The sequence below is a fragment of the Pantoea sp. EEL5 genome, assembly GCF_049892805.1.
Lineage (GTDB): Bacteria > Pseudomonadota > Gammaproteobacteria > Enterobacterales > Enterobacteriaceae > Pantoea > Pantoea ananatis.
This window is the reverse complement of record NZ_JBNDNJ010000001.1, coordinates 624,897-678,434: the sequence shown is the minus strand read 5'-3', so window position 1 is coordinate 678,434 and position 53,538 is coordinate 624,897. Positions and strand designations below refer to the sequence as shown.

At 52.0% G+C, this 53,538-nt stretch carries 60 protein-coding genes and 5 tRNA genes (1 of these 65 cut by a window edge); 27 read left to right on the top strand and 38 right to left on the bottom strand.

Annotation, left to right across the window (positions count from 1 at the left end; all coding sequences use genetic code 11):
- Positions 1 to 723: 723 nt before the first annotated feature.
- From ACPXSQ_RS03230 to ACPXSQ_RS03175, 12 genes are all read right to left on the bottom strand, one after another.
- Complete coding sequence (locus ACPXSQ_RS03230; RefSeq protein ID WP_058706716.1) at positions 724 to 1,125, bottom strand: antiterminator Q family protein; 402 nt, start codon at positions 1,123 to 1,125, stop codon at positions 724 to 726.
- Positions 1,126 to 1,145: 20 nt separating this feature from the next.
- On the bottom strand, positions 1,146 to 2,159 hold the full coding sequence (locus ACPXSQ_RS03225; RefSeq protein WP_426142753.1) for a DUF968 domain-containing protein: 1,014 nt from the start codon (positions 2,157 to 2,159) through the stop codon (positions 1,146 to 1,148).
- Positions 2,156 to 2,875 (bottom strand): phage antirepressor KilAC domain-containing protein, encoded by a 720-nt coding sequence (locus ACPXSQ_RS03220; RefSeq protein ID WP_426142751.1) that lies wholly within the window; start codon positions 2,873 to 2,875, stop codon positions 2,156 to 2,158. Before ACPXSQ_RS03220 ends, ACPXSQ_RS03225 begins: the two co-directional genes overlap by 4 nt.
- 126 nt (positions 2,876 to 3,001) lie before the next feature.
- Positions 3,002 to 3,376: a RusA family crossover junction endodeoxyribonuclease gene (locus ACPXSQ_RS03215; RefSeq protein ID WP_029570358.1), complete on the bottom strand. Its 375-nt coding sequence runs from the start codon at positions 3,374 to 3,376 to the stop codon at positions 3,002 to 3,004.
- Positions 3,373 to 4,680 (bottom strand): ParB/RepB/Spo0J family partition protein, encoded by a 1,308-nt coding sequence (locus ACPXSQ_RS03210; RefSeq protein ID WP_426142748.1) that lies wholly within the window; start codon positions 4,678 to 4,680, stop codon positions 3,373 to 3,375. The genes ACPXSQ_RS03215 and ACPXSQ_RS03210 overlap by 4 nt, the downstream gene beginning before the upstream one ends.
- Entirely contained in the window at positions 4,677 to 4,799 is a 123-nt protein-coding gene (locus ACPXSQ_RS03205; protein ID WP_264238186.1) for a hypothetical protein, read from the bottom strand. The genes ACPXSQ_RS03210 and ACPXSQ_RS03205 overlap by 4 nt, the downstream gene beginning before the upstream one ends.
- On the bottom strand, positions 4,796 to 5,227 hold the full coding sequence (locus tag ACPXSQ_RS03200; protein ID WP_426142746.1) for a PerC family transcriptional regulator: 432 nt from the start codon (positions 5,225 to 5,227) through the stop codon (positions 4,796 to 4,798). Before ACPXSQ_RS03200 ends, ACPXSQ_RS03205 begins: the two co-directional genes overlap by 4 nt.
- Before the next feature lie 9 nt (positions 5,228 to 5,236).
- Complete coding sequence (locus ACPXSQ_RS03195; RefSeq protein WP_426142744.1) at positions 5,237 to 6,124, bottom strand: conserved phage C-terminal domain-containing protein; 888 nt, start codon at positions 6,122 to 6,124, stop codon at positions 5,237 to 5,239.
- A complete protein-coding gene (locus ACPXSQ_RS03190; protein WP_426142742.1) occupies positions 6,121 to 6,303 on the bottom strand; it encodes a DUF4222 domain-containing protein in 183 nt (60 codons plus the stop codon). The genes ACPXSQ_RS03195 and ACPXSQ_RS03190 overlap by 4 nt, the downstream gene beginning before the upstream one ends.
- Positions 6,293 to 6,490 carry a hypothetical protein gene (locus ACPXSQ_RS03185; RefSeq protein ID WP_426142740.1) on the bottom strand — a complete coding sequence of 66 codons (198 nt, stop codon included), beginning with the start codon at positions 6,488 to 6,490 and terminating at the stop codon, positions 6,293 to 6,295. The genes ACPXSQ_RS03190 and ACPXSQ_RS03185 overlap by 11 nt, the downstream gene beginning before the upstream one ends.
- A gap of 100 nt (positions 6,491 to 6,590) precedes the next feature.
- A complete protein-coding gene (locus ACPXSQ_RS03180; RefSeq protein WP_029570350.1) occupies positions 6,591 to 7,127 on the bottom strand; it encodes a YmfL family putative regulatory protein in 537 nt (178 codons plus the stop codon).
- Positions 7,128 to 7,168: 41 nt separating this feature from the next.
- Positions 7,169 to 7,417: a transcriptional regulator gene (locus ACPXSQ_RS03175; RefSeq protein ID WP_019106224.1), complete on the bottom strand. Its 249-nt coding sequence runs from the start codon at positions 7,415 to 7,417 to the stop codon at positions 7,169 to 7,171.
- Between the two features lie 53 nt (positions 7,418 to 7,470).
- Here ACPXSQ_RS03175 and ACPXSQ_RS03170 point away from each other — a divergent pair, with 53 nt between their 5' ends.
- The 7 genes from ACPXSQ_RS03170 to ACPXSQ_RS03140 all read left to right on the top strand — a co-directional run bounded on the left by ACPXSQ_RS03170 (position 7,471) and on the right by ACPXSQ_RS03140 (position 12,114).
- Positions 7,471 to 8,205, top strand: a complete 735-nt coding sequence (locus ACPXSQ_RS03170; RefSeq protein ID WP_019106223.1) for a LexA family transcriptional regulator — start codon at positions 7,471 to 7,473, stop codon at positions 8,203 to 8,205.
- Between the two features lie 503 nt (positions 8,206 to 8,708).
- On the top strand, positions 8,709 to 8,867 hold the full coding sequence (locus ACPXSQ_RS03165; RefSeq protein WP_019106222.1) for a DUF1317 family protein: 159 nt from the start codon (positions 8,709 to 8,711) through the stop codon (positions 8,865 to 8,867).
- 11 nt (positions 8,868 to 8,878) lie between these two features.
- Positions 8,879 to 9,403, top strand: a complete 525-nt coding sequence (locus tag ACPXSQ_RS03160) for a hypothetical protein (protein WP_426142736.1) — start codon at positions 8,879 to 8,881, stop codon at positions 9,401 to 9,403.
- A gap of 629 nt (positions 9,404 to 10,032) precedes the next feature.
- The gene (locus tag ACPXSQ_RS03155) at positions 10,033 to 10,449 is read left to right on the top strand and encodes a hypothetical protein (protein ID WP_426142734.1); all 417 of its coding nucleotides are present in this window, start codon (positions 10,033 to 10,035) and stop codon (positions 10,447 to 10,449) included.
- Positions 10,442 to 10,786 carry a hypothetical protein gene (locus ACPXSQ_RS03150; RefSeq protein ID WP_426142732.1) on the top strand — a complete coding sequence of 115 codons (345 nt, stop codon included), beginning with the start codon at positions 10,442 to 10,444 and terminating at the stop codon, positions 10,784 to 10,786. The genes ACPXSQ_RS03155 and ACPXSQ_RS03150 overlap by 8 nt, the downstream gene beginning before the upstream one ends.
- 45 nt (positions 10,787 to 10,831) lie before the next feature.
- Positions 10,832 to 11,059 (top strand): DUF4224 domain-containing protein, encoded by a 228-nt coding sequence (locus ACPXSQ_RS03145; RefSeq protein ID WP_019106213.1) that lies wholly within the window; start codon positions 10,832 to 10,834, stop codon positions 11,057 to 11,059.
- Complete coding sequence (locus ACPXSQ_RS03140) at positions 11,059 to 12,114, top strand: tyrosine-type recombinase/integrase (RefSeq protein ID WP_426142730.1); 1,056 nt, start codon at positions 11,059 to 11,061, stop codon at positions 12,112 to 12,114. Before ACPXSQ_RS03145 ends, ACPXSQ_RS03140 begins: the two co-directional genes overlap by 1 nt.
- A 69-nt stretch (positions 12,115 to 12,183) precedes the next feature.
- Here the strand turns inward: ACPXSQ_RS03140 and ACPXSQ_RS03135 are convergent.
- The 6 genes from ACPXSQ_RS03135 to uvrY all read right to left on the bottom strand — a co-directional run bounded on the left by ACPXSQ_RS03135 (position 12,184) and on the right by uvrY (position 15,762).
- Positions 12,184 to 12,270: transfer RNA gene (locus ACPXSQ_RS03135), tRNA-Leu, on the bottom strand.
- Positions 12,271 to 12,280: 10 nt separating this feature from the next.
- Positions 12,281 to 12,354: transfer RNA gene (locus tag ACPXSQ_RS03130), tRNA-Cys, on the bottom strand.
- 40 nt (positions 12,355 to 12,394) lie between these two features.
- Positions 12,395 to 12,470 (bottom strand) — tRNA-Gly (locus ACPXSQ_RS03125).
- Between the two features lie 190 nt (positions 12,471 to 12,660).
- Positions 12,661 to 13,209, bottom strand: coding sequence for a CDP-diacylglycerol--glycerol-3-phosphate 3-phosphatidyltransferase (pgsA, locus tag ACPXSQ_RS03120; protein WP_006118776.1), 549 nt, complete (start codon positions 13,207 to 13,209; stop codon positions 12,661 to 12,663).
- A gap of 68 nt (positions 13,210 to 13,277) precedes the next feature.
- Positions 13,278 to 15,110 carry an excinuclease ABC subunit UvrC gene (gene uvrC / locus ACPXSQ_RS03115; RefSeq protein WP_013025304.1) on the bottom strand — a complete coding sequence of 611 codons (1,833 nt, stop codon included), beginning with the start codon at positions 15,108 to 15,110 and terminating at the stop codon, positions 13,278 to 13,280.
- Positions 15,103 to 15,762, bottom strand: coding sequence for a UvrY/SirA/GacA family response regulator transcription factor (gene uvrY / locus ACPXSQ_RS03110; RefSeq protein ID WP_013025303.1), 660 nt, complete (start codon positions 15,760 to 15,762; stop codon positions 15,103 to 15,105). The genes uvrC and uvrY overlap by 8 nt, the downstream gene beginning before the upstream one ends.
- A gap of 429 nt (positions 15,763 to 16,191) precedes the next feature.
- Here uvrY and ACPXSQ_RS03105 point away from each other — a divergent pair, with 429 nt between their 5' ends.
- A complete protein-coding gene (locus ACPXSQ_RS03105) occupies positions 16,192 to 16,416 on the top strand; it encodes a DUF2594 family protein (protein ID WP_013025302.1) in 225 nt (74 codons plus the stop codon).
- A 33-nt stretch (positions 16,417 to 16,449) separates the two neighbouring features.
- Here ACPXSQ_RS03105 and ACPXSQ_RS03100 read toward each other — a convergent pair whose 3' ends face one another.
- Positions 16,450 to 17,061: an acyl-homoserine-lactone synthase gene (locus tag ACPXSQ_RS03100; RefSeq protein WP_014606161.1), complete on the bottom strand. Its 612-nt coding sequence runs from the start codon at positions 17,059 to 17,061 to the stop codon at positions 16,450 to 16,452.
- Positions 17,062 to 17,183: 122 nt separating this feature from the next.
- Positions 17,184 to 17,906, bottom strand: a complete 723-nt coding sequence (gene sdiA, locus ACPXSQ_RS03095) for a transcriptional regulator SdiA (RefSeq protein WP_013025300.1) — start codon at positions 17,904 to 17,906, stop codon at positions 17,184 to 17,186.
- Between the two features lie 57 nt (positions 17,907 to 17,963).
- On the opposite strand from sdiA, the gene ACPXSQ_RS03090 reads away from it, so the two are divergent.
- On the top strand, positions 17,964 to 18,143 hold the full coding sequence (locus ACPXSQ_RS03090; protein WP_133344322.1) for a hypothetical protein: 180 nt from the start codon (positions 17,964 to 17,966) through the stop codon (positions 18,141 to 18,143).
- Between the two features lie 685 nt (positions 18,144 to 18,828).
- On the opposite strand, the gene ACPXSQ_RS03085 is transcribed toward ACPXSQ_RS03090, so the two are convergent.
- Entirely contained in the window at positions 18,829 to 19,524 is a 696-nt protein-coding gene (locus ACPXSQ_RS03085; RefSeq protein WP_014593363.1) for an extensin family protein, read from the bottom strand.
- A gap of 284 nt (positions 19,525 to 19,808) precedes the next feature.
- On the opposite strand from ACPXSQ_RS03085, the gene cycA reads away from it, so the two are divergent.
- Positions 19,809 to 21,200: a D-serine/D-alanine/glycine transporter gene (gene cycA, locus ACPXSQ_RS03080; RefSeq protein ID WP_013025298.1), complete on the top strand. Its 1,392-nt coding sequence runs from the start codon at positions 19,809 to 19,811 to the stop codon at positions 21,198 to 21,200.
- Positions 21,201 to 21,242: 42 nt separating this feature from the next.
- On the opposite strand, the gene ACPXSQ_RS03075 is transcribed toward cycA, so the two are convergent.
- The 3 genes from ACPXSQ_RS03075 to ACPXSQ_RS03065 form a co-directional block, all read right to left on the bottom strand.
- Positions 21,243 to 22,217, bottom strand: a complete 975-nt coding sequence (locus tag ACPXSQ_RS03075) for a metal-dependent hydrolase (protein ID WP_426142725.1) — start codon at positions 22,215 to 22,217, stop codon at positions 21,243 to 21,245.
- A gap of 47 nt (positions 22,218 to 22,264) precedes the next feature.
- Positions 22,265 to 22,900, bottom strand: a complete 636-nt coding sequence (gene rutR, locus ACPXSQ_RS03070) for an HTH-type transcriptional regulator RutR (RefSeq protein WP_014593360.1) — start codon at positions 22,898 to 22,900, stop codon at positions 22,265 to 22,267.
- Between the two features lie 169 nt (positions 22,901 to 23,069).
- The gene (locus ACPXSQ_RS03065) at positions 23,070 to 23,984 is read right to left on the bottom strand and encodes a DMT family transporter (RefSeq protein ID WP_013025295.1); all 915 of its coding nucleotides are present in this window, start codon (positions 23,982 to 23,984) and stop codon (positions 23,070 to 23,072) included.
- Positions 23,985 to 24,297: 313 nt separating this feature from the next.
- On the opposite strand from ACPXSQ_RS03065, the gene ACPXSQ_RS03060 reads away from it, so the two are divergent.
- From ACPXSQ_RS03060 to ACPXSQ_RS03045, 4 genes are all read left to right on the top strand, one after another.
- Positions 24,298 to 24,477, top strand: coding sequence for a hypothetical protein (locus ACPXSQ_RS03060; RefSeq protein ID WP_426142722.1), 180 nt, complete (start codon positions 24,298 to 24,300; stop codon positions 24,475 to 24,477).
- 115 nt (positions 24,478 to 24,592) lie between these two features.
- Positions 24,593 to 25,192 (top strand): NAD(P)H:quinone oxidoreductase, encoded by a 600-nt coding sequence (gene wrbA, locus ACPXSQ_RS03055; RefSeq protein WP_013025294.1) that lies wholly within the window; start codon positions 24,593 to 24,595, stop codon positions 25,190 to 25,192.
- 20 nt (positions 25,193 to 25,212) lie between these two features.
- Positions 25,213 to 25,443: a YccJ family protein gene (locus ACPXSQ_RS03050; RefSeq protein ID WP_013025293.1), complete on the top strand. Its 231-nt coding sequence runs from the start codon at positions 25,213 to 25,215 to the stop codon at positions 25,441 to 25,443.
- 55 nt (positions 25,444 to 25,498) lie between these two features.
- Positions 25,499 to 26,881: an NAD-dependent succinate-semialdehyde dehydrogenase gene (locus tag ACPXSQ_RS03045; RefSeq protein ID WP_029569852.1), complete on the top strand. Its 1,383-nt coding sequence runs from the start codon at positions 25,499 to 25,501 to the stop codon at positions 26,879 to 26,881.
- Between the two features lie 60 nt (positions 26,882 to 26,941).
- On the opposite strand, the gene agp is transcribed toward ACPXSQ_RS03045, so the two are convergent.
- The 3 genes from agp to ACPXSQ_RS03030 form a co-directional block, all read right to left on the bottom strand.
- Positions 26,942 to 28,579: a bifunctional glucose-1-phosphatase/inositol phosphatase gene (gene agp / locus ACPXSQ_RS03040; RefSeq protein WP_019106206.1), complete on the bottom strand. Its 1,638-nt coding sequence runs from the start codon at positions 28,577 to 28,579 to the stop codon at positions 26,942 to 26,944.
- A gap of 263 nt (positions 28,580 to 28,842) precedes the next feature.
- Positions 28,843 to 28,930 (bottom strand) — tRNA-Ser (locus ACPXSQ_RS03035).
- Between the two features lie 72 nt (positions 28,931 to 29,002).
- Positions 29,003 to 29,090, bottom strand: a tRNA-Ser gene (locus ACPXSQ_RS03030).
- 221 nt (positions 29,091 to 29,311) lie between these two features.
- Between ACPXSQ_RS03030 and yccA the strand changes: the two genes are divergently transcribed.
- On the top strand, positions 29,312 to 29,968 hold the full coding sequence (gene yccA / locus ACPXSQ_RS03025; protein ID WP_014606165.1) for an FtsH protease modulator YccA: 657 nt from the start codon (positions 29,312 to 29,314) through the stop codon (positions 29,966 to 29,968).
- Between the two features lie 103 nt (positions 29,969 to 30,071).
- Positions 30,072 to 30,398: a sulfurtransferase TusE gene (gene tusE, locus ACPXSQ_RS03020; RefSeq protein ID WP_013025289.1), complete on the top strand. Its 327-nt coding sequence runs from the start codon at positions 30,072 to 30,074 to the stop codon at positions 30,396 to 30,398.
- Here tusE and yccX read toward each other — a convergent pair whose 3' ends face one another.
- A complete protein-coding gene (gene yccX / locus ACPXSQ_RS03015) occupies positions 30,399 to 30,677 on the bottom strand; it encodes an acylphosphatase (RefSeq protein WP_013025288.1) in 279 nt (92 codons plus the stop codon).
- A gap of 82 nt (positions 30,678 to 30,759) precedes the next feature.
- Here yccX and rlmI point away from each other — a divergent pair, with 82 nt between their 5' ends.
- Together rlmI and hspQ are read left to right on the top strand one after the other, a co-directional pair.
- Entirely contained in the window at positions 30,760 to 31,950 is a 1,191-nt protein-coding gene (gene rlmI / locus ACPXSQ_RS03010; RefSeq protein WP_013025287.1) for a 23S rRNA (cytosine(1962)-C(5))-methyltransferase RlmI, read from the top strand.
- A gap of 59 nt (positions 31,951 to 32,009) precedes the next feature.
- Positions 32,010 to 32,327 (top strand): heat shock protein HspQ, encoded by a 318-nt coding sequence (gene hspQ, locus ACPXSQ_RS03005; RefSeq protein ID WP_029569851.1) that lies wholly within the window; start codon positions 32,010 to 32,012, stop codon positions 32,325 to 32,327.
- A 33-nt stretch (positions 32,328 to 32,360) separates the two neighbouring features.
- Here hspQ and ACPXSQ_RS03000 read toward each other — a convergent pair whose 3' ends face one another.
- Positions 32,361 to 32,774, bottom strand: coding sequence for a CoA-binding protein (locus ACPXSQ_RS03000; RefSeq protein WP_015700634.1), 414 nt, complete (start codon positions 32,772 to 32,774; stop codon positions 32,361 to 32,363).
- A gap of 167 nt (positions 32,775 to 32,941) precedes the next feature.
- On the opposite strand from ACPXSQ_RS03000, the gene ACPXSQ_RS02995 reads away from it, so the two are divergent.
- Positions 32,942 to 33,580: a YccT family protein gene (locus tag ACPXSQ_RS02995; protein ID WP_014593357.1), complete on the top strand. Its 639-nt coding sequence runs from the start codon at positions 32,942 to 32,944 to the stop codon at positions 33,578 to 33,580.
- Positions 33,581 to 33,648: 68 nt separating this feature from the next.
- Positions 33,649 to 34,107: a methylglyoxal synthase gene (mgsA, locus tag ACPXSQ_RS02990; protein WP_105082339.1), complete on the top strand. Its 459-nt coding sequence runs from the start codon at positions 33,649 to 33,651 to the stop codon at positions 34,105 to 34,107.
- A 1-nt stretch (position 34,108) separates the two neighbouring features.
- Here the strand turns inward: mgsA and helD are convergent, their stop codons facing one another.
- Positions 34,109 to 36,163, bottom strand: coding sequence for a DNA helicase IV (helD, locus tag ACPXSQ_RS02985; protein ID WP_072136611.1), 2,055 nt, complete (start codon positions 36,161 to 36,163; stop codon positions 34,109 to 34,111).
- Between the two features lie 120 nt (positions 36,164 to 36,283).
- Here helD and ACPXSQ_RS02980 point away from each other — a divergent pair, with 120 nt between their 5' ends.
- Both ACPXSQ_RS02980 and yccS read left to right on the top strand, forming a co-directional pair.
- Positions 36,284 to 36,727 (top strand): YccF domain-containing protein, encoded by a 444-nt coding sequence (locus tag ACPXSQ_RS02980; protein WP_014606171.1) that lies wholly within the window; start codon positions 36,284 to 36,286, stop codon positions 36,725 to 36,727.
- On the top strand, positions 36,708 to 38,855 hold the full coding sequence (yccS, locus tag ACPXSQ_RS02975) for a YccS family putative transporter (RefSeq protein WP_015700635.1): 2,148 nt from the start codon (positions 36,708 to 36,710) through the stop codon (positions 38,853 to 38,855). Before ACPXSQ_RS02980 ends, yccS begins: the two co-directional genes overlap by 20 nt.
- Here yccS and ACPXSQ_RS02970 read toward each other — a convergent pair.
- Positions 38,852 to 39,478: a TfoX/Sxy family DNA transformation protein gene (locus tag ACPXSQ_RS02970; protein ID WP_014593353.1), complete on the bottom strand. Its 627-nt coding sequence runs from the start codon at positions 39,476 to 39,478 to the stop codon at positions 38,852 to 38,854. The two genes, yccS and ACPXSQ_RS02970, sit on opposite strands and share 4 nt — an antisense overlap.
- Before the next feature lie 210 nt (positions 39,479 to 39,688).
- Between ACPXSQ_RS02970 and sulA the strand changes: the two genes are divergently transcribed.
- Both sulA and ompA read left to right on the top strand, forming a co-directional pair.
- On the top strand, positions 39,689 to 40,180 hold the full coding sequence (gene sulA, locus ACPXSQ_RS02965; protein WP_013025278.1) for an SOS-induced cell division inhibitor SulA: 492 nt from the start codon (positions 39,689 to 39,691) through the stop codon (positions 40,178 to 40,180).
- Positions 40,181 to 40,531: 351 nt separating this feature from the next.
- Positions 40,532 to 41,605, top strand: a complete 1,074-nt coding sequence (gene ompA / locus ACPXSQ_RS02960) for a porin OmpA (RefSeq protein ID WP_015700636.1) — start codon at positions 40,532 to 40,534, stop codon at positions 41,603 to 41,605.
- Between the two features lie 110 nt (positions 41,606 to 41,715).
- Here the strand turns inward: ompA and matP are convergent, their stop codons facing one another.
- The gene (matP, locus tag ACPXSQ_RS02955) at positions 41,716 to 42,186 is read right to left on the bottom strand and encodes a macrodomain Ter protein MatP (RefSeq protein WP_014606174.1); all 471 of its coding nucleotides are present in this window, start codon (positions 42,184 to 42,186) and stop codon (positions 41,716 to 41,718) included.
- 95 nt (positions 42,187 to 42,281) lie between these two features.
- Here matP and ACPXSQ_RS02950 point away from each other — a divergent pair, with 95 nt between their 5' ends.
- Both ACPXSQ_RS02950 and fabA read left to right on the top strand, forming a co-directional pair.
- Positions 42,282 to 44,108 carry an AAA family ATPase gene (locus ACPXSQ_RS02950; RefSeq protein WP_013025275.1) on the top strand — a complete coding sequence of 609 codons (1,827 nt, stop codon included), beginning with the start codon at positions 42,282 to 42,284 and terminating at the stop codon, positions 44,106 to 44,108.
- Positions 44,109 to 44,176: 68 nt separating this feature from the next.
- Positions 44,177 to 44,695 (top strand): bifunctional 3-hydroxydecanoyl-ACP dehydratase/trans-2-decenoyl-ACP isomerase, encoded by a 519-nt coding sequence (gene fabA / locus ACPXSQ_RS02945; protein ID WP_008925876.1) that lies wholly within the window; start codon positions 44,177 to 44,179, stop codon positions 44,693 to 44,695.
- A gap of 65 nt (positions 44,696 to 44,760) precedes the next feature.
- Here fabA and rmf read toward each other — a convergent pair whose 3' ends face one another.
- The 6 genes from rmf to rlmKL form a co-directional block, all read right to left on the bottom strand.
- Positions 44,761 to 44,928, bottom strand: a complete 168-nt coding sequence (gene rmf / locus ACPXSQ_RS02940) for a ribosome modulation factor (RefSeq protein WP_006118662.1) — start codon at positions 44,926 to 44,928, stop codon at positions 44,761 to 44,763.
- Positions 44,929 to 45,186: 258 nt separating this feature from the next.
- Positions 45,187 to 45,771, bottom strand: a complete 585-nt coding sequence (gene pqiC, locus ACPXSQ_RS02935; protein WP_426142711.1) for a membrane integrity-associated transporter subunit PqiC — start codon at positions 45,769 to 45,771, stop codon at positions 45,187 to 45,189.
- Positions 45,768 to 47,411 (bottom strand): intermembrane transport protein PqiB, encoded by a 1,644-nt coding sequence (gene pqiB, locus ACPXSQ_RS02930; RefSeq protein WP_014606176.1) that lies wholly within the window; start codon positions 47,409 to 47,411, stop codon positions 45,768 to 45,770. Before pqiB ends, pqiC begins: the two co-directional genes overlap by 4 nt.
- Entirely contained in the window at positions 47,398 to 48,666 is a 1,269-nt protein-coding gene (gene pqiA / locus ACPXSQ_RS02925; protein ID WP_013025272.1) for a membrane integrity-associated transporter subunit PqiA, read from the bottom strand. The genes pqiB and pqiA overlap by 14 nt, the downstream gene beginning before the upstream one ends.
- Before the next feature lie 16 nt (positions 48,667 to 48,682).
- Complete coding sequence (locus ACPXSQ_RS02920; protein WP_013025271.1) at positions 48,683 to 50,602, bottom strand: ABC transporter ATP-binding protein; 1,920 nt, start codon at positions 50,600 to 50,602, stop codon at positions 48,683 to 48,685.
- A gap of 5 nt (positions 50,603 to 50,607) precedes the next feature.
- Positions 50,608 to 52,722, bottom strand: coding sequence for a bifunctional 23S rRNA (guanine(2069)-N(7))-methyltransferase RlmK/23S rRNA (guanine(2445)-N(2))-methyltransferase RlmL (gene rlmKL, locus ACPXSQ_RS02915; protein WP_105077326.1), 2,115 nt, complete (start codon positions 52,720 to 52,722; stop codon positions 50,608 to 50,610).
- A 109-nt stretch (positions 52,723 to 52,831) separates the two neighbouring features.
- Between rlmKL and ACPXSQ_RS02910 the strand changes: the two genes are divergently transcribed.
- Positions 52,832 to 53,538: the 5' portion of a YcbX family protein gene (locus tag ACPXSQ_RS02910; protein ID WP_064373481.1), read on the top strand. Its footprint extends 403 nt past the window's final position; the window shows 707 of its 1,110 coding nt (coding positions 1–707); the start codon lies at positions 52,832 to 52,834; the stop codon falls past the right edge of the window.

Sequence of the window (53,538 nt, the reverse complement as noted above, 5' to 3'; positions counted from 1 at the left end):
TGGCGGCTTGTCGTTGAGGAAAAGATTGCGCATCGCCACGGCGTCAAAGGGTAAGTGATTGCTGATTGGCGAGCGCAAAAACGAAAAAAGGCCGCACGATGGCGACCTCTTGGATTTTGATCGGGCACAAAAAAAGCTCACATATGTGAGCTTAAATGTTTCCGAACTGTTTATTTTATCTAACCAATCCGATATGTTGGTATTGGATTTTCCCTGTGTTCGCTACTTAGCATCTCCAACTTCAGATATCTTCGCAGGATGGTGAAGTTGGAGACTTTTTTTCAAAACAGAGCCTTGAATCTTCACTTAAGAGCCATCAAGAAATCATTTAGCAAAGCTAATACTTAGCCCTAACCAGAACAACTAACCTTAAGTGCAATTGTAACTACACTAAAGTATAGATATCCATTGCAAAGTCATTAACTTTCAATAAGTTGAAAGCGTATTGTTTCGTAAATCCATTCATCATAAATCCCTGACGCATTCCGCGATAGTTTCTTTGCCCGTCGGCAACAGGGTTAATCTGGCTGTGAATATCACAATATGAAAGGCGCTACAGGTTTGCAGTCCTGGACAGAACGGATAAACCGTCTGCGCTCAGTGCCTTTGGTATTGTGTGGAAATGAAAAAACCCCGCCGGTTGGCGAGGTTTCTAATTTAAGAAGCTATGCGTTGTTACCACTCTTAACAGATTACCTAGAGAAATTCGTAACGAAAAGCAGATTAAGCGGTTTTTTGAAAAATAGTTTTCTGAGTGGCTTCATCCATCTCAAGCCGGGCATCTGTCATCAGTATGCAGGCATCAATAAACGTCTCAGCGATCATCAGCTTTTGGCGCACTTTACCCTCTGAGCATTTAAGCCAGCGGGCAATTGTTGATTTGGAAACGTCATAACGGTAGTGCGCCATAATTAAATCCAGTTCATCCAGGCGACCAACCTTTTTAAGCATCCCAACAGCGGTATCAATAATCATGCCGTCATTGTCGCAGCACGAAGGACGGCTACTGGTGCTCTTTGGCAGCAGTGTAATAAACATGGGGCTTGTTGGATTCCAGCCCACCTGAGTACCTTCACATGCAGCCCAGCCACCCCAACGCTCTAAAACCAGTTGAATGTCACGCATATTAAATTTCCTCCACACACTTATTTTTTATCTGTCCCAATGACGCCAACTGCAATAGCGTGATCAAGAAACCGGAATAACAGTTCAATCTGACTGCCGTAATTCGACTCAAAAAGTTTTGGGTCGCGGTGTAACTCGTCGTGATGCGCCCTGCAAAGCGGTATCACGAATAAATCATGTGCCTTTGTTCCCATACCTCCCTGACCGTGTCCGATGATGTGATGCGGATCATCTGCCGGATTAGCGCAGCATGCGCATTTCTGCGCCTTAACCCACTGTGTGTATTTCTGGCTCTCCCAGCGCTTACGCTTAGGCCGCCTCATGAATGACTCAGGCGATTCAGGGTCAGCTACGAGGGTGATTATCTTTTTGACCTGCTCAGCGGCCTGCTGAATGACCTGTTCAGGCTGACATTCTGGCGCGATATGCGATTCTTTAAGCTCACCTGAGATAATCTTTACTGGCATACGAAGAACCCGCCGTGCTGGTGCTTCTGGCATCAGGTCGATAAGGTCATTCAGTGAGGCCCACCAGCAAAGCTCGGGCAGCGTAAGCTGATGTTCGCCATGCAAACCAAGCTGGCTGCAAACCATCCTGATTATCCACAGCGCTGTATTCCCCTTGGCGATGTTGTCCAGCTTGCCGGGTGTGCCATGCTCCCTGAACTGATTATCGTGGCTGTAGCACAATGACACCAGGCCGGATTCAGTCTCGTGAAGCGTGAATTCATGGTGATGCCATGTTGCATCGTCATGCCACTGGCAGAAGCCAAAGCCACGAACAAACCCAGCCAGGCCATTAGGTCCACCAGCGGCAGCTATAACGCGATCATGACTGAAGAACGGGGTAAGGGATGGCTCATCAAGTAGCGGCTGTGTGCCGTCATTGATCCTGCCCGATGGAAGGTCAGCCATATCCGGTGTAGGCGTACTCACCAGAACGCGGCCACGAAACATCCCCATCAGGTCTGAGCCAGGCTTGAGCAGCACTATCCCTGTGCGCGGAGCAACCTCAGGCGTTAGCAGTGCTCTCACTCATCACCCCTTTCCGCTTTGTGAGCCGTCCACAGCCCGCCAATCCACTGAATGCCTTTGGCAGTGAAGCGTGACTGACTGAAGGCATAATTTGAATCGGTAGTGGTGCCGGTTCTGACTTCAAACCGACCGGCTTCGATGTGCTGGCTATAGGGAGTCATGACACCATTGAGTCGGTACATGATCCGGCTATCAAGAAGGAACAGACGAAGCTCTGGCTCTTTGGCCTCAAGAAGTTTTGCCACCTGGCGGAATGTCATTGACCCTGTAGCCGTGACATAACGATCCACGAAAGCAACCTTTGGTGAGGCTTCAGTAAGCTGTAGCTGCAGACGTTCCTTCTCCTCTTCCATTTCGGCGGCCAGGCGGAGCGCCTCAGCAAAGGTCTGCGGAATTTTAACTGGCTGGCTTTCCTCTAACTCATGCAGCCGCTTAATAACTTTCATGCGGAGAATGGCACTGTAACCGGTGATGAGGCATTCGGTGTGCTCACGATCAAGATGGTATTGCTGATATTCCTGACCATTCTGGGGGTGTACGAACTTTTGCGCACACCCTTGCACGTCCTCTTTTAGCTGCTCATACATGCGTTCGATATCTTTCATGACATCGAAATGGCGTTTGCCTGTCAGCTCTGCAATTTCACGGCTGGTCATGGTTAGGGATGGGATAGTACTGACTACAGGCGCATTAGCGCCCGCTGATTGATTTAGCATTTTGAACTCTCCACACACTTTACACGCATTATTTTTAAACGGTCCCGCCCCATCACCTGCAAGTGAACGGGACCAACCTTTACCAGAGGCATCTGCAACATATCCCCGGTATTTGCACTATAACCGCTATTTAAATTCATTTCTCCCAAAGTTGAACGGGCTGATAGTCACCTCTGCTTTGCCCTGTTTAACCTGCTCTCCCCACTCTACAGTGAATCGCTTTATCTGCCTGTCATCCACCCATACGCCAGCATGCGTAAGGCTGTCGAACAGCGCTTTTTGGTAGTTGTCCAGGTCGCGATTGCGCTTGTCTGGCGGGTACAGCAACACAGTAACTTCAACGTTCACTGTAATGGGCTGAGGGCGGCGCTTGAGTTGCGTAAGAATGGCTGCGATTGCGTTGGAACGAAAAGAGCGCCCGGAGGCGCTAATTTTCATACCTGTATTCGTAGCCCGCCAGTAACCGTTAACGCTTGGTGGAAATGGCAGGGTTAACTTCATACGGTATAACCCTCTTCGGCTAACAGCTCTTTGACTGCTCCACGTAAGAGGCGGACGTTTTCCCAGCAGTTCGGGTCTGTCTGCTCCACCAGCTCAATGAACTCTCCCACTGTGCAGGGTTTAACAAGGCGGGTTTCGACCAGTGCCGAATGGAAGCGACGGAAGCGGAAGCTGTCTTCATCCGGGCCTTCAAACTTTTCAGCAACCCACAGTTTTAATTCAAGATCGTCCTTGTGCTCCTGAATGAGTCGCTTTGCCTTCTGGATGGTTTCAGCAGGCACAACCAACATCTCTGGGCTTTCAACTGAATCTGAGGCCCATACGTGGGCGTATTTAGACTCACTGAAGCTGTATTCGTGCTTCATGCCGAACGCAGCCACTACACAGGCCATTGTCTCAACGCCACTTTGCTCCAGAATATCGACACGCTTAAGCGGTAAATCTTCGCCGCCCTGCTGCTCCTGAATCAGCTCTGGTTCCGCAGCTTTTTCAGCGCCGGGGATGCCTTCACGGTATTCCGCCAGAATAGACATGATCTCATCGGTGTAGCTGGAATTGTGATACAGCGCTGTCAGGCCGTCTTCATCGTCTCCTGACTGCGCATCGCATAGCAATTCGACCAATCGCCGCGCCTTCTCTGCGTTGAACTTCGGCATCGCGGCGGTTTTGGTCAGTTTCTTTTTGCCCGCGGCTTTGACCTTTTCCATCTGCTGTTGTGCAACACTGGAAGCCTTTGCACCATGCTCACGCTGAAGGGCTAACGCAGTGGTTGCTGCTACTTCGCCAGACCTGACCATATCAATCAGCCCATCGCCAACAGTCAGAAGCTGAAGGTGCTGCTCAACGTCAGTAACCGAACGCTTAACCTTCTTCGCTATCTCTGCCGGTTCCCAGCCCTGATTGACCAGGCGCTGATAGGCAGCGGCACGTTCAAGCGGAAGTAATGCCCTGCCCTGGCTGCTTGTCACCATGAAGGCGATGCGGTCTGCTTCACTGCCAACGAAGTCTTTGCACTCAAGGCGCAGCTCATGACCAGCTTCCTGAGCCAGCTTTGCGCCGAAGTAACGGTGATGCCCGTCGATAACCTTGATGCCCTGCTCAGTGACCTGGACGGCAAGCGGCGGGACATGCTCACCAGCGATAAACGCATCACGGAATTCATCAACGTGGGTCTGGTCAATATCACGAACGTTATAACCAGGCTCGACGTAAAGCTCATCAACGCTCAGCAAATAGGTTTTGCGCGTAGTGATGTTGATCCCTTTTTCGCCTTTGCCTTTATAAACCTGAGATAAGTTAGTCATACTGTGTGTAACTCCATAACCAGAGAGATAATCAGTAACAGGATGATCACCAGCACTTCCGGCAATGCCCTGTAGAAATATTCGTGTTCCTCAAAGTGGCGCTTAAGGGCTGGTTTCATCGGTGAACCTCCCACTGCCAGTAATCGCTGACTTTCCCACTGTTGATGCCGCTATAGCTGCCGCAGCGAATAGCGCCTCTGGCCGCGCAGTTATCGCTCCTGACTTTAGCAACCTGCCGGTTGTGTTCGAAGGTGGCTGTCATCATTGCGTTCAACCAGTTATGGCTTGCGCGAAGCCACAGGCCCTTGCTCTCAAGCTCAGTCGCTGTCTGAACGGCTTTGAGATAGTCACCGTTCTCTTCAGGCCGTGGTGCGGTGTTTACCGTAAACAGCCACTTCTGATTGCGAATCAGTATGAGCTGCTCGCACATCTGAAAAACGGCATCGCGGGCTGTTGCGTACTTAATGCCTGTCTTTTCGCTGATGCGCTTCATGCTCATCCCACCGTGAGTGCGGAGGCATTCAAGAATAATTTCGGCGTTGTCCATGAATCCCCCTTAAGCGCCACGGAAGCCATCTGGGATGGCATAATCGGTTGAAGGGATAGCCATCACGTCACGCACCCATTTGCCGTTGAGGCATTTAGGACGACCAGACTTATTCCACTTGGTGGCCGACTGGAGATAGCCAGGGAAGTTTTTAGGGATAAACAGCGTGGCCGGGCGCAGGTACTGCTCCTGCTCGGTATCTTTCCAGTGCTCATGCTTGTAATCGACCACCAGCAGAAGTTCTGACAGTTCGTAGCCCTCAGAAATACGCGCCTTTATGTTTTCCAGAGACGAACGGCATGTTTGAAACTTAGCGCCTGTGGTCATGTTGAGGTGTTTGAGAACCTGTTTAGCCATATCAGTTATCTGAACAGCAGGGTCGGGTTGCGCAGCAACCTGACAAGAACTCTCTGTTGTAATCTCTGTAGTAGTCTCTTGGTAATCTACTGTATGAATGAATGCGGGATTCCCGCACGCTGGCGAGTGGGTTTCCCGCAAACTTGCCTGCGGCATATCCGCATTCTTGTCTGCGGCAATGCCGCTTTCTTGAATGCGGGATTCCCGCATACTGGATTGCGGCTTTCCCTCACTCTTTAGAAGCAGCGCCTCTAAGCGGTCTGCTTTGACTCTGAAAAATAGTTTCGCGGGCACACCACGGCGATCTTCCTCAATCACTCCTGCTGAAATAAGACGGCGACGGGCTGTTTCCTGTTCTTCACGCGACAGGCCAGTTTCGCTTTTGATTTCCTTCTGAGTTTTGTAGAACCAGGAGCCATCCATGCGGTTATGCCAGTAGACCAACTGAGACAGCAGGACAGCACCGGTAACACCACCAAAGCGCACGAAACACGCCTGATAAGCGATTGGCCTATCAAGCAACGAGATAAGATTACTCATGGTGATACCTTCCTGAACTTCTGACTGAACAACACACGCGGCAGCATGCAATCATGGGGATAATCAGTACGGCGGAAGATCACACGGTGATTAACCGTATCTACGCCGACAGTTATAACTGCAACTCCACGCGGATCGGTGTAGCGCTCAATCCAGGGCTTAATGACTTCAGTTTCCATGACTCACCCCGGCATCTGCGGGGCGACGATAAAACTCTGCCCAGGCGGATTCGACTACCAGACGCGGCACGCACTGGTAGTTGTGGGCCTTATCCGATGAGGATATGATTTGCTCATAGACAGGAACGCCAGCCTGATAACGGCAGCGGAATTGCCCTGACAACGGTTTCTGATTTACAATGCTCATGCGATGAGTCTCCACACACGTTGATTTACTCGCACCGAACGCCCTAGGCTGCAACCCGGGGCGTTCACCTTTTCTGGCCCCTGATAAATCTGAAATCACTTCAAATGTCCTGCGCTTCGAACTGCATTCCGGCAACATCAGCTTTCCTCCCGCTTGATACGAACATGTCCACGGCGTGATCTGCGGTGCCTGCGCTAAAGAGCGCAATGAGGCCAAAAAATCCGTGAACCTGATGATTGAGTTTTTTGCGGAATAACGCTGACAGCGTTTTGCGCTCGTGATGGTCGATGACGCCATCTGCCATAGCTTCAAGCTGGGCAGTTGCCAGTTCACCTTCAGCGGCTTTGGCCTTCATCTGCGTATCGAACAAATCAACCTTGTCCATTTCGCCAGCGGCCTTAATGTCCACCAGCAGCATTCCATGACGAACGGCCATGAACTCCGCTACGCAATGGGTACCAGTCAGTACTTCCATTTTCATCAGCTCATCTAGGGTGAAAAAGCGACTGCCGCACTTCTTGTAGAGATGGTTGTGGAACTGATCGATACTCATGCCTAAATCAGCAGCCATGCCTAAGCGACCGTGCTTATGTGCTTTGCACATCTGGCGTACTGCCTGGTTAATCGTGTCTACCATTTTGTTTTTCCTTGGGTAGTTATGTTTTTTTGGGTTTGGTTTTAAGCTGACTTTCGGCCAGGTAAGCCATCTTTGGCATTTGGGTAAATATCTGGTCGAAGTTGATGAGGTGTCACAGCCCACCCGCCCCATTCGCATAATGGAATCACGCGCTCAGGCGGGACTCGGTTTTTAGATACCCAGTTGGCAACTGATTGAACAGAGCTGAAACCAAATCGCCTGGAAACTTCAGACATTGACCCCACTGACTTAACAGCTTTCTCGCTGATGTTTTTGAAGCTTTGACGCATGACTCATTCCTCAATGATGGGTTGAATTTGATACTACTTAAAGTAGTAATAATATGCAACTTAAAATAGAAATGACAACTATGCTTTGTGCGCTTAATCTTCCACTCATGGTGGAAGAAGCTAAATACAAAGACTTTGCCGTCAGGCTTAACAAGTCGCTCCAGACCTTGTCGCTCGGAGTCAAAGAACTATCAGAATTCAGTGGCGTCTCTTATGAGATGGCGCGTCGTTACACTCTGGGCACAGCTAAGCCGAGGGATGAAAAAATGCTTAAGATTGCCGAGAAGTTGTCAGTCTCGCCTGCCTATCTCGATTACGGAGTGATTGATGGCTTTGATAAGCCAGAGAAAGGCACGGTCAGGATCAAGCAGTTTGATGTTCACGCTTCTGCTGGACACGGCTACATCAATCAACCTTTTCCGACAGTGATAAGCTCAATAGAAATTCCCGATGAGCGTGTCTATGAGCTTTTTGGTCGTAAAACATTAGATGGCATTGAGCTTATCAACGTTGATGGCGATAGCATGATGCCTACCCTTAGCCCAAGAGATTTACTCTTCATTGACAGGAGCGTTGATCACTTTAACGGTGATGGGGTTTATGTTTTTAACTTTGAAGATTCGACATTTGTTAAGCGACTTCAAAAAGTTAAAGGCAGAAGGCTTGCGGTTCTATCAGACAATGAAAACTATCCCCCGTTTTTCATTGAAGAAAATGAAATGTCTGAGCTTTTCATTTTCGGAAAGCTTATCAGGTGCTTACCTTTGAAAATGCTTGATTTCGGCTAGCATTCAATACAAGCAGACCGGCGAAAGCCGGTTTTTTTTCGCACTAAATTCATGCACATAATGAAATGCGCTATAAAACACCCTCATTTTCTACTTTTTGTTGTTGCATTTATCTACTTAAAGTAGCTATATTCTACACATCGGTTCCGCGTAGTTAGCTGAAAAGATGACGTGATGTTGTTGCTGTGAATCCAGGAAAGAGAGTTTGTTGTACTTGGCGGTTACTCCGGGGCTTTCATCCCATAAGGAGAGCGAAGGTAATGTTCACCCGGTTTAACCGCACTTTTTTGCACAACGATGAGAGCATTTGGCGGGCGCATAAGGCCGCGCCACAGAGGCGCTGAGTGTTCTCTTCGTTGTGACATGTCACAACAACCTTCAAGTGTGGAGGCGCGGCTCTGGGTTGTTGCAGTAACCCAGCAGCCAATTTACTAAATCCCAAAATTTTTATTGCCATCTTCGGCAAGGGATTAGTGCAACCAAAAATCGTGTGTGGAGTATTCATGGAAAAGTCAGACGACCCTATCACCGTTGGCCGTATCACCCTGCCCTATAGCCATCTGCTCAATGGCTGGCTGATGCCTGACGGGACCGTTATTAAAAATCCTATCAGGGCGCAGAACGAAGCTGAGCGCCTTAACTGCAACATCGTTTTTCACTGAGGGCCACCAGCATGTTATCGAATAAATCAAACAAAGAGCTTGTTGAAGCCGGTCATCAGTTCGCTAAAGCGCTTGATGCTGATATGCCACTTACTGAAATCGCAAAGCTTGTCTCTGCCCTTTCTACACGTCTGGATTGCGCCATCGTCCGTGGTGATGAATTGCAGCAGAAGATGGATTCGATGGCGGCTGAGAATGCGGCGCTTAAGTCTGCATTTCATCCTGAAAATCTGCCAGAAGAAGCTGTTGATGCGGTTAATAGCACTGCTCAGTTCGACTGGGACTCCAATGACTGTGGTAGTTGGACTTGGGTAGTTAACGACGATGATGTGGCAAAGGCGGTTATTTGCGCAATGACACCTCCGCAAACCCCAGCCACCGACGCTTACCTGAACTCGGTGCGGGCGGAAGGTGTGGACCTGGTAAAATCTCACCCTGCAATTTCGCTCGTTAGCCTAACTCACATCTGTGACCAGATCGCCGAGCAACTCCGCTCCGGCCCCCATGACACTGCGGATAAGGCGGGTGCCAAATGAAAAATTTAACGTACCCACAAAGAACGATGCTAAGAGCGCTTGTGAGCGGAAAAGGTTTTATTCCTCACTCATGCACCAACCCTACATTGAGTGCCTTAGAGCGTAGAGGGTTAGCGGATTATGACTATAAGGCGATGAGGTGGTACCCAACCGATTTGGGTAAATCTACGGTTGAAGAAAGCCATGCGGATAAGGCGGGTTGATATGAAGCTAAGCCTTAACGAACTTAAATTTATTTCCCCAGCTGTTCTGTATGGCTGGCAAGTGGAGCGCTGGACTAACAGAAACGGTAATTCTACTCACTACTGGCAGGGCGATCCATTGTTTCCAGTGCGTATAGGAAAGGTAATGGAAAAACTCTTACGCTGTATGTTTAGGTCTATTCGCCAGCGTAATCAAGAGCGGTGAGCCATGGACAGGAACCTGTCAGCTTCATTATGAAGATGCTTTATCGGCTATTGAGCGCCTTAACGCCACCGCACAGCCTGTAAGCGATAAACCGTCGCTCAAAGCCATGATGAATGCACTCGATGCCTTCTATGCTGATGAAAGCGTACCAGAATCGGCGATGATGAAGGCATTCAGAATTTTACTGGCTGATGTCATGCCATCAGCGCCGGGAGGTAAGGATGACTGATATCCATGAGCCAGATGAATCAGATAACGTGCTGGCATTCACTAAACGTTTTGACGGCAATTCAGACATTAAAGAAATGCGCAATCTTGTTGAGGCTGAAAAGCCTAAAGATGCTCCTTACCGATGCCAACATGCCAATGTTTTGGTTGACGCTCATTATCGGAGCCTCACATGTCGCCATTGCGGTGCCGTGGTCGATCCATTTGACTGGATAAATGAACGTGCAAAAGGCGAATCGAAAGTTGACTGGGAGCTAAAGAGCCTCCGTCAGGAAATAAAAGACCATCGAGACGGCTTGGAAAAGCTTAAACGTGAAGAAACAAACTGCCGCGCCCGTATCAAAACGGCACAGTTCAAGCTGAATGACCTGAATATGGAAATCCACAAAGTGGAGAAAGGCCGTGCCTAAATCCCCCGCCGAACGCAAAGCAGAGCAGCGCGCCAGACAGGCCGCTGCCGGTGTCAAAAAGCTGGAGATTGTTCTCGATGAGCAGGAACTGGCGATACTGGAGCAGAACTGTGCCACCCGCCGTCCGGGTCGTGAGCCCTACGAAATGGCAGAGTATATCGCTCTGCTTATTCGCCAGGACGATGCGCGGGTCCGTAGCCGGTTCAAATCGATGAGTAAGCGCAAGTGCGGTAAGTGTGGTGATTGCCTGCCTGTGCAGGATTGCCCACTGAAAGAAGAGTCAGCCTGTTGGGTTCGCCTTGGCTGGCATGAAACTAAATTGGTTATAGCGCCGTGACCTGTCACGGCTTTTCAAACCTGTTGCAGCGGGAGTGTGTGGGGTATGAACCAGAGCAATAACGAAATTATTTCCGATGCCGACATTGAGCAACTGACAGGCTACAAAACGCCTTCAAAGCAATGCCAGTGTCTTAAAAATGCTGGAATATTTTTTATGGTGCGAAGGGATGGCAGGCCGCGAACCACATGGCAGCATTTCAATGATCCACTGGCATCGCGTAAACAGACTACCAATGACATGAATGAGCCAGATTTTGGAGCGTTAGACTGATGGCAAGAGTCAGAAAGAACAAGGAAGATAACTGGTTACCGCCCCGCGTTTATCGGGGCCGTTCTGCTTACGAATTTAAACCCAAAAACGGCGGCACAGTCCGGCTATGCGACATAGACAGCACGAAGGCTCAGGTCTGGATAGCTTACGAAGCGCTTATTAACGAACGTAAGCGTGAAGATGCATTCGAAGGCCTGGCAGAATCCTTTTTTAACTCTCCAGATTTTTTTGAATTAGCCAAAGAAACGCAAAAAGACTACCGAAAATACTCGGTTAAAGTTTTGGCCGTATTCGGGAAGATGCCCCCTGACTCCATTAAACCGGAACACATCCGTAAATATATGGATAAACGCGGACTGAAAAGCCGTGTTCAGGCTAACCGTGAGAAGGCGTTTATTTCACGTGTTTATCGATGGGGATATGAGCGTGGGTTGGTGAAGGGAAATCCCACTAAAGGGGTCAAACAGTACAAAGAAAAGTCTCGCGACCGTTATGTTACGCACGAGGAGTATGCAGCCTTGTATAGCCTCGCTTCGCCCGTTGAGAAAATAGCCATGGAGCTAGCATATTTGTGTCTGGCGCGGCAGGCTGACGTTCTTTCAATGAAGAAAACTCAGCTTGTTGAGCAAGGGATATTGATCAAGCAAAGCAAAACTTCAGTAGCCCAGATAAAGGGCTGGAGCGAAAGACTCCGTTCTGTCATTGCCCTGGCAGAGTCATTACCACTGAATAAAGGAATGAGCAGTATTTTTATCATCCACCAGCCTTCCGGTGCCGGTTATACAAGAGATGGTTTTAATGCCAGATGGAGGAAGCTGAAGCAGGAAGCAAAGGATAAATTCCCTGACATTGATTTCAACTTTACGTTTCATGATTTGAAGGCAAAAGGGGTTTCAGATTTGAATGTTGATATTTACGAGAAGCGGGCAATTTCGGGTCACAAGAATGTCGAACAGACGGCACGATATGACAGGAAAATCGCTGTGGTTCCGGTGGTTGGGGCAGAGCTGGAAGCGCTTCATATTCTGAAGCCATATTCTGAAAAGCAGAAATAAAAACAAAAACCGCCCAAAGAGGCGGCTTAAACGACATTGCTACTACTTGATTTTATTAGTGTTTCAATATGGTGCCCGGGGCGGGACTTGAACCCGCACGACCTTGCGATCGAGGGATTTTAAATCCCTTGTGTCTACCGATTTCACCACCCGGGCGAGGTATAACTGGAGGCGCGTCCCGGAGTCGAACCGAGGTACACGGATTTGCAATCCGCTGCATAGCCACTCTGCCAACGCGCCTTAAACTTGTCTGCTGCCAGGTTATCCTGGCCTGCTAATTTGGAGCGGGAAACGAGACTCGAACTCGCGACCCCGACCTTGGCAAGGTCGTGCTCTACCAACTGAGCTATTCCCGCATTATCTTACCGTTCAGTTCACTGCCTGCTGAAGGCTCGATATTTAATGCACTTCATCGAACTTACTGATTTTTCTTAGCTTCTGCAGCTGTGCTGCCGTTCGATGCGATGCATTCTACTGAGATGACGCGATGAGTCAATAAAATTATCCCCACAATGCGTCCGTTTGCTGCTTTTTAAATCGTATCGATCACGGTTCGAGCAAATCCCCGCGCGCCGCGCTCAGATACTGAAACATCGACCAGAAAGTCAGCACTGCCGCAATGTATAACGCAACGACACCCACACCGACAACCATGCTGTCCGGACGCCACAACAAGGCAAAAAGTGAGAACATCTGTGCCGTTGTTTTTACCTTACCAATCCAGGAAACGGCAACGCTGCTGCGTTTGCCGATTTCAGCCATCCATTCGCGCAGCGCGGAGATAATAATTTCTCGTGCAATCATCGTTGCGGCTGGCAGCGTGATCCACCAGGCATGAAAGTACTCCGCAACCAATACCAGGGCAATTGCCACCATGACTTTATCGGCAACAGGATCGAGGAAAGCGCCAAAGCGGGTTGTCTGCTTCCAGCGACGCGCCAGAAAGCCGTCGAACCAGTCGGTTACGGCTGCCACAACAAAGATCAACGCGGTAACAAATGGCGCCCAGTGGAACGGCAGATAGAAAGCCAGCACAAAGAACGGAATAAGAACGACGCGAAACAGGGTAAGACAGGTCGGAATGTTAAATTGCATATGCTGGTAACTGTCTGGATTGGGTGGTGTTTAACGTATGTTCCTACATTGCCCACCCTGTTTCAATGCTAGTGTTTCAACGAGTAGTAGATTTTTTCCGCCAAAGCATGGGATATGCCAGGGACATTCGCGATCTCTTCCACCGATGCATTCATCAGCGGTTGCAGGCCCCCCATGTACTTAAGCAGCTGCTGGCGTCGTTTTGGCCCCACACCTTCAATGCTTTCCAGAGCACTGGTATTTTTCACTTTGGCCCGTTTTTTACGGTGCCCTGAAATAGCATGATTGTGAGCATCATCACGAATATGCTGAATCACGTGCAGCGCTGGTGCATCAGGCGACAGGGAAATCCCCTCGCCCTCCGCCTCGAAAAACAGCGTTTCAAGACCGGCTTTGCGATCGGTGCCTTTTGCTACGCCCAGTAAAATGGGACGTGATTTATCCCAGCTCACGTCCAGTTCGGCAAAAACCTGCTTTGCCTGAGCCAATTGGCCTTTACCGCCGTCGATCAAAATGACATCGGGGATCTTCTCTTCCTCAATCGCTTTTCCATAACGGCGACGCAGCACCTGATTCATCGCTGCATAATCATCACCAGGCGTGATGCCGGCAATGTTATAGCGGCGATAATCGGCACGGAGGGGACCGTTTTGATCGAACACGACACAGGACGCGATGGTCTGCTCTCCCATGGTATGGCTGATATCAAAACACTCCATTCGGGTGATCTTATCCAACTCCAGAAACTCGGCTAACGCAGTGAGACGCTGATGAATGGTCGAGTGCTGAGACAAACGGGTTTTTAATGCCGAACCGGCATTGGTTCGTGCCAGTTTGAGATAGCGCGCGCGATCACCACGAGGTTTACTTTGAATATTCACCCGACGCCCGGCTAATTCGGTCAGCGACTCAGACAGCAGTTCGCGCTCAGGTAAGGTGAAATCCAGCAAAATTTCACCGGGCAGCGTCCGCATTTCGCTACCCTGCAAATAAAACTGCCCCACAAAGGTTTGCACGACTTCCGCCAGATCGGTATCGGCGGGCACCTTTGGAAAATAGCTTCGGCTTCCCAACACTTTACCCTGACGGATAAACAGCACGTGTAAACAGGCCATACCTGCATCGTAGGCCACGCCAATCACATCCAGGTCGTCGCCCTGATTAGACACAAACTGTTTTTCGGTGACGCGCCTGACGGCCTGGATCTGGTCGCGCAGGCGTGCCGCTTCTTCAAACCGCAGGGCATGACTTGCATCTTCCATACGGCGGACCAGTAAATTCAGCACCTGATCATCCTTACCCGCCAGAAACAGCCGCACGTAATCCGTTTGCTGTGCGTACTCTTCCTCACTCACCAGCCCGGCAACACAGGGACCCAGGCAGCGGCCAATCTGGTATTGCAGGCAGGGGCGCGTACGGTTGCGATACACGCTGTTCTCGCATTGACGGATGGGAAACACTTTTTGCAGCAGCGCCAGCGTTTCTCGTACCGCGTAGCCATTGGGGAACGGGCCGAAATATTCGCCTTTCGCGTGTTTCGCGCCCCGATGCATCGCCAGGCGAGGATGAACATCGCTGCTGAGAAAAATGTAGGGGTAGGATTTATCGTCGCGCAACAGAACGTTGTAGCGCGGTTGATAAAGCTTGATGTAATTGTGCTCAAGCAACAACGCTTCGGTTTCAGTATGGGTTACGGTGACATCGATGTGATGGATGTTACTCACCAGCGCTTCGGTTTTTCGGCTGCCAACGTTCGTACGAAAATAGCTCGTAAGCCGCTTTTTCAGATCTTTGGCTTTGCCGACATAGATAACCGTTCCGGAAGCGTCATACATCCGGTATACGCCGGGTTCACTGGTGACCGTACTCAGAAAGATTTTGGGATTAAAGAGGTCACTCACTACTTATTAACGGCTCCGCATTATACAGGCCATGTCTGATGGCCAGATGCGTTAACTCTACATCGCCACTGATATTCAGTTTGCTGAACATCCGGTAACGGTAGCTGTTAACGGTTTTAGGACTGAGATTAAGCTGCTCGGAAATTTCCGTCACCTTTTGCCCCTTGGTGATCATCAGCATAATCTGCAATTCCCTTTCCGACAAACAGCTGAAGGGAGATTCGGCTTTTTGTGGCTCAATCTGGCTAAGCGCCATTTGTTGAGCGATGTCCGATGCAATGTAGCGCTGCCCGGCGTTGACCGAGCGAATCGCGTTTACCACTTCCTGTGGCGCTGCGCCCTTACTGAGATAACCTGCGGCACCAGCCTGCATGACTTTTGCCGGCAGGGGGTTTTCAGTATGGATAGTCAGCATGATGATTTTGATATCAGGGTTGTAGCGCACGATTTTTCGCGTCGCCTCCAGCCCGCCGATGCCCGGCATGTTCATATCCATTAAAATGACATCAACCTGATTAGCACGGCACCACTTAACGGCATCTTCACCACAACAGGCTTCGCCAGCGATCACCAGACCTTTAATATCTTCGAGAATACGGCGGATACCGGCACGTACCAGTTCATGGTCATCGACAAGAAGGACAGTGATCAACGCGAAGCACTCCGCAGCTAATAAAGAGGTAGCATTTAACGATTGCGAGCGGCAATCATACCCGTTTTTGCATTAAAAGCACATATACAAAGTCGTGGGAGGAGAGCTTTCAATGATTTATATCAATGCAAATCCTGGGTTATTGGAAAGCGCATCCCAAAAAACAGCTACTGCAATGGGATTTTTAAAAAAATAGTCTTTTCATAAAGTTAAAAAAAAATAGCGTCTCAATTAATCATATTCCTGACATTGCTGTCTGTTTTTTTTGACCTGACCATTCCTGCACGTGATTAATAAATTTAACTGAACAAAGTAAGGCGGGAACGCCTGCTGTCGTGATGCACTCAGCAAGCGTAATCCCCTGTGGTATACTCTCGGATTGCTGTGCGTACCGAATAAGAGACGACGTTAACCACCAAGGAGAAATTCATGAGCGATGAAGATTTCGCGACCTCGCAGGAAACGCAAAAATTATCTGATGAAGTGGCTTGCCTGAAGATGATGATCACACTGATTCTGAAAGGAATGGGCCAGGCCGATGCGGGCAAAGTGATCATTAACATGGAACGCTACGTCAAAACCCTGGGCGACATGCCGCAGGCGGAAGTGTTCAGCAACACGATCAAGCAAATCAAAGCGGCTTATCGTCAGTAACGCTAAGATGCCCCCGTCACCGGGGGCATAAACTCAACCGTGCGGGTGCCAGTTAACCGAGACGCCCAACGAAGGCAGAACCTCCTCCGGGCTGAAGCGGCGTGCACCACGGTATTTTTCTGCCAGTGCTGGCTGGCTGACGGGAATACGGATGGCAAACAGGTTATCTTCCGACTGAATCAGTCCGGGCGTTAAGGGCTGATAAACGACCTGATGCTGCTCGAACATCTTTTCCAGCATCGGCGTGGCCGAGCTGATAATAAATTCAATACCGTTAATTTCGGCCAGTTGAACAGCATGCCAGAGAATCGTAAGTGGCAACTCAGGATCGACCTCCAGCCGCGCTGAGAAACGCGACATTTCCCAGACTTTTTCGTGGTTGAACGGTAAAACGATACCTTCCGTTTGCTCGGGTTCAGTCCAGGGCATTAATCGCGCACAGCCACTGATACCATTGCGTACACTCCATGCGATCAACCAGGTTACATCAGAGCGATCAAAACGATCGTACTCTTGCCCAGGCGTGCTCAGACGCGGCGGAATCGACCAACCTTCACCCCGTGCAAACACGCTATAACGGTAACTGCCAAGCTCGGCAAGCAAGGAAGATGGCATATCCTTTAACTGCGTTTGAACTATTTTCATCATGCGCCTCTGACATCCCCATGTTTGCAATGATTTCTTTGCGCCTGCCCAGGAGCGCACTAGCGCAGGGTAGACAAGTGACCTCAACGAGGGAACTACTAAAGTTGGCAGTTGCTTTTCATTTAAATCAGTCCAATTGCTGCGGCGTAGCATGCAATTTGAGTTTTATTAGAAACATTAAAACGTTTTTTCATATTTTTTTGGTAAAAATTTACGGTGTGCTCAGAAATCGACAAAATAAGTGAAATTTCTTGTGACGTTTTGCCTTCAGCAGTCCATCTCAAAATTTCGAGCTCACGCTGACTAAAATCATTTCCCTGGACCATCAGTGCTTCATCATTCAGGCGTTCGAGTAAGGACAGGCTTTGCTCAGCCAAAAAATGCAGCTTTACCTCGAGCTCAACTCGCCGGCTGCCAGTAATAAAGGGACGCTTTGATCCTATAGATAATATACCAACGGCGCGATTTGATGCCATTGCAGAACACGAAAATCCGCTCAGGAGCCCAAAATTACACGCATCCTGCCACATTTCTTTTGCCGAGCTAAACAGCTCAGGCGTCCACTCAACCCCTTTTCCTGAGCGCAGGCAAAGCTGCAACACGGGATCGATCGCATAATAATTCTGCTCTTTATAACGTTTAATCCACAATTTAGGATAAGTGTCATGTAAATAAACACGTGGTCGGGTAAAAGGAACGCGGTGCTGGATAAAAAAAGCGAAATAATCGAAACCCAGTGACTGGATATAATCCTGCAGGAGCCCCTTTAATTGTTGGGTCGTCGCCAGTGCCTGAAAATGATTTTCAGTCTCAGTCCGCCAGGAAAAATAATCTTCACTTGTCATATTGCCTCAACTTCCACTACGTGCTTGATATCTTTGCATCAGAAATGAATTTACCCTGTGTCAGCACATCAAAAAAAGCTTTATTTTCATTTGGTTTTAAAGACCCGTTACGGGCAAAATGCCAAAACCAGGGATAAAAGAATGCTGCTGGCAATTCAGGCAACGCGTGATGGGCAGAATAATAGGATTTTTCTTATATTTTTTCAATCTTTAAACGCAGCCAGCATTGAAAAATAATACTAAAGAAGTTGCGGTCCGCAACTTATTATTTTCCTGGATGACCCATTTGATACCCGCAACGGGTCAATGTACACCTTTTATGCATCATCATTGCTGATTAAACGTTCAAGGCAAAGCCTAAAAAAGAACATGCTGCAGTATCGCTGACATCAAATGTGGCGTTATTCAAACCTCCGGGTAACATGATCTCTGCCGAAAACGCGTCCCTTACCGCGCCTGGAGCCCTACTCTTTTGGCTCTGCTCAAGCGTGATGCACGACCTTAAGTGAAACGCGTGACGCAAAGAGAATGTCTTTTCCCTGATAAGAAAGAAGCTGTTCATATTGTTGCCCCAGGATAAAATATCAGACATGAATTAACTTAACATATTGTCTGAGCGGGGGTAAAATACAGCCTGTAAAAAACAATCAATAACGTATTTAATAAGAAAAAAATATCACAATAAAATATCGGAATGTTAATAAAATTAAAACACGGCAACGACCTCAGAATTCATTATCCCACATGCATTAAATAACGTCTATTCGCTGCAAGGCACAACACCACACATAATAAAGGTTGCATACCCGGATATAACGTTAATAAAAAAAGCGAAACCTGAAAAACCGAAATAGTTGCATATTTTTTATGCTGGATAATAAGAAATAAAAACCCCGTAATTACCCTCAGCGCTGTCCTGTTACTATCTGCAATAACCTGCCCCACGCATGCCAAAATGAAAATGTGTTGCATGCGCAGTATTATAATCCGGCCCAAGCGCATTACCAAAAAAGTGACAACCTGTTCGCCACAATCCGTGAAGTAATAGCGCTTTCTCTTCAGGTTGCTGCCAGTGTTGACTGACCACCAGCCGCTGACCATTGGCCAGACGATAGGCCGTTATATCCCAGGCGTCAGCAGTGGCATGTTCGCTTAGTCGCCCCTGAGTTCGGTGATAGATATTACGACAGGCATAACTGCCAACATGCTCAATGCCCACCAGCCGGGTGCCCGACTGCTGAAGAATCTGCTGACTGCTGTGAACCACATACAGGGTGGCCGCAACGGCCATGGGACAGCTGGCCAGAAAGCTGCTGCTGAGTGATACTGCGCCCATTTTTTGCACTCTCAGCGGCTGAGCCAGCGGACACTGACCGGCGATGGCTGGTTGCTGGCTGAAACTCACCCGTCCCGCCTGCTCTGCCCGACGCATGACGTCAAGACAGGCAGCAGGATCATTTTGCAGACGCTTGATTTTCAGCCGCGTCATCCAGCCTGGCGGATCGGTCACCGAGAGAGGCGTGAACGGATTAAACTGCGGGGGTAAGTGCTGTTTCAGCCAGGGCAAACTCATCCACCCCAGTCCGGTCATGATAATAAGCAGGACAAGCGTGCGCATAATGCCTCTGATGTGAAACAACGAATAATGAGGAAGTGTAGAAGCACCGTGCGTTGTCTGCCCCGGAGATAACACAAGGTGATGAAATATTACCTAATCTGACGTAAAAACCGCCTGCTGGAAGCAAAAATGCTCTTTTGATGAGTATGTTGTCTGATATTGTTAAAAAATGATTACCGTTTTTATCCTTACTTCCTCTATCTTATGCCAAATTGCTTCAGACACTCAGTCATCCTCAACAGCCATCAGAGCTGACACAACATCAAGACAGGAAAGACAATTTCATGGTTGATCACTCTCACCACACGCAGAGCCCGCAAGGCTCAGACACATTGCGGCGCAATCTGCATAACCGGCATATCCAGCTCATCGCTATCGGCGGCGCTATCGGAACGGGTCTGTTTATGGGCTCGGGAAAAACCATTAGTCTGGCCGGCCCGTCCATCATTTTCGTCTATATGATCATCGGCTTTATGCTGTTTTTCGTCATGCGCGCAATGGGCGAATTGCTGCTGTCGAATCTGGAATACAAATCCTTTAGCGATTTTGCGGCCGACTTACTTGGGCCGTGGGCGGGCTACTTCACCGGTTGGACATACTGGTTCTGTTGGGTGGTCACCGGTATCGCCGACGTGGTGGCTATCAGCGCCTACTTCCAGCTCTGGTTTCCGGGGTTCTCCATCTGGATGAGTGCGCTGTTGTGCGTCTTTGTCTTTTTGGCGTTGAATATCGCCACGGTGAAGATGTTCGGTGAGATGGAATTCTGGTTCGCCATCATCAAAATTGTGGCGATTGTCGCCTTAATTGTGACCGGAATCGTGTTGGTTTCACTCCACTATCCTTCTCCCGGTGGCGGTACCGCAGCCCTGAGTAATATCTGGGATCACGGCGGTATGTTTCCCAAAGGACTGAGCGGATTTTTTGCCGGGTTTCAGATCGCTGTGTTTGCCTTTGTCGGCATTGAGCTGGTCGGTACGGCCGCCGCCGAAACACAGGATCCGCACAAGGTCTTACCGCGCGCCATTAACGCGATTCCCTTGCGCGTCATTATGTTTTATGTCCTGGCCCTGATGGTAATCATGTCTGTCACGCCCTGGACAGAAGTGATGGCCGATCGCAGTCCGTTCGTTGAGATGTTTGTTTTAATTGGTCTTCCGGCGGCGGCAAGTATCGTGAACTTCGTGGTATTAACATCTGCCGCCTCATCGGCTAACAGCGGCATTTTCTCGACCAGTCGCATGCTGTATGGCTTATCACAGCAGGGCGTTGCCAGCCGGGCTTTTGGGCGGTTATCTGCGCGCGCCGTTCCCACGACCGGCCTGTTCTTCTCCTGCTTCTGTTTGCTGTGCGGCGTAGCGCTGATTTACCTGATTCCGGATGTGATGACCGTCTTTACTCTGGTCACCACGGTTTCGGCCATTCTGTTTATGTTCGTCTGGACCATCATCCTGTGCAGCTATCTGGCCTATCGCAAAAAATTTCCGGAACGCCATGCGGCATCTAACTTTAAAATGCCATTGGGTAAATTCATGTGTTGGGTTTGTATGGCCTTCTTCGTGTTTATCCTCGTCCTGCTCACGCTACAGGAGGATACACGTCAGGCATTAATGGTGACGCCATTATGGTTTATCCTGCTGGCCATCGGCTGGCAGCTGCGTAAACGCACGCGCCGTTAATCCCCAGCATGAAGAAAGCCCGACAAAAGTCGGGCTTTTTTTTTATAACTGCTCAGCAATATGGCTGAACGTGCGCTTCAACGTGCGCCCGGCGGACGGGAGGTGCTGCGGCCGGGCATCCGGACGCTGTGCCGTTCCCAAACCAAAGGTGAAGGTGTAGCGGTCATCGTCGCCCATACGCAAATCGGCGATGGTGATCTGTCCATCGCGCTCACTCATGGCATAAAAGCCGTGGCTGAACCAGGCAATCCGCTCTGCAAACCAGTTCCCCTTGAATGATGCAAATAATTCAGGATGACGGGGCCGCCAGGTCACCGTAACGGGACGCCTCGGCGACAGCAAAGACCAGTAAGCTTCCCCATAACGATCGGGCGTGATAATGACGCTACGCCAGACAAGGGTATTTAGCGCCGTGGGCGTGACCAGCACCTTGTTTGTTGCAATGCCCTGCTGTTCAAGTGACTGTTTGATCTGCCCGTCCGCGACCTGCTGAATCAGCACGCTCCAGACGAGATAGGCCGAGCTCAATGCCAGTCCCGCGCGGTTCCAGCGCAATCCCCGATCGCTGCGACGCCACAACGCCACCGCTAAGCCAACGAGCAGCGGTAAGGTATAAAGCGGATCGACAATATATATGCTGCCGATCGCGTAAGGATGATCGGTAAGCGGTAATCCCAGTTGCGTGCCATATACCGTCATCAGATCGAGAAGAGGATGGGTGATCAGCGCCAGCCAGATGGCGGGCCACCAGGCCGTCCATGCTGGCCCGGCACGACAAAGCCGTGCAACCAGCCAGGCCACTAAGGGGGAAAGCAGCGTCAGATAAAGCAGCGCATGGCTTTCGGTTCGGTGCAGCGTCATATTGCGGATAGCATCACCGTGATCGAGAAAGACATCAAGATCCGGCAACGTTCCGCAGGCCGCGCCGATAATGGCGGCCTGCCAGGCCGGAACACGGCGGCCCATCACCGCCAGGGTTACTGACGCGCCCAGTACGCATTGTGAAACAGAATCCATCAGCCCGCTCCAGTGTTTATTCCTGTATTCAGTATGGCCTTGTTCTTTTAACGCACCCGAATACCTTCAATAATAATGCGCTGAACGTTCTCTACCGTTTCTTCAAAAAACAGCGGATTAGTGAGCCTGTTTCCCGTAATGGCTTCAACCTGACTGGCAAAATCGGCGTAGTGCTGCGTGGTTGCCCAGAGCATAAAAATCAGGTGTTGGGGCTGAATACCCGCCAGCCGTCCTTCGGCTATCCAGCGCTGTATAATCGCTGTTTTATCATCCATAAGTTGTTTTAAATCCCCCGCCAGTTCACCTTTCAACAGGGGCGCCCCCTGGAGCATTTCCAGGCAAAACAGCCTTGATGCCTGCGGATGGTCCCGCGAGACTTCAAGTTTTAGGCGGATATAGTGCCGAATGGCTCTCAAAGGATCCTGATCGTGGCTCAGTGCACGCAGGGGCGCCAGCCAGACATCCAGGATCTCTTTCAACACAGCAATATAGAGCGCTTCTTTGGAAGGATAGTAGTACAGCAAATTCGTTTTAGAGACACCGGCGCGGTCAGCGACTTTTTCCAGCCGCGTACCGTGGATGCCAAACTGGGAAAAAAAGCTCAGCGCGGCCTCCAGAATAGCCGCCCGTTTGGCAGCGACGGCCACTGAGCGGCGCGTGGGCACTGATTGTTCCTTTTTCATAGGGTTCCCCTCGCCTGACACTGTGTATCACAGCAAACTCATGAATTTGCCACGTGATAACAGTGAAGGTTTAAACGCTGCGGTAATGTCAGTAACACGCACAACGACAACATCTCTCTCAGAACAGGCGCAATAACCGACTCGCGCCTTCGCGTCATCCTTTTGACCTTCATTCGTCCCGTGAAGAGGCTGAGGGTATCGCTTTGCGGCGCTTCAGACGCAGTTCACTGATAATCACGCCGCAGACGATAAAAGCGCCACCGAGTATCGCGGCTGCCGGCAAACGTTCGCCGGCGATGCGCCCGACCACGCCCGCCCATACCGGCTCTCCGGCGTAAATAACCGTTGCCCGCGTGGGCGATACGCTGCGTTGTGCCCAGTTCATCGTCACCTGGATAAGCGCACTGGCGGCACCCAGACCTAATGCGCTGAGCAATAACGGCGTCGACAGGGCAGGCAACGTTTCCCCGTTAGGAAGCATAAAGCAGAAGGCACAGAGTGAAGCGACGGTAAGCTGTATAAAGGTCACACGACGAACATCAACATGACCGGCGAAGCGGCTGATAAGAATAATTTCGCCCGCAATCGCCAGGGTACTGATCAGCGTGGCAATCTCCCCCTGATTGAGCACCACCCTTCCGTCCTGCGGCCCCGCAACCAGTATTAAGCCGCAAAACGCCAGTAAGATACCCAGCCATGCCATTAACGGAGGTGGACGCCGCAGGAACAGCCATTGTAAAAGCGGCACAACCGGAACATATAAGGCGGTCAGAAAGGCCGACTGGCTGCTGGAGATGGTCTGCATCCCCCATGTCTGCAGACCGTAACCCGCGGCAATGGTCAGGCCGATAAGCGTTCCCGCCTTTATTTCAGTCCAGCTGATTGCGGCAAGGTAACGGCGGAAAAAGAGCGCCAGCAGGATGGCCGCAGTAGCAAACCGCACCCCAACAAAGAAAAACGGGCCTGAGTGCTGCATCGCCCGATGTACCACTAAAAACGTCCCGCCCCAGATCATCGTAATGAAAATAAGTACCCATTCCTGACGCGTTATACGCACGGTCAGTCTACGCGTCGTAGTCGACATAGTTCACCTGCCTGATTGATTCAGGCGCTATTGTGATCGGCGATGCCGGGTAATGCAATGTCACTCGCCGACGCGCTGACCCTGAAGACGAATAAAACGCGCTGCCGCCATTGGTAATGGGCCACTTTTCCTTTCCGCACGAGATGAATCCGGTCAGGCGCGGCATCATGTCTTACCGCTTCCGTTGCACGCCGTAGCATCTTTCATTGCGCCGCCTTTATAAACGGACAGGCTTTGATGAGTCATATTCCGAGTTTGATGAGTCATATTCCGAGAAGGATGCGCGACGACATGTTGCAACCCCCCGAATTAGATGACCTTCAGGCTTTCAGGGCTTTCAGGGCTTTCAGGGCTTTCAGGGCTTTCAGGGCTTTCAGGGCTTTCAGGGCTTTCAGGGCTTTCAGGGCTTTCAGGGCTTTCAGGGCTTTCAGGCAGAAATTTACATTTAGAAACAGAGCAAACGCTAAGAATCGCCCTGGAATTAGAATATTAACCCCAACAAAACCCCATTTTCAGCGTTTTTTAAGCCGTTAGGCCGAGTGCGTGCCAGCAGTTGTTCAAAGCTCTTCTATACTTTTGGGTGTGTTGAATAACCCCCGGAGAGACCAATGGCCAAGATTCTGGTGCTGTACTATTCAATGTATGGACATGTTGAAACCATGGCTAACGCCGTGGCAGAGGGCGCCCGCAAGGTACCGGGTGCGCAGGTAGACGTGATGCGCATTCCTGAGACTATGGACGCTGACCGCTTTGCAGACGTTGGCGGTAAAACGCAACAGTCCGCGCCTGAAGCCACGCCTGAGATATTGCCGCAATACGACGCCATTATTGTCGGCACACCTACCCGTTTCGGTAATATGTCCGGTCAGATGCGTACGTTTTGGGACCGCACAGGCGGCCTGTGGGCATCCGGCGCGCTGTACGGCAAAATCGCCAGCGTCTTTGCCTCAACGGGTACAGGCGGCGGCCAGGAGCAAACCATTACCTCCGTCTGGACCACCCTCGCCCATCACGGCATGGTTATCGTTCCGATCGGCTACGGCACGAAAGAGATGTTTGACATTTCTCAGGTGCGGGGCGGCACGCCTTATGGCGCAACCACGCTGGCAGGAGGAGATGGCTCACGTCAGCCTACGGAAGAAGAATTGATCATCGCCCGTTTTCAGGGTGAACACGTTGCCGGACTGGCAGCAAAACTTAAGGATTAAACGCCCGGAAGGAGATCGTTATGTCGAATAGTCAGGCAAAAGCCCACCATGTTGGCGAATGGGCCAGCTTACGTCACACCTCACCTGAAATTGCCGAGGCCATTTTCGAAGTCGCCAATTATGACGAACGCCTTGCTGAAGAAATCTGGCGGCAACAGGGCAGTGACGACGTATTAATCCGTGCATTTGAAAAAACCAACCAGGATGTCCTTACCTGGGACGACAAAACGGTAGAACGAAAGAACGTTTAGCAGCATGGCGGGCTATCCCGCCATGCTTTTTTTATCGCTGACCAAGGAGCACTCTATGTCTTCCTATCAAAGCATCAACCCTGCAAACAACCAGTTAATGAAAAGCTGGCCTTCCCACGACAGCGCGGCGGTAAGTCATGCGCTGGAAACGGCCGACCGCCTCTATCATTCAGACTGGAGTAAAGGCGACATCCAGCCACGCCTCCAGGTGCTGAAAAAACTGGCTGATCTGATTGATGACAGTGCGGAAGAACTGGCTGCCATTGCCAGTAAAGAAATGGGCAAGCTAATAGGCCAAAGCCGCGGTGAAGTGCAGATCTGTTCCCAGATTGCGCGGTACTATGCCGAGCATGCGGAGCGCATTCTTAAGCCACAACCTTATGACAGTGAACTGGGCGAAGCCTGGGTTGAATATCATCCTATCGGTGTGCTGGTGGCGGTTGAGCCCTGGAACTTCCCGTATTATCAGCTAATGCGCGTGCTGGCACCCAACCTGGCGCTGGGAAACCCTGTACTGGCCAAGCATGCCAACATTGTCCCGCATTGTGCTGACGTATTCGAGAAGTTGGTCAGGGAAGCCGGCGCACCCGAAGGGGCCTGGACTAACCTGTTCATTTCTACCGATCAGGTGGCGGAACTGATTGCCGACGATCGCGTTCAGGGCGTGGCACTGACCGGCTCCGAACGTGCCGGAAGTGCTGTCGCAGAACAGGCTGGTAAGCATCTGAAAAAATCGACGCTGGAACTGGGCGGCAACGATGTCTTCGTGGTAACTGAGGACGCCGACCTGGATGAAGCCGTACGCCAGGGCGTGCAGGCGCGTCTGAGCAACTGCGGTCAGGTTTGTACGGCCGCTAAGCGCTTTATCCTGAATGAGAAAATTGCGGATACCTTTATCGATAAGTTCAGCGCGGCAATGAATGCCGCAACGTTGGGCGATCCGCTGGATGAAAAAACCACGCTCGGTCCCCTTTCCTCCGCCGACGCACGCGATCGTCTGGTAAAACAGGTTGATGAGGCAGTGGCGAAAGGTGCCCGTCTGATCACCGGCGGTAAAGCCGTGGCAGGCGTGGGCTGCTTCTATCAGCCCACGGTCCTGACCCACATCACGCGCGACAATCCTGCTTACTTTGAGGAGTTCTTTGGCCCCGTCGCGCAAATGTACGTGGTGGCTAACGACGCAGAAGCGGTGGCGCTGGCCAATGATTCGCATTATGGGCTAGGCGGTTCGGTGTGGACACAGGACATTGCGCGTGGCCGCAAGCTGGCATCGGCGATCGAAACCGGCATGGTCTTTATTAACTCGCAAAGCGATACCTCGGCTGAGCTGCCGTTTGGCGGCGTTAAACGTTCGGGCTATGGACGTGAACTGTCCGATCTGGGCATTAAAGAGTTTGCTAACCAGAAGCTGGTGGTCGTTGCAGGCCAGGCCGGTTGATTCCGGCAATAAAAAAACCCCGTCTCGACGGGGTTTTTTCTTTTCAGGTACTGTGCAGGATCAGTTGGCGGTAGCGGGTTGCTTCGCCTCACCGGTTTCAGCTTTGGTCTGCGCATTACTGCCAGGCGCATTGCTGCTGCCAGCCGGGGCCGCGCTGCTGTCGGCCTTAGCCTTCTCATCAGCCGCTTTTTGCGCGGCAGCCTTATCTGCTTTGGCCTTTTCGTCTGCGGCTTTCTGCGCAGCCGCCTTGTCAGCATTAGCCTTTTCTTCAGCCGCTTTATCCGCTTTGGCCTTCTCATCAGCCGCTTTCTGCGCGGCGGCTTTGTCGGCGGCCGCCTTATCAGCATCCGCCTTTTGCGCCGCATCGCCCGCCGTGGCCGCTTTCGCATCCTCAGGTTTCGCCGCAGTCGCAGGCTGTGCCGGCTGGGCTTCCGCAGCAGGTTGCAGCGCCGTACCCTGTAGTGCGCTGTTCAGCACCTGGGCAAACTGATCCCAGCTGCAGTATCCGTTAGCGTCTGTCGGGCAACCCGCCAGTTGAAGCGTAACGCGCTTAGGCGGCTTCTTAAGGCTCAGAACCTCTGCATCGCGCAGTTGATCGGCGGTCTGATAAACGTATTCGATTTTAAGCAGATCTTTGTTGTTTTTCGCATCGTGCCAGCGTTCAAACACCACCTGACCGCCGATTGGCGTTTTTTCGTAGGTCTCAGGTAAGTCATAAGGCTTAACCTGTAACGCACTCAGCAGTGACGCAATGTTGGAGTCATGCCCGACCATCAGCGTAACTTTAGGTGAGTCTGACTTTTCCTGATCGATCAGCTGGCTGCGAATGTAGTCCACCAGTGGCGCGGCAACATCGCGTGCAACCTCAGGCGTGGTAAACAGCGTGTCCTGATAGCCATTTTTAATAGCGGATAGTGCCTGCCACTGTTCAGGGGTTTTGATTTGTCCCCAGGCGACCTGATCCAGCGGGAAGCCTTCATAATATTGCAGCGTAAAGGCATCCATTAGCGAATTGCCCACTTTTAGTGGCCCGTTCACGCCGGGTTCTTTGCCGTTTTCAACGATAAAGGTGTTCTGGCCATTGCTCAGATCGCACTGCTTTTTGTTATTACAGGCAGGAGAGGATTTGTAGTCAACAATCTTCTCGAGCCGCTGAAAAGCGGGTTTCAGTGACAGCTTTTCGTTGGCAGCGGTCATTCCGGCCAGCGCTTTCTTGATGAATTCTTCGTTCCCGTCTGTAATAACCGGATTAAATACCGGATCCATGCTGCCCATTTCATCCTGGTGAGTCACAGCAATGTCACAGCCCGGGAAGGCACCATTTACGAAGAACTGAGCCGTTGCCACGGTACGCTGCAGGCTGTTGGCGTAGACAAAGACGCTGTTGCTGTCCGGACAAACGCCATTTTTTACCAGCCCCTGCTGAGCAAGCCACTGACGGGTATAGTTACCCATGTACACTTCCAGCACGCCGCCTTTAGTGGTCAGCTGTCCACCCGGCACATCCCACTCCGGCCAGGTTTTTTTGGTGGATTGCGCCAGCACGCTGCCGTTATCCGCAAGCGGTGCACGCAGGTTATGGCGGCTGAACATTAACACCTGCTGTAACTGCATATCGTTGTCAGCGGCCTGTGCCAGCGTTCCAATCGGTAATGCAGCAAGTACCGACAATGCGCAAAGACTCAGTTTCTTGATCATTGTGCCTATTCCATTCATTCAGTAAAAAAACACTCTGGCTATCAACCGATTAGCTCGCATCAGAGCGACGTGGCGAATAGTGTAACTCAGCTTGCCCCTGAAAAGCGCCAGGCAACAGCAAAAACAATTAATGGACTATAGCAGAGATGCCAGATGCCGTTCAAAACCGCGCAGTCCGCTGAAAAGCAGGAAGAATTTTAAACGGGCGTGAGAAGAGAAAACAAAACGAAACAGGCCAGCACACTGTGCTGGCCTGTAAAATGTGGCGGAGGAAGAGAGATTCGAACTCTCGGATGGTTTCCCATCGGCGGTTTTCAAGACCGCTGCCTTAAGCCGCTCGGCCATCCCTCCGGGTTGTAACACTACTGCAAAGGCAAGATGATATTATCCTGTTTTGCCTCTTCATGCCTGGTGGCAATGAAGTGGCGGAGGAGGAGAGATTCGAACTCTCGGATGGTTTCCCATCGGCGGTTTTCAAGACCGCTGCCTTAAGCCGCTCGGCCACCCCTCCGCAATGACGCGCACTATAAACATCCCCTCTGGAGATGTAAAGCCTGCGATAATCCGTTCGCGTGAAAAACAGCCAAATTCACGTTATTCGTTGGCTAAATCGCCATTCTGCTCAAAGAATTAACATCTTAACGCGTAAAGAAGGGTAAAACGGCTTTTCCCTCTTTATAGGGCTGCGTATTCTCAGAGCATATTTGGTGTTCTGCCTTACAGGAGCGCAACATGGACAGAATAGTTTCTTCATCATCGCGACAGTCATTACTCAGCACGCACAAAGTGCTGCGTAACACCTATTTTCTGCTGGGCCTGACGCTCGCCTTCTCAGCGGTGACCGCCACGGCAAGTACACTTCTGGCATTACCGGCACCCGGTTTAATTTTGATGCTGGTGGGCTTCTACGGTCTGATGTTTCTGACCTATCGCCTGGCTGACAGCCCAATGGGGATTTTAGCCGCCTTCGCCTTTACGGGCTTTTTGGGTTACTGCCTGGGGCCAATCTTAAGCTCTTTTCTGACGGCAGGAATGGGCGATGTGATCGCGCTGGCGTTAGGCGGTACAGCGCTGGTGTTCTTCTGCTGCTCCGCCTATGTGCTGACAACAGGTCGTGACATGTCATTCCTGGGCGGCATGATGATGGCGGGCTTCGTGGTGTTACTGGTGGCCGTTGTGGCTAACCTGTTCCTGCAGTTGCCTGCTCTTCACCTGGCGATTAGCGCCCTGTTTATCCTGTTCTCTGCTGGCGCCATTCTGTGGGAAACCAGCAACATTATTCATGGCGGCGAAACTAACTATATTCGCGCCACGGTTAGCCTGTATGTTTCCCTGTATAACATCTTTGTTAGCCTGTTAAGCATCTTAGGTTTTTCCCGCAGCAATTAATCGACGCCGCTGGCGCGATACGAACCCCGCTCAGGCGGGGTTTTTGCTTTTTCTGCGGTGCCATTTTGCTAAACTGCAGCCCGAATGATAATGAGGACGCGTTATGAACTATAAGGGTGACGAAATAGCTGTGGATGCCGAAGGCTATTTGAAAAACCACCAGGACTGGAGCGAGGAGCTGGCACAGCAGATTGCTGACAACGAGGCCATCGTAATGACGGAAGCCCACTGGGAAGTCGTGCGCTTTGTCCGTGACTTTTACCTGGAATTTAATACTTCTCCCGCCGTACGTATGCTGGTGAAGGCAATGGCGAAAAAGTATGGCGAAGAGAAAGGAAACAGCCGCTACCTGTTTCGGCTGTTTCCTGAAGGGCCCGCCAAACAGGCGACAAAAATTGCTGGCCTGCCCAAGCCTGCCAAATGCCTTTAATTAACCGGTGGTAAAGCTGCGGGGGAAGTCGCCGGGCTGATGCGGCTCCAGCAGCACCTTTTCCACATGGGCCGTGCGCGGCCCACCGGCTTTTAACCATGCGATTAACGCCTCGACCTGCTCTGCCTCACCGCAGGCGAGCACCTCAACCCGGCCATCATCAAGATTACGCGCATAACCCTGCACACCGAGCGCGTTGGCTTTCGCCTGTGTGCTGTAGCGAAAACCCACGCCCTGCACGGTGCCCTGCACCCAGGCTTTGTAACACATGCTCGCCATGGTTCTCTCCCGCTGTTCGTTGCAATTTGCCGTTATCCACTGGACAATAGCGCCTCATTTTTTCAGGTAAGCATAGCAAACTATGACAGTTCGATTGATTCTCGCCAAGGGACGTGAAAAGTCCCTGCTCCGTCGTCATCCCTGGGTTTTCTCTGGGGCCGTCGCCCGCCTTGAAGGGAAAGCCCAACAAGGGGAAACCATTGATGTTTGTGACAGCAACGGTAAATGGCTGGCGCGTGCCGCTTATTCACCTCAGTCACAAATTCGCGCTCGCGTCTGGAGCTGGCAGCAGGACGAATCTGTCGATATCGCTTTTTTTGTCCGCCGTTTTCAGCAGGCACAAATCTGGCGCGACTGGCTGGCTGCACGCGACGGCCTGGACAGCTATCGTCTGATTGCCGGGGAGTCCGACGGCCTGCCAGGCGTGACTATCGATCGCTTTGGTCAGTTTCTGGTGCTGCAACTGCTATCTGCCGGCGCGGAGTATCAGCGGCCCGCCATTATCTCCGCCTTGCAGCAGTGTTTTCCAGATTGCGCTATCTACGATCGCTCAGATGTCGCAGTACGTAAAAAAGAAGGTCTGGAACTGACCCAGGGAACCGTAACCGGTGAACAGCCTCCCGCGCTATTGCCGATCACAGAGCACGATATGAAGCTGCTGGTAGATATCCAGGGCGGACATAAAACGGGCTACTACCTTGATCAGCGAGACAGCCGCTATGCCACACGCCGCTATGCCAAAGACGCGCGCGTGCTGAACTGCTTCTCTTATACCGGAGGCTTTGCCGTTTCGGCATTGATCGGCGGCTGTAAAGAAGTGATTAGCGTTGATACGTCGCAGGATGCCCTGGATGTGGCACGTCAAAACGTCGAACTGAACGGTTTAGATCTGTCCCGTGCCCGGTTCCAGCGCGATGACGTCTTTAAGCTACTCCGCCGCTACCGCGATGAGGGTGAGAAATTCGATCTGATCATAATGGATCCGCCCAAATTTGTTGAGAACAAAAGCCAGCTGATGGGCGCCTGCCGTGGCTATAAAGACATTAACATGCTGGCCATTCAGTTGCTGAATCCAGGCGGGATGTTACTGACCTTCTCCTGTTCAGGCTTGATGGCAACAGACCTGTTCCAGAAAATTATTGCGGATGCCGCGCTGGATGCAGGCCGTGACGTCCAGTTCGTTGAGCAATTCCGCCAGGCTGCCGATCATCCTGTGATCGCCACCTACCCCGAAGGTCTTTACCTGAAAGGTTTTGCCTGTCGCGTCATGTAACTTGAAAAAACTGTCTTTGCCCCCATCTCTTATGCAGGACAGTTTTTTCGGAGGTCATCATGATTGCCAGTAAATTTGGTATTGGTCAGCAGGTTCGTCATCGGTTATCCGGCGTGCTGGGTGTGATTGTCGATGTCGATCCTGAATATGCGTTAGATGAGCCACAGCTGGACGAGATCGGGGCAACTGACACGTTGCGCAGCGCGCCCTGGTATCACGTGGTCATGGAAGATGAAGAAGGCAGTCAGGTCCATACCTACGTCGCCGAAATTCAACTTGCCGGTGAAATCAGCCCTGAACATCCAGAGCAACCCTCTATGGATGAACTGGCCGCATCGGTACGTCAGCAGCTCCAGGCACCGCATTTGCGTCACTAACAGTGGGCGGCAATCTGTTTGCCGCCGCTATTGTTATTGCCCCATTCCCAGTCGCGGGATTTCAATTTTCGGGCAGCGATCCATCACGACCGTCATGCCCGCATCCTGCGCCAGCACGGCAGCCTGCTCATTAATCACGCCCAACTGTAACCAGAGCGTATCCGCACAGACCGCAATGGCTTCCTGCGCGACGCCCCATGCCGCTTCCGAATTGCGGAACACATCGACCATGTCAATTTTTCCGGGGACTTCTGCCAGCGAACCATACGCGGTTTGTCCCAGCAGAGTCTGACCTGCAAGCTTAGGACTGACCGGAATCACTTCATAACCCTGATCGAGCAAATACTTCATTACCCCATAGCTGGGGCGTTCGGGGCGATCGCTGGCGCCTACCAACGCAATACGTTTTGTGCGGGTCAATACGTCGCGAATAGTCTGATCATTCATGGGCTTCTCCTTTCTGTCTGCTCTTCATTGTAGTTGAGCCTTTACACACTCGCGGGGCGTTGCAAATACATATTGTGCCGCTTCGCTGGAATAAATATGTATAATTGTAAACTTAATGCCATAATGTAAGAATTTGCTACATCCATTCATTTTTAACCGGAGTCGAAATGAAGCTGTCAATGGCTGTAACGGGGTTCATTGCTCTCCTCGTTTCGGCATCCTGCTCTGCTATTACCCTAAAGCTTGATCCTCAAATCACGTTGCTGGTTTTGGACGGTCGCAAGATCTCCGGCTCACTGCTGAAAGGGGCTGACAGTTTAGAGCTGGATCGGGGTCAACATCAGTTCCTGTTTCGGGTGGAACAACCGCCTGGTGACAGCAAAACTCCTTCTCAGTACTATCAGTCTGTGCCGATGATCGTGACATTCACCGCCGAAGCCAGGAGCATCGCTATCCGCCTGCCTCCGCTCAGCAATTCACGAGAAAGACATAACTTTGACCGTTCACTGGCGTTCAGGCTGGTTGATGAAAAGGGTAAAGAGGTCTTTAGCGTGCGCGATCGCCTGCCGGTTACGGCTGGTGCGGATGTTGAAAAAGCGATGGTCAGTTACAATCGTATGGGCTTAGCGGCTTCGGTGCCTCAGTTCGCCAATCTCACCACCCCTTCCCCATCAGCACAACTTACTGCCGATCTTGCCTGGTCGGTTGAAACTACTACGCCGTCAATTCAGCACTGGTTTCAGCGTTTCGATGAGGCCACTCGTCAACAGTTCATCAATCTGGTCAAAATGCTGCGGGCAAGTTGATAGTGTGAAATGGCGCAGGGTAAACTGCTGCAACGGGCGTTTTTGCTCCTTTGCATCAGGATGCTGTTATGGAATACACCTTACGTACGCTTGGAAAACAAAAACATATCGCGCTGGTCGCTCATGACCACTGCAAAGACTCTCTGCTGGATTGGGTGACGCGTAATCAACCCGCGCTGGAATGTCATATTCTTTATGCGACAGGCACGACAGGCAATCTCATCAATCGTCACACCGGCCTGAACGTAAATGCAATGCTGAGTGGCCCAATGGGCGGAGACCAACAGGTTGGTGCATTTATTGCCGAAGGCAAAATTGATGCGCTAATCTTTTTTTGGGATCCGCTAAATGCGGTTCCTCATGATCCTGACGTCAAAGCGCTGCTTCGTCTGGCGACGGTCTGGAATATCCCGGTCGCCACCAACCGGGCGACCGCCGATTTTATCATTCAGTCGCCGCTGTTTGATCAGCCTGTCGATGTCCGTATTCCGGATTATGCACGTTATCTTGCCGATCGCCTGAAATAACTCAGGCTTTACGCAGCACCGGCACGTCCAGCTCGCGGAAGGTCTCGACAAAGACCGAAGGTTGCTGCTTATCAAACAGCAACCAGACCTGCTGGCGCGCGCGAGTTAACGCAACATAGGCCAGTCGCCGCTCTTCCGCATCCGGAAACGCTTCGGGCTGAGGCAGCAAGCCTTCCTCAATGATGGACTCGCGCTGCGCCGCCGGAAAGCCTTCTTTACCTTGCTGAAGCCCCAGCAGAATGACGTAATCTGCCTGCTGGCCCTTACTGGCATGAATGGTCAGAAAATCGATGTTTAATTTTGGCCAGCGGGTTTTGGCTTTATCCAGCACGTCAGGACGCAAATAGTGGTAACGTGCCAGTATCAGCACCCGCTCGTGGGGTTTTGCGTAGCCACTCAGCTTATTCAGCAACGGCTCCAACTGATCCTGCGGTAACAGGGCAATGGATTTTTTATTGCCCTTAACCAGGCTGTTTAAGGGTTTGCGCAGCTGATGCGGATTCTGCTGGATGAAGCGATTTGCGACTTCACCAATCCGATCGTTAAAGCGATAGGTCGTGTCCAGCACGCAGCGATCGCCCTCACCAAAATAGTGATGAAATGCCGTTGTGAGGCTCATTTCAGCCCCGCTGAAGCGGTAGATCGCCTGCCAGTCATCGCCAACAGCAAACAGCGTAGTGCGCTTGTTTTGCTGGCGCAGGGCGCTGAGCAAGGCTGCACGCTGGGGCGAAATATCCTGAAATTCATCGACCAGAATATGCTTCCATGGGCTGATAAAACGCCCCTTTTCCAGGATCGCTACGGCCTGATGAATCAGCCCTGAAAAATCGACGGCGCCCTCTTCCTTGAGTGCGCTTTTCCAGGCCTTCAGCAGCGGTGCCATCAGCTTGATGCGTTTACTGAACAGCTCACGTAGCGCCTCAGGAACGCCGTCGATCATGGCGGCCTGTGCACCACCGTGCATGCGCATCAGGCTTAACCAGCGTTCAAGCCGCGGTGCCAGACGCTCAGCCAGGCGATCGTCCTGCCAGAAAGGCCCCTCGCCGACCTCCCACGCCAGTTCATCACGCAGCCATTGCCGCCAGCCATTCGCCTGGGCTTTCTTTTCATGGCATTGCTGACGCCAGTTGTCGATCAATAATGCCCGGCGCGCGGCGGCGTCGCTTTCCAGTTTACTGATGACAGGCTGTTTATTACTGCCTTCGCGGATAATGTGCAGGGCCAGAGAATGAAAAGTACGTGCCTGCATATCCGTTGCCTGTAGCCTGCTCTGGATACGGTCGTTCATCTCTTCAGCAGCATGACGGCCAAAGGCTAACAGCAGAATCTGATCGGCGCTGGCGAGTCGGCGTTGTAATAACCAGCCCGCCCGGGCAACCAGCACAGAGGTTTTGCCACTGCCCGCGCCCGCCAGTACCAGCACCGCATCCTCACCGTTTACCACGGCTTCAGCCTGAGATCCGTTAAGCGGCGTGGACTCAACCGTGGCGAAGAAATCCTGATAACGCGTGAGCATCGCAGCCGTCCAGTCGCGGTTACGCTGACGGATTGCGGCATCGCCCTGTTGCAGCCAGTGTTGGCAAAATGCCCAATTTTCCCGACAGGACTCAAAATCGTTGATGCGTGACAGCGGGAGTGGCAAGGCATCAAACTGCTTGAGAATTTGATCGTTAATCGCCTGCAGCTCACTGCGTTTTAACCAGCGGTCCTGCTCACTGAACCCGTCAATTTCAGCACGAAGGCCCTGCAGAACCGAGGCACACACGTCACTCATCTCATGGCTCCAGTCCTGCCATGCCTGCATCAGATAATGATAGAAACGTTGTGTCTCCTGCCATTCAGTGCCATGCAAACGCACAACCTTATTGTCCGCCAGCAGAAACTCGAGCTCTCCCCAGACCATGCCACGCTTACAGGTAATGTCCGACAACTGGTTAAAGGGAATTAGATATTCGTGTTTATCACCACTGACTTCAACACCAGCGGTCAACAGGCGAACACGATTGTAAGGATGCTGGGCAAGCCGTTTGCCCATGGATGTTGCTTTAAGTTCCACGCCGACACCAACGACCGAGATAAAGAGTAATCGGAGTTTACCTGTCAGACTCTTGACGCTCCAGCCTTAAAACACGCTAAACTGCGACATATCTTGCGGAGTGCAAAAGGAAAAGCGGTTATGCGCACTGTTTTAAATATTCTTAATTTTGTATTGGGTGGCTTCTTCACCACGCTCAGTTGGCTGTTCGCGACACTGATCAGCATTGTGCTGATCTTTACCCTGCCGTTGACGCGTTCATGCTGGGAAATCACCAAACTCTCGTTTCTTCCGTTCGGCAATGAGGCGGTGCACGTGGATGTGCTGCGTCCCGACAGCAAAAGTCACATCATGAACACCGGCGGCACCTTCCTGAATATTTTCTGGCTGATTTTCTTCGGCTGGTGGCTCTGCCTGTCCCACATCTCTGTCGGTATTGTGCAGTGTGTCAGCATCATTGGTATTCCGGTGGGAATCGCGAATTTCAAGATTGCGGCTATTGCACTGTGGCCGGTCGGCCGTCGGGTTGTCTCTGTGGAAGAGGCGCGTGCCGCGCGTGATGCCAATGCCCGCCGCCGCTATTAGTATTCTGTCCGGATGGCGTAAGTATCTTTTTAACAGCACCTGGCGTTACCTGCTGCGGATTCTGTTCGCCTTAACCGGCTGTGCAGCAGTGCCCTGGGTGCTGCAGCAGATTGAATGGACCATTCCCCTCACGCTTGGGGTGGTCGCCGCCGCGCTGGCCGATCTGGATGATCGACTGGCGGGACGTTTAAAAAATCTGCTGATTACCCTGTTGTGTTTTTGCGTTGCGTCGGTTTCAGTGGAACTGCTCTTTCCCCATCCGCTGGCCTTTATTATCGGTTTAGCGATCTCCACCTGGGGTTTTATTTTGCTGGGCGCCCTCGGGCAGCGCTATGCGACCATTGCTTTCGGCGCCTTGCTGATTGCCGTTTACACCATGTTGGGCATCGGACTGTTTTCCCAGTGGTATCTGCAGCCCATCCTGCTGCTGGTCGGCGCGCTCTGGTATAACCTGCTGACGCTGTTGGGCCACGTCATGTTTCCCGTTCGCCCGGTTCAGGAGCAGCTGGCAGCCAGTTTCTCGCAGTTAGCGCAATACCTGGACGCCAAAGCTAACCTGTTTGATCCGGACGCCGATGCGCAGGATGATGCCACGTTTGTTGAGGCGGCAATGGTGAACAGCCAGCTGGTCGCCCAGCTTAATCTGACCAAAACCACACTGCAAAGCCGCTTACGCGGCGACAGGGGCTCACGTGGTACCCGACGCAGTCTGCACTACTATTTTGTTGCTCAGGATATCCACGAACGCGCCAGCTCTTCTCATCTCCAGTATCATTTACTGCGCGGCAACTGGCGCTATAACGAAATTCTGTTCCGCTTTCAGCGCCTGCTGAATATGCAGGCTCAGGCCTGTCGGCAACTGGCCCGGTCTGTTTTACTGCGCGAACGCTGGGAACATGACAGTCGTTTTGAGCGTGTTTTTGAACGCTTACATAATGCGATTCAACGCCTTGAAGATAGCCATCCGGATGCCACGCATACCCGGGCCCTGTTTTGGTTATTACGTAATCTGCAGGCGATTGATGCGCAACTGGCTTCTCTCGAATCTGAGCAGGCACTGGCCGACGATCCGCAGCACAGCGACAACATGCTGTCACGTGAAGAGATCAGCGGCTGGAGCGACATCAAGCTGCGCTTCAGCCGCCACCTGACGCCCTCTTCGGCCCTGTTCCGTCATGCTGTCAGAATGTCAGTGGTAATGTGCACCGGGTACGGATTCATTCAGGTTACCGGTCTGGAACGAGGCTACTGGATTCTGTTAACCAGCTTGTTCGTTTGCCAGCCCAACTACAGCGCGACCCAGCGCAGGCTGGCACTGCGCATCGGCGGCACGCTGGCTGGCATTGCCATTGGGTTGCCTCTACTGTGGCTGGTGCCCTCAGTAGAAGGCCAGCTGTTTCTGATTGTCGTGACGGGCGTACTCTTCTTTGCTTTCCGCCAGGTGCAATACGCGCATGCCACCTTGTTTATCACCCTGCTGGTTCTGCTCTGTTTTAATCTGCTGGGTGAGGGATTTGAGGTCGCGCTGCCGCGGGTAGTGGACACCTTACTGGGCTGTGCGCTGGCCTGGCTCGCCGTGAGCTTTATCTGGCCTGACTGGCGTTTTCGTCAGCTTCCGGCCGTTGCCACTCGCACGCTTAATGCCAACTGCCGTTATCTTGATGCGATCATGGAGCAGTACCATCAGGGCAAAGACAATCGTCTTGCTTATCGTATTGCGCGACGTGACGCCCACAACGCCGATGCTGAGCTGGCATCGGTGGTATCAAATATGAGCAGCGAACCCCGTACCAGCACTAAGCTCAGGGAGTCGGCATTTCAGTTACTCTGCCTGAATCACTCCTTCCTGAGCTATATCTCCGCTCTGGGCGCTCATCGCGACAAAGTGACCCAACCAGCCCTGCTGGCCCTGCTAGACGATACAGTATGTTATGTTGAAGATGTGCTGCAGACGGATGTCGTCAGCGACAGCCGGGCAGAGAAAATGCGTATTGAGCTGGTGCAGCGCATCGCGCAACTGACCGCCGAGCCCGATCCGCGTGCGCCGCTGGTTTTGCAACAGTTGGGCTTGCTGGTTGCCCTGATGCCCGACATTGCGCGCCTGCGACGCTCGCTGGACAGGCGCTAACGGCCTTTTTCTTTACATTCCGGCGTACTGAGTGCGGCCTGATACCATTCGCCTAACTCGGTTTTAATGGTTTGTGGCAGCGCCGCATGATGATGGCCGGAAATCGCCCCTTCAAGCGCTAATAAGGTTTTAAGGCCGAGGTGTTGATTATTGCGCCGCAGCCTTAACCAGCACTGCCTGGCCCCCGTTTCACGCAGATGTTTGACGGTACAAATACCTATCTCATGCAGCATCATTTCCAGTCGCAGGCTGACGTTTGGTAAGTCTTTTAACCGCACCTTACCCAGCCGCTCATTGTGCTCACGTTGGGCGGTCTGCAGAGACGCAGCAGAAAGGCGAACCAGATGCTCCGGATGCGCCCACAGGCGATCGTCTACCTTAAAATAGTTGAGGCTTACCGCAATACCCCGCTTATGGAATGTCAAGGGTTCCAGCGGCTGCTTTGCCCCATATTCCCGTAATGCTTCACTGGCACGTAAGTAGAGTTCGTCTTCTTTTACCAGCGCAAAAACCACGCGCTCAACAGCCAGTGCGTAGCCACCGAACTGGGTACGGGATTCAATTTTGCCCAGCGGTGCCAACTGCTGTATTGAGCGTAAAATTATCCGCTTCTGTTTCTTCATTTCATCACCTCCTTGTAACAAAAGCCTGCTAAAAATCTTACTATTCAGGAAGTTAGAAGATAATTAAATTCAGTTAGAGGTTCAATGAATAAATCCGTTTAAAGACAAGCTGATGCAAATTTTGCGAGGCGTTTTCAGAAATTCAGGTTGATCTTTATCCAGGATGCCATTACTGTACATCCATACAGTCAACTGCTGAGTGATTAATTTATGCGCACCCAACATACCAGTAATGTATGCTCTGCTCACCGTTACGCTTCGTCCTCTGTTCCGGCTACTCATAAAGGCTGGATTACTGAATTACGCTATAGCGAACAACCCGGAATGATGCAGATGCTGCTGTTACCACTGCTTCAGCAATTAAGCCAGCAGTCTCGCTGGCAGCTGTGGTTAACCCCCGCGCACAAGTTGAGCCGGGTCTGGATGCAGGAAGCCGGTTTGCCACTTGAGAAAAGTATGCATATCGCCGATGCTGAACGTTACAATGCCGTTGAAGCGATGATCAAAGCGCTGCGCACAGGAAATTACAGCGTGGTTTTGGCCTGGATTCCTTATGAATTAGACGTGGACGAACGTCGTGAACTTGAACGTGCAGCAGCGGAAGGAAAGGCGTTGGGACTGATTTTACGCTCGGGTGAAACCCTCAAAACGGCAGTAAGACCAGAAAACTCGCTAAAAATTCAGTCTGATTTGTTTCATTAAGTAAAAAATGAGATTTATCTCAAGCAGTTTTTTATCTCGCTCAAGGCTAAGGCACTGATTCTGCTCCCCCCAGCAATGACAACGGCTTAGCCCCCATTTTGTGGGGTAAGCGCCTCACAGAAGTTCAGGGTAAATTGTTAGAATTTATGTATAAAACACTGTTTTTTTACATAAGTGCCTCACATCACACTTGTAAGTTTCCAATCTCGTTGTAGACTTTATCTCGCCAGGGTGCTCAATAACCTCCGTTTTTTGCGGTAGAGTCATAAGCGAGCGTTTTGACCCGGCGAAGGATTAAACCAAGAGCAACCTTTATGCTCATTGCCTATTTGGATGATAACGAGGCGCAAAATGAAAAAGACAGCTATCGCAATTGCAGTGGCACTGGCTGGCTTCGCTACCGTAGCGCAGGCCGCCCCAAAAGATAACACCTGGTACACCGGTGCTAAACTGGGCTGGTCTCAGTATCACGACACTGGCTACTACGGTCACGGTTACCAAAACAACGACGGTCCAACTCATGAAAGCCAACTGGGCGCAGGCGCGTTCGCTGGTTACCAGGCTAACCCATACCTGGGTTTCGAACTGGGCTATGACTGGTTAGGCCGTATGCCTAATAAAGGCAACCAGGTAAATGGCGCATTCAAAGCACAGGGCATCCAGCTGGCTGCTAAACTGAGCTACCCAATCGCAGACGATCTGGACATCTATACCCGCCTGGGTGGCATGGTATGGCGTGCAGACTCTACTCAGCAGAACCTGGCTACTGGCACTCGCATCAGCGACCACGACACCGGTGTTTCTCCACTGGCAGCCGTTGGTGTTGAATATGCTCTGACCAAAAACTGGGCAACCCGTCTGGATTACCAGTGGGTTAACAACATCGGTGATGCACAGACCGTTGGTGCTCGTCCAGACAACGGCATGCTGAGCCTGGGTGTTTCTTACCGCTTCGGTCAGGATGATGTTGCTGCGCCAGCTCCGGCTCCAGCACCAGCTCCAGCGCCAGTGGTACAGACTAAGCGTTTCACTCTGAAATCAGACGTTCTGTTCACCTTCAACAAATCAACCCTGAAGCCAGAAGGTCAGCAGGCTCTGGATCAGCTGTACAGCCAGCTGAGCTCCATGGATCCTAAAGACGGTTCAGTCGTTGTTCTGGGCTTCACCGATCGCATCGGTTCAGAGCAGTACAACCAGAAACTGTCTGAGAAACGTGCTCAGTCAGTAGTGGATTACCTGGTATCTAAAGGGATCCCTGCTAACAAGATCTCTGCTCGCGGCATGGGTGAATCTAACCCAGTAACTGGCAACACCTGTGACAGCGTGAAAGGTCGTAAGGCCCTGATCGACTGCCTGGCGCCAGACCGTCGTGTAGAAATCGACGTTAAAGGCATCAAAGACGTGGTAACTCAGCCACAGGCTTAAGTTATCCGTTATGAAAAAACCCCGCTTATGCGGGGTTTTTTTTGGCCTGAATTTATCAATGCTGCTCATCCCGTATCGCGGAATCTGAATCCGTAATCTCTCGCGTGAACTCAGGACTCTTTTTCAGACCCTGGATGACCTAATATTGCCTGCAGATCCTGCTTTAACGTTGACATCTGACTGGCATACTTCTCTTTACGTTCGGCATCTTCAATAAGCTGTACGATGGTTTCAGACAGCGTATTGTTACGACGTTGCGCCAGCCCTGCCAGTCGCTGCCAGACCAGATATTCCAGATCGATTGATTTTTTTCGGGTGTGCTGGTGCTCAGCATTGAAGTGACGTTTACGCCGGGCGCGGATAGTTTGCTTAAGCCGGTTATCGAGGTCGGGGTGAATATGCTGGCTGATCCAGTTGTTTATCTCTACCGGATTATTTTCCATCACCAGTAATTTATCCACCGCGGCCTGCGCAGCGCTAAGTTCAAGGTGACGCGTGATCAGTTCACCCTCCCGATGTTTTTTCACCAGGTATTTCCACTTCCATCCACTTTCAAGATTTTCGAGCTGCTGGTATTTCATCGGAATCTCATCGTGATCGCGTAACAAACTAAGAATAACAGCTTTTTTACCGGATGCAGCAACGAAAAACATGCTGCCAGCGTCACAACATCTGAATGAACTCTGCAGTGCTTAAGCAGGGTGAATCCTGTATAATCTCGCTTTTCTCAAAACAGACAAATGCGATTATTTTGACCAGCACTCAACTTACGTGGCAAACCTTACAGCCGGATAGCACGCAATATCAATCCGTTTTCTCCCGAATCGCTGATGAAGAGACCGATGCCCTGGCAACGGTACAGCCCCGACTGCTGAACGCGCTGGCCCACTTACATCATCAAAGTCAGGGTCTTCCCCTGCTGCTGGTTCGCAGCCAGGAAAACCGTGAATACCTTGCGCTGATAGCAGAGGCGGCTCAACGCGTTATGGGTGAGTCATCAACCCTGTCAGGCGGTGACTACCATATTCTGGCCGACAACGTCACGTTGCAACCGCCTACCGACAGCCAGCGCCCTTTTACCAGCCAGGGCGGGATTCACTATGCTGACTGGATCGAGCAGGAGCAGCTGTTTGGCTGCGTGCGGATGCACAAAGATCGGATCCAACTTGAGCCAGGGCTGATCCATCGCGCCAATGGCGGAACGTTAGTCCTTTCACTTCGTGCTTTACTCACTCAGCCGCTGCTGTGGCTGCGTCTGAAAAAGAGCATTGAGCAAGGCTACATCGAGTGGCAATCCCAGGACGAACGTCGTCCCCTGCCGGTTTCCGTGCCTCCGCTCCCGCTCAAGCTTAATCTGGTGCTCTGTGGCGAGCGCGATACGCTGGCCGATTTTCAGGAGCTGGATGCTGAAGCGCATGAAATGGCGATCTACACCGAATTTGAAGAAAATATTCAGATTGTGGATGAAGACGACATGCTCGCATGGTGTCGCTGGACGGTCGATCTGGCCGGGCAGGCTGATATTGCTGCACCCGACGAAGACTTCTGGCCCGAACTCATCAAAGAAGGTGTACGTTACAGCGGCGATCAGGATACGCTTCCGCTCTGCCCTCGCTGGCTGCTGCGCCAGCTGCGCGAGACCGCGTTGATGGGAGAGACGCTCAGTGCTGAAGCGCTGCGTGACGCCCTGGAAGCGCGCCTGTGGCGTGAAAACTACCTTAATGAACGTATGCGTGATGAAATCCTGCTACGACAGATTTTGGTTGAAACGGAAGGTGAGGTCGTCGGCCAGATAAACGGCCTGTCCGTTGTGGAATATCCCGGTCATCCGCGCGCCTGGGGCGATCCCTGCCGTATTACCTGTGTGGTGCATCCTGGCGACGGTGAATTCACCGACGTCGAACGCAAAGCGGAGTTAGGCGGCAATATTCATGCGAAAGGCATGATGATTATGCAGGCCTATTTAATTGCTGAACTGGAGCTGGATCAGCAACTGCCCTTTTCCGCTTCGCTGGTATTTGAACAATCCTATTCCGAAGTTGACGGCGACAGTGCATCGCTGGCAGAACTGTGCGCATTAATCAGCGCCCTTGCCGGTGCGCCACTGAATCAGCAGATTGCGGTTACGGGCTCGGTGGATCAGTTTGGTAATGTGCAACCGGTTGGTGGGCTGAATGAGAAGATTGAAGGATTCTTTGATATCTGCCATCAGCGCGAGTTAACCGGTCAGCAGGGTGTCATTATTCCCGCCTGTAACGTTCGTCACCTTAGCCTTAACCAACAGGTGGTGAGCGCGGTGGAAGAAGGACGCTTCCATATCTGGGCGATCGACAGTGCGGATGAAGCGCTGCCGCTGCTCACGGGGAAAATATGGAATACGGAAGACGGCGAAGGCGAATGCCTGCTGCGCACCATTCAGGAACGCATCAGTCAGATGAATCAGCCTGAGCCCTCACCGCGATCCTGGCCGCTGCGCTGGCTTAACTGGTTTAACCACCGCTAATCCTGTTTGCTCAGCGTACAACTGTTCGCTAATATTCGTGATTCACTAAAAGAAGGCATATTAAGAACATGGTAGATAAACGCGAATCCTATACCAAAGAAGACCTGATTCTGTCCGGTCGCGGTGAACTGTTCGGCGAAAATGGTCCGCCGCTTCCATCCGGCAATATGCTGATGATGGACCGCGTGGTCAAAATGACCGAAGACGGCGGTAAATACGATAAAGGCTTCGTAGAAGCTGAACTGGATATCAATCCGGACCTGTGGTTCTTTGGTTGCCACTTTATTGGCGATCCGGTGATGCCCGGCTGCCTGGGTCTTGATGCAATGTGGCAGTTGGTTGGCTTCTATCTCGGCTGGTTGGGCGGCGAAGGCAAAGGCCGTGCGCTGGGTGTGGGCGAGGTTAAATTCACTGGCCAGGTTCTGCCAGAGGCGAAAAAAGTCACCTACCGTATTCACTTCAAGCGTGTGATCAACCGTAAACTGGTGATGGGCGTTGCAGATGGTGAAGTGCTGGTTGACGGTAATCTGATTTACACCGCCAGCGATTTAAAAGTCGGTCTGTTTAAAGATACCGCAGCGTTCTAATCGTTCCCCAGAAACGAAAACCTCCGCTTAGTGCGGAGGTTATATCCCTTTTCAGTGACATCCGGCTAAGCAGCAGCCGACCTGTCCTCCATGGCTTGTCGCCAACCTCCCAACCAGTGAGACTTAGCATCTATCATTTGATACGGACACATCTCTTTAGAGCGTCCTGTAATACCTGCTTGATAACCACGTGAATGGGCGCGCTCAAGGCGGTCTCGTTTCTGTCTCTTCATACTCCGTGTCCCTCATGTAAGGTCTGTGGAATCTGGTGGAAAGAAAAAGGTGACTAATAAATGTTCAGCCACCCTTTTGTTTTACTCGCTCTGTATGAAAAGATCAATGCGCAATATTCACGCCAATGTCACAAATGTGACCTGAAGTGGACATGAATTTTCTGTTTCGTGATGTAAGCCTATTGCTTTATCCACATGATTTATATAGAAACCCGATGTTATGTCAGAAAATAAGCTCTAACCGAAACAACAGGTTAACTAGAAGCCCGTTCCTGTCGAATTCTCAGAGGCCACATTGCGGGCAATCTGTTGCGCAATTTGCTGCCAGCCCTGAGCAAGGGTTTTGACAAGGGCATCATAGCCATCTTCCTGCTGTGGCAACACCAGGTTGAAAGCCTGCTTTGTGAAGCGTCCCTGATGTTCCAGCGTCCACTGCCCGCTAATGACCGCTTTGCCGTCATAGCGTCCCTGGAAATCGTTGACCGTAATGTTCAGGGTGTCATGTTCCTGCCCCATTAACGTCTGAGTCACCAGCCGACCCGGTAACGCTTTGGTGAGATTGGTTATCATCGTTTGCTGTAGCTGCTGATCGAGCGGGCTGGCCCACAAATTATTGGCGGCGATAACGTATTTAACATCGCTGGTTTGATACACCAGCCCATTACCCGCCAGATAGTCCGGAACCACAACCTGCTGTACCCATAAGGTCGGCTGTGCATTTGCCTCACTGCCGATCACCTGCATCGAGGCCGCCCCTGAGGGCAGCTGATAGTAAGTGGTATTGACCGTGCTGCTACAGGCACTCAGTGCGAGAGCGGCCAAAAAAACGAGTCCTTTTTTCATTGTTTTGCCCTCTTCGGCTGGGGATCCTGTCCCGGTTTTGCTTCAAACACTAACGCATTACTTTTGGCATTTAGCGTCTTCAGCACTGGCTGCAGTTCGCGCAGCACCTGATCAAGCCGTTGCATATCGCCCACCAGCTTGCTGTAGGCCGGTGAGCCAGGCTGCAGGCCTTTCATACTGCGGTTGAGCTCACGTAGCGTTTGCTGCGTCTCTTCCGGCAGCGTTTTCATCGCCGGACTGCTGGTTACAACGTTAATGTTGTCGATGGTACGTTGCAGATCGCGCAGAGTTTTCTGGCTCTCCTTCAGCGTTCCGGTGGCTTCCGACACCATATTGTTGAGCGGTAGACCGTTAATTTTATCCAGCGCAGCCATCAGTTTCTGCTGAATCTGGCTCAGGCCACCACTCACCGTCGGGATCACTTCATAACCCGCGACTTTATCTGGCCCTTTATAGGCAGGGGCATTGTCATAGAAGTCGATATCGACAAACAGCGCGCCAGACAAAAGGTTGCCGGTTTTCAACGTTCCGCGCAGGCCACGTTTCTTACCGTCCTGCAGATGCTGCTCAAGATCGAAGTTTTCACCCAGACGGCTAATAAAGCGATCGGGTTCAATGCGAATCAACACCGGCACGCGGTAGTCATTATTCAGCGCCTGCGCAGTGCCCGCATTCATGAACGGCACCTCCGCAACGGTACCCAGACGAATGCCGCGAAATTCAACCGGCGCGCCCACCTGCAATCCACGAATCGAATCAGAGAAGAACATCAGATAGTCGATATGATTGGTATACAGTGAATCCTGAATACTGCGCTGATCGTCAAACAGGTGATATTCAGCCTGATTCTGCGCCGCCTTACCTAAATCCCAGCCGTCAGGCACGTCAAAGCTGACCCCGCCGCTAAACAGCGTGGTGAGCGACCCCATTTCAACCCGCATGCCTGATGCCGACATATCCACCGCGATGCCGCTGTCTTTCCAGAAGCGCACATTCGTCGTCACCAGACGATCGTAAGGGGCGGCGACAAACAGCTGATAGGTCATCATGCGCTTATCGGTGTCGAAGCTGCTGGTTTCAACGGTGCCGACACGGTAGCCGCGAAACAGCACCGGATCGCCAGCGTTAAGCTGCCCCGCTTTTTTGCTGTCGAGTGTAATACGAATGCCCTTCGCATCAGGCGGCGCTAACGGCGGCGCATCCAGCAAGGTGTACTGATCCAGGGGATCTTTTTTGGTACCCGGCTGCAGCTCGATATAGGCACCAGACAGCAGCGTTCCTAAGCCCGTAATGCCTTCGCGACCGACCTGCGGCTTAACGACCCAAAATACGCTGTCGCTGTGCAACAGCTTTTCCATACCTGAATTCAGTCGGGCTTTAATCTCAACGTGATGGAGATCGTCTGTGAGGACGGCACTCTCGACCACACCGACATTGACGCTGCGGCTTTTGATGGTGGTTTTACCCGCTTCAATTCCCTCTGCGCTCTCGGTGATCAGCGTCACTTCCGGTCCCTGATGGCTAAAATGATAAAACAGAATCCAGCCGCCAATTAACAGCGTGACAATAGGGACGATCCATACCGGTGACCAGCGCTTAATCTGATCCACTTTGGCATGGCCGTGATTATTTTCCGTCAAGATGCGGCTCCTTCATATTTTTCTCACCAGCACGATCCCAGGTTAAGCGCGGGTCAAACGTCATTGCTGCAATCATGGTCAGAATCACCACCAGCGCAAACAACACCGCTCCCCATGCCGGATACACTTTCATTAACTGTCCCATACGCACCAGCGCGGAGAGCACGGCAATCACAAAGACGTCGATCATTGACCAACGCCCAACAAACTCAACCACCTCATAGATCAGGTGCATTTTATGGCTGTCGCGCTGCCCGCGTCCGCTGGCATCCCAGCACAGCCAGCCAATCGCCAGCATCTTCAGAGACGGAACCATAATACTGGCGATAAAAATCACCAGCGCGACCGGATAAGATCCATCGCCCCAAAGTAAAATTACCCCGGCCATGATGTTCGAGGGCATCGCCGATCCCAGCGTTTCGGTAATCATAATCGGCAGCAGATTGGCGGGCACATAAAGCATAACGGAGGTTATCAGCAGCGCCAGTGTCCACTGCAGGCTGTGTTTACGGCGGGCATCGGCAACCACGCCGCAGCGCGGACATTCCCGCTGTGTCACAGGTAACACCGCAGTGCAGCACGGACAGGAGCGCAGGCCCTGGGTTAATCCACTTACGCCTGCCTGGGGCGCATGGGGTAAAGACGGCATCGCTTCAATACGATCCCACAGCCAGCGGCGATCCAGGCACTGAAACGCGCGCAGTTGCAAAAGACAAAACAGACACCAGGGCCAGAAGCTGGTTTCGAGGCCAATTTCGCCATAGGCCATGAGCTTGACGAAACTAACCAGCACCCCGGCCATGAAGATTTCTGCCATTCCCCAGTTGCGCATATGAAAAAGGATACGCGCCAGGCCCAGTTTCAGGCTGACGGGCATTTTCACCTGATTGACCAGCAGGACAATGGTGATCATACAAAAGGCGGGAATTCCCTGGACAAACAACAGGAACAGTGTGGCCAGGCTGGCGTAATCGTCGGCCACCATCACCCTGGGGATTTGCATCAGGCTGATCTGACTGGACAGCCCGGCGACTTTCATGGTGATAAACGGAAACAGATTGGCAAGCACCAGCATAAACAGCGCGGCCAGCGCGTAACCGGTCGGACGCTTACGCGGCTCCGACCAGTTGACGGTCAGGGAGGTATGGCAGCGCGGACAGGACGCTCGACTGCCAACGGGAATGGCCGGCAGTTTTACCATTAAGTCGCACTGTGGACAGAGCATCCACGCGTTCGTTTTGTCTGCTGAACACATTCCCGCCCCTTAATGACTATGCGCCGTTTCTCATTGATTCCAGCTCTTCCCAACGCGCAAAGGCGGTTTCCAGCTGCTGTTCGACGTCAGCCAGTTCATCGAGCACCGGCTGCGTTTTATCGTGTGGCTGACTGAAAAAATCCGGATGACTCATTTTGGCCTGAAGCTCGCCAATACGCGCCTCTAACTGTTCCAGCTTTTGCGGTAACTGTTCCAGTTCACGCGTCAGGTTATAGCTTAGTTTGTTCGCGTTACGTTTGGCAGCGTCATTTTTCGCATCGGCAGGCTTGAGGGCACTATTTGTCCCCTTTGCTGAGCCCTGCACCTTTTGCTGTTTGTACGCTGCGCGCTGCTGCTGCGCATCGTGATAGCCGCCGACAAAGGTCCCTATCTCGCCGTTGCCTTCAAAAATCCAGCATTCGGTTACGGTGTTGTCAACGAACTGACGATCGTGACTGACCAGCAGCACTGTGCCCTGGTAACCGTCGATGAGCTCTTCCAGCAGCTCCAGCGTTTCCACATCAAGGTCATTGGTCGGTTCATCAAGGATCATCAGGTTACTGGGACGCAGGAACAGACGCGCCAGCAGCAGGCGGTTACGCTCCCCACCCGACAGCGCCCTGACCGGCGTCATCGCGCGTTTAGGATGGAACAGGAAATCCTGCAGATAGCCCAACACGTGACGCGGTTTACCATTGACCAGCACCTCTTGTTTGCCTTCCGCCAGGTTGTCCATCACGGTCCGATCGGGATCGAGTTCCGCACGGTGCTGGTCGAAATAGGCCACTTCAAGTTTGGTTCCGGAGTGCACACGACCGTGATCGGCCTTCAGCTGTTGCAGCATCAGACGCAGTAACGTGGTTTTACCACAGCCGTTCGGCCCAATCAGGGCGATCTTGTCCCCGCGCTGCACCTGGGCTGAGAAATCTTTCACCAGCTGCTTGCCGTCTACCGCGTAGTCCACGTTTTCCAGTTCAAAGACAATTTTGCCGGAGCGTGATGCTTCACCGACCTGCATATTGGCTTTGCCCATGACTTCACGGCGTTCTGAACGCTCGCGACGTAAGGCTTTTAACGCCCGAACGCGGCCTTCATTACGGGTTCGACGTGCTTTGATGCCCTGACGGATCCAGACTTCTTCCTGTGCCAGCTTGCGGTCAAACTCAGCATTTTGCATCTCTTCAACGCGCAGGGCTTCTTCTTTGCCTTCCAGATACGCGTCGTAGTTACCCGGCCAGGAAACCAGCTTGCCGCGGTCCAGATCCACAATACGGGTGGCCATATTACGGATAAAAGAACGGTCGTGAGAGATAAAGACGATACTGCCGCTGAAGCTTTTCAGGAAGGTCTCCAGCCAGTCAATCGTTTCAATATCAAGGTGGTTGGTTGGCTCGTCCAGCATCAGTACGCGAGGATTACTGACCAGCGCACGCCCCAGCGCGGCTTTACGCAACCAGCCACCGGACAGAGACGACAGTTCTGTGTCCGGCGACAGACCAATCTGCTGCAGCACGTCCATGATACGACTTTCCAGCTGCCACAAATTGTGATGATCCAGGATGCCCTGCAGACGCGCCATCTCATTGAGATTTTTATCACTGGGATCGTCCATCACCTGGTGCGAGATCGCATGGTAAGCTTTGAGATGCTCCGCCTGCTCTTCGACGCCCTCTGCCACAAAATCATAAACTGATCCGGTGATATTGCGCGGCGGATCCTGCTGGAGCCGCGCCACGACCAGATCGGTTTCATAAATGATGCGTCCGTCATCCAGCGGCTGCTCGCCGTTGATGATTTTCATTAGTGTGGATTTGCCCGCCCCGTTTCGGCCAACCAGACACACGCGCTCATTTTCTTCGATATGCAGTTCGGTATTGTCTAACAGAGGCGCATCGCTAAAAGACAGATAAGCGCCGTGGATACTAATCAATGACATGAAACTTATTCCTTACCAGCATGAGTGATCAGCCAGCAGTTATGAATTTGGCGATTACGCGCAAAATCCTGTGACAGGGTTTTCTGAGTGATGTCCTGAGCCTGGAGCCCCAATGCGTTAAGGCCATCCAGATCCATTTTGAAACCACGTTTATTATTCGAGAACATGATAGTACCGCCTTTACGCAACAGCCGTTTCAGGTTACGCATCAGCATCATATGATCGCGCTGCACATCAAAACTCTCTTCCATACGTTTTGAGTTAGAGAACGTGGGCGGATCGATAAAGATCAGGTCGAAATTTTCGTCGCTCTCGTTCAGCCAGCTCAGGCAGTCGGCATGCAGCAGGCGATGCTGACGACCGGTGAGGCCGTTCAGCCGCAGGTTACGCTCTGCCCACTCCAGATAGGTACGCGACATATCCACGGTGGTGGTAGAGCGTGCGCCGCCCAGACCCGCATGCACGCTGGCAGAGCCGGTGTAAGCAAACAGGTTCAGGAAATCCTTGCCCTGACTCATCTGACCCAGCATCTTGCGGGCAATACGGTGATCGAGGAACAATCCCGTATCCAGATAGTCAGTCAGGTTCACCAGGAAACGGGCGTTAAATTCCTGCACTTCAAAATAGTCGCCCTTCTCACTCAGCTTTTGATACTGCGCTTTGCCCTTCTGACGTTCGCGCGTCTTGAGGATTAAGCGGTTTGACGGCAGCTCCAGCACGCTCAGCGTGGCACTAATCACGTCAAACAGGCGCTGACGGGCTTTATTCGCGTCGATGGTTTTGGGTGGCGCATATTCCTGCACCACCACCCAGTCCGCATAGCGATCCACGGCCACATTATAGTCCGGCAGATCGGCGTCATAAATGCGGTAGCACTCGATACCTTCCTGGCGCGCCCACTTATCCAGCTTCTTGAGGTTTTTGCGCAAGCGGTTCGCGTAATCTTCAGCAATCTGATTACCGCGCTCAGCGCTGTTGGCCGACAGCTGATAGTTTTTCTGCACACAGTCCAGCGGGCCATTTTTGGCTTTGAACTGACGGTCGGCACGCAGTTGCAGACAGCTCAGTAGTTCGGGCGATGCGCTAAACAGCGACAGATTCCAGCCGGCGAAGTGCTGCTTCATCAACCGGCCAAGCTGGCTGTGCAGCGCAATAAGCGCAGGCTCACTTTCAAGACGTTCACCGTAAGGTGGGTTACTGAGCACCGTTCCCGTCACCTCAGTCTGAAGAGGATTCTGCAGCTTCAGCAAATCCTGTTGGCCAAAGGTGAACAGTTCAAAAACGCCGGCACGACGTGCATTCGCTTTTGCCCATTCCAGCACCCGTCCATTATTGTCATAACCAAAAAAGCGCGCCTGGCACGCCGCCGTCCCGGCACGGGCACGGGCCTGAGCATCGCTCCTGACCTCGCGCCACAGGCTTTCGTTAAAACCGGCCCATGCCGTGAAGCCCCATTGGTTACGCAGTAAACCCGGCGCGCGGTCGCAGGCCATCAGCGCAGCTTCGATCAGTAACGTGCCTGAACCACACATCGGATCGATGAGCGGCGTAGACGGCTGCCAGCCTGAACGCATCACAATCGCTGCGGCCAGGTTTTCTTTCAGCGGCGCCTGACCCGTTTGCTGACGATAGCCGCGCTGATGCAGGGCACTGCCGCTTAAGTCCAGAGCTATACTGGCGCGGTCGTCATCAAGCCAGACGTTAATACGAATATCGGCCTGTTCACGATCGACGTCCGGGCGTGCCAGGTTACGACGGGTAAAACTGTCGACAATCGCATCTTTGACGCGCAGCGCGCCAAACTGGCTGTTACGGATCTCATCGTTGGTGCCATTAAAGTGCACCACGAAGGTTTTGTCGCTACCGAACATGGCGGGCCAGTCAATGCCCTGCACGCCCAGATAGAGATCGAGATCGCTGTAAACGCCGACCTCAGTCAGAGGCAGCAAAATACGCGAAGCCAGACGACTCCACATCAGGCTTTGGTACATTACGCGGTCATCGGCCTTGAAGTGAACGCCTCCCTGTACCACTTGCAAATCCTGCGCGCCCAGCGCGTCCAGCTCATTTTTTAACAGCTCTTCGAGCCCACGCGCCGTGCTGGCAAACAGAGAATTCATATCGTCACTTTTTTACTCTTGAGAAAATTGTTGCGCATTATAGCGAATCGCAGACCTATGTCATAAAGTTAGCTTCTTTTGTCTTGCGCGCCCGCTTCTGGAGACTTTCATGATCACGCTTTCCCGCTTATTTATCCATCCCGTAAAATCCATGCGCGGGTTGCAGGTCTCACATGCCTGGGCTGCCAGTAGCGGGTTAACCTATGACCGTATTTTTATGGTGACCGAACCTGACGGAACCTTTATTACGGCGCGTCAGTTTCCGGAGATGGTGCAGTTCACGCCGGCGATTACGCCAGACGGTCTGTTCTTACAGGCCCCCGACGGGAGCCAGTCACTCATTCGTTTTGCCGACTTTACCCATGCTGAGCAGCCCACGGAGGTCTGGGGCAATACGTTTACCTCACGAATCGCCCCCGAGACGATCAACCAGTGGCTGAGTGCGTTCTTTCCACGACCGGTGCAGCTACGCTGGGTCGGACCGCAGCCTTCACGCCGCGTCAAACGTTTTACCGATGTGCCACTGGGCTTTGCCGATGGATATCCCTACCTGCTCGTGAACAGTGCTTCGCTGCAGGATTTACAGCAGCGCTGTCCCGCCAGCGTGCGAATCGAACAATTCAGGCCAAACCTGGTCGTGAGTGGCGCACCTGCGTGGGATGAAGACAGCTGGGCGGAGATCGCTATCGGTCAGGTTAATTTCGCCGTTCCAAAACCCTGTAGCCGCTGTGTTTTTACCACGATTGGCGTGGAAAGTGGTCAGAAGCATCCTGAGGGGCAACCTTTGACCACGCTGCAGGGCTTTCGGACAGCGCA

What these genes read in the sequence shown, in the direction of transcription:
- ACPXSQ_RS03195 (WP_426142744.1), bottom strand. Translation starts at nt 6,124, where the DNA reads ATGAGTAATCTTATCTCGTTGCTTGATAGGCCAATCGCTTATCAGGCG.
- ACPXSQ_RS03205 (WP_264238186.1), bottom strand. Translation starts at nt 4,799, where the DNA reads ATGAAACCAGCCCTTAAGCGCCACTTTGAGGAACACGAATATTTCTAC.
- ACPXSQ_RS03065 (WP_013025295.1), bottom strand. Translation starts at nt 23,984, where the DNA reads ATGTCGACTACGACGCGTAGACTGACCGTGCGTATAACGCGTCAGGAA.
- ACPXSQ_RS02970 (WP_014593353.1), bottom strand. Translation starts at nt 39,478, where the DNA reads ATGAAGAAACAGAAGCGGATAATTTTACGCTCAATACAGCAGTTGGCA.
- ACPXSQ_RS03160 (WP_426142736.1), top strand. Translation starts at nt 8,879, where the DNA reads ATGTTATCGAATAAATCAAACAAAGAGCTTGTTGAAGCCGGTCATCAG.
- ompA (WP_015700636.1), top strand. Translation starts at nt 40,532, where the DNA reads ATGAAAAAGACAGCTATCGCAATTGCAGTGGCACTGGCTGGCTTCGCT.
- fabA (WP_008925876.1), top strand. Translation starts at nt 44,177, where the DNA reads ATGGTAGATAAACGCGAATCCTATACCAAAGAAGACCTGATTCTGTCC.
- ACPXSQ_RS02950 (WP_013025275.1), top strand. Translation starts at nt 42,282, where the DNA reads ATGAACTCTGCAGTGCTTAAGCAGGGTGAATCCTGTATAATCTCGCTT.
- rlmI (WP_013025287.1), top strand. Translation starts at nt 30,760, where the DNA reads ATGACAGTTCGATTGATTCTCGCCAAGGGACGTGAAAAGTCCCTGCTC.
- tusE (WP_013025289.1), top strand. Translation starts at nt 30,072, where the DNA reads ATGAACTATAAGGGTGACGAAATAGCTGTGGATGCCGAAGGCTATTTG.
- ACPXSQ_RS03060 (WP_426142722.1), top strand. Translation starts at nt 24,298, where the DNA reads ATGACCTTCAGGCTTTCAGGGCTTTCAGGGCTTTCAGGGCTTTCAGGG.
- ACPXSQ_RS03155 (WP_426142734.1), top strand. Translation starts at nt 10,033, where the DNA reads ATGACTGATATCCATGAGCCAGATGAATCAGATAACGTGCTGGCATTC.
- ACPXSQ_RS02920 (WP_013025271.1), bottom strand. Translation starts at nt 50,602, where the DNA reads ATGTCATTGATTAGTATCCACGGCGCTTATCTGTCTTTTAGCGATGCG.
- ACPXSQ_RS03190 (WP_426142742.1), bottom strand. Translation starts at nt 6,303, where the DNA reads ATGGAAACTGAAGTCATTAAGCCCTGGATTGAGCGCTACACCGATCCG.
- pgsA (WP_006118776.1), bottom strand. Translation starts at nt 13,209, where the DNA reads ATGCAATTTAACATTCCGACCTGTCTTACCCTGTTTCGCGTCGTTCTT.
- matP (WP_014606174.1), bottom strand. Translation starts at nt 42,186, where the DNA reads ATGAAATACCAGCAGCTCGAAAATCTTGAAAGTGGATGGAAGTGGAAA.
- agp (WP_019106206.1), bottom strand. Translation starts at nt 28,579, where the DNA reads ATGATCAAGAAACTGAGTCTTTGCGCATTGTCGGTACTTGCTGCATTA.
- ACPXSQ_RS03210 (WP_426142748.1), bottom strand. Translation starts at nt 4,680, where the DNA reads ATGACTAACTTATCTCAGGTTTATAAAGGCAAAGGCGAAAAAGGGATC.
- yccX (WP_013025288.1), bottom strand. Translation starts at nt 30,677, where the DNA reads ATGGCGAGCATGTGTTACAAAGCCTGGGTGCAGGGCACCGTGCAGGGC.
- ACPXSQ_RS03180 (WP_029570350.1), bottom strand. Translation starts at nt 7,127, where the DNA reads ATGGTAGACACGATTAACCAGGCAGTACGCCAGATGTGCAAAGCACAT.
- ACPXSQ_RS03045 (WP_029569852.1), top strand. Translation starts at nt 25,499, where the DNA reads ATGTCTTCCTATCAAAGCATCAACCCTGCAAACAACCAGTTAATGAAA.
- ACPXSQ_RS03075 (WP_426142725.1), bottom strand. Translation starts at nt 22,217, where the DNA reads ATGGATTCTGTTTCACAATGCGTACTGGGCGCGTCAGTAACCCTGGCG.
- rmf (WP_006118662.1), bottom strand. Translation starts at nt 44,928, where the DNA reads ATGAAGAGACAGAAACGAGACCGCCTTGAGCGCGCCCATTCACGTGGT.
- ACPXSQ_RS02995 (WP_014593357.1), top strand. Translation starts at nt 32,942, where the DNA reads ATGAAGCTGTCAATGGCTGTAACGGGGTTCATTGCTCTCCTCGTTTCG.
- sulA (WP_013025278.1), top strand. Translation starts at nt 39,689, where the DNA reads ATGCGCACCCAACATACCAGTAATGTATGCTCTGCTCACCGTTACGCT.
- yccA (WP_014606165.1), top strand. Translation starts at nt 29,312, where the DNA reads ATGGACAGAATAGTTTCTTCATCATCGCGACAGTCATTACTCAGCACG.
- ACPXSQ_RS03185 (WP_426142740.1), bottom strand. Translation starts at nt 6,490, where the DNA reads ATGAGCATTGTAAATCAGAAACCGTTGTCAGGGCAATTCCGCTGCCGT.
- yccS (WP_015700635.1), top strand. Translation starts at nt 36,708, where the DNA reads ATGCCCGCCGCCGCTATTAGTATTCTGTCCGGATGGCGTAAGTATCTT.
- sdiA (WP_013025300.1), bottom strand. Translation starts at nt 17,906, where the DNA reads ATGACAAGTGAAGATTATTTTTCCTGGCGGACTGAGACTGAAAATCAT.
- rutR (WP_014593360.1), bottom strand. Translation starts at nt 22,900, where the DNA reads ATGAAAAAGGAACAATCAGTGCCCACGCGCCGCTCAGTGGCCGTCGCT.
- hspQ (WP_029569851.1), top strand. Translation starts at nt 32,010, where the DNA reads ATGATTGCCAGTAAATTTGGTATTGGTCAGCAGGTTCGTCATCGGTTA.
- pqiA (WP_013025272.1), bottom strand. Translation starts at nt 48,666, where the DNA reads ATGTGTTCAGCAGACAAAACGAACGCGTGGATGCTCTGTCCACAGTGC.
- ACPXSQ_RS03170 (WP_019106223.1), top strand. Translation starts at nt 7,471, where the DNA reads ATGCAACTTAAAATAGAAATGACAACTATGCTTTGTGCGCTTAATCTT.
- ACPXSQ_RS03000 (WP_015700634.1), bottom strand. Translation starts at nt 32,774, where the DNA reads ATGAATGATCAGACTATTCGCGACGTATTGACCCGCACAAAACGTATT.
- pqiC (WP_426142711.1), bottom strand. Translation starts at nt 45,771, where the DNA reads ATGAAAAAAGGACTCGTTTTTTTGGCCGCTCTCGCACTGAGTGCCTGT.
- ACPXSQ_RS03220 (WP_426142751.1), bottom strand. Translation starts at nt 2,875, where the DNA reads ATGCTAAATCAATCAGCGGGCGCTAATGCGCCTGTAGTCAGTACTATC.
- rlmKL (WP_105077326.1), bottom strand. Translation starts at nt 52,722, where the DNA reads ATGAATTCTCTGTTTGCCAGCACGGCGCGTGGGCTCGAAGAGCTGTTA.
- ACPXSQ_RS03165 (WP_019106222.1), top strand. Translation starts at nt 8,709, where the DNA reads ATGGAAAAGTCAGACGACCCTATCACCGTTGGCCGTATCACCCTGCCC.
- ACPXSQ_RS03200 (WP_426142746.1), bottom strand. Translation starts at nt 5,227, where the DNA reads ATGGACAACGCCGAAATTATTCTTGAATGCCTCCGCACTCACGGTGGG.
- ACPXSQ_RS03140 (WP_426142730.1), top strand. Translation starts at nt 11,059, where the DNA reads ATGGCAAGAGTCAGAAAGAACAAGGAAGATAACTGGTTACCGCCCCGC.
- ACPXSQ_RS03215 (WP_029570358.1), bottom strand. Translation starts at nt 3,376, where the DNA reads ATGAAGTTAACCCTGCCATTTCCACCAAGCGTTAACGGTTACTGGCGG.
- mgsA (WP_105082339.1), top strand. Translation starts at nt 33,649, where the DNA reads ATGGAATACACCTTACGTACGCTTGGAAAACAAAAACATATCGCGCTG.
- ACPXSQ_RS03100 (WP_014606161.1), bottom strand. Translation starts at nt 17,061, where the DNA reads ATGAAAATAGTTCAAACGCAGTTAAAGGATATGCCATCTTCCTTGCTT.
- ACPXSQ_RS03145 (WP_019106213.1), top strand. Translation starts at nt 10,832, where the DNA reads ATGAACCAGAGCAATAACGAAATTATTTCCGATGCCGACATTGAGCAA.
- ACPXSQ_RS03230 (WP_058706716.1), bottom strand. Translation starts at nt 1,125, where the DNA reads ATGCGTGACATTCAACTGGTTTTAGAGCGTTGGGGTGGCTGGGCTGCA.
- ACPXSQ_RS03105 (WP_013025302.1), top strand. Translation starts at nt 16,192, where the DNA reads ATGAGCGATGAAGATTTCGCGACCTCGCAGGAAACGCAAAAATTATCT.
- cycA (WP_013025298.1), top strand. Translation starts at nt 19,809, where the DNA reads ATGGTTGATCACTCTCACCACACGCAGAGCCCGCAAGGCTCAGACACA.
- wrbA (WP_013025294.1), top strand. Translation starts at nt 24,593, where the DNA reads ATGGCCAAGATTCTGGTGCTGTACTATTCAATGTATGGACATGTTGAA.
- ACPXSQ_RS03175 (WP_019106224.1), bottom strand. Translation starts at nt 7,417, where the DNA reads ATGCGTCAAAGCTTCAAAAACATCAGCGAGAAAGCTGTTAAGTCAGTG.
- ACPXSQ_RS03050 (WP_013025293.1), top strand. Translation starts at nt 25,213, where the DNA reads ATGTCGAATAGTCAGGCAAAAGCCCACCATGTTGGCGAATGGGCCAGC.
- ACPXSQ_RS02980 (WP_014606171.1), top strand. Translation starts at nt 36,284, where the DNA reads ATGCGCACTGTTTTAAATATTCTTAATTTTGTATTGGGTGGCTTCTTC.
- ACPXSQ_RS03085 (WP_014593363.1), bottom strand. Translation starts at nt 19,524, where the DNA reads ATGCGCACGCTTGTCCTGCTTATTATCATGACCGGACTGGGGTGGATG.